We start from the raw sequence: 57,390 nt of genomic DNA on the forward strand, positions 1-57,390 counted from the left end.
TTAGTCTTGAGGTTAAATATGCTCACTTGCCCCTTTGGTCCAAATTCTAGTATTGAGGTTTAGTTCTTGAATAATCACTTTGTTAAAATAGAGTAACGAATATACTTTTTTAATAGCTCCGATATCATAAACTGTAGAATTCATTGGAGGCTCAAAAAGATCTTCAGTAAAAGAAACAGCACAATACACTCTTGATCCTACAAAAGAAACATCAATGGGTTTACGTAAGTAATCATGTAGATTAATGAATGCTTCCATGATAGCAGGCGTCAAAATATATCTTGCCTCAATCTGGTTTGTAGCGTTGACAGTAAACAGCCTTGAAAACTCCTCATTCTCCAATTCAACTTTTGGAAGGTCGTTGGAGTCTATTCCATACCTTGTGGATCTGACAAATGTTTTTCCTGAAAAGTGTTTGTTGAAATCAGCATGAAAAAATAAGCCTTTAAAAACCTTACTTGCTTTTGTTTTGCCTGTATCTGAATTCATTTTTTGTCTTGTTCTGAGGAGCAACCTTGCTCTTTCATCCAATTGCCTCTCCTCTGCTACACGGTTTATTTCTTCAATATCCCATGCGCTACCTTCTCCTTGGCCATTATACCCGGCAAATAGTTCTGAGCACTTAAAATCTGTATGTTCAATCACTCCCGTAATTAAATCATCTCCTACATAATAGTTTACTTCCCTTGAAAATAACTCACTGTTATTATATTCTTGTCTGGAAACCTTACCTGTTGCATTATAAAACCATGTCTCATCAATTGAGTCAATAACCTTACTTACAATTTTCTCTTTATACTGAGATGCATAAGGTGCTTTTTTCAAATAATAAAAGACAAAGCAGAGTCCACCACCTAAGCCAAGTACAAACCACCCCAACGAGGAAAATATTGCCATGAGAGGATTAACGGTTTCAGTATCATTGGACCCAAAGAAGACTGGAGAAAAGAATGTTAAGAATGCTAATACGAATAAAACTATTGCTGCTCTTCTCAAAGTTTGAATTTCGCTTCTTTGTCGTTCTAAATCTGCAAGCTCAGATTTTATTTCATAATTATATAAATAGATTAGTTCTTCATTTGAAATCATGATTCAGAAATTAAAGTTTAAAATGTTTATTGAAGTATTGCGTATAAGTATTCGATATTCGTTTGCTTTTTTATTTATAGTCCTACACCTTTCATCCAAATTCTAGCATTCAAGTTTAGTTCATCAATCACCACTTGATTGAAATAAAACAATGAACACACTCTTTGAATAACTTCCAAATCATATATTGTATCATAAATTGGGGGGGCAAAAAGATCTTCATCAAAGGAAACGGCACAATTCACTCTTGAGCCTACAAAAGATACATCAATAGGTTTGCGGTAGTAATTATAAAGATTGATAAAAGCTTCCATTACATTAGGCGTCAGGATATACCTTGCCTCTAATTGATCGGTAGATTTCACCTTAAATATTTTAGAAAAGTTGGGGTCTTCTAGCTTCACAGTGGAGTCAGAACCTAATAGATCCAAGTCCCAGCCTTTAGTTCTTACGAATGTTTCTCCTGAAAAATATTTGTTGAAATCTGCATTAAAAAATAGACCTTTGAATATGTTATGCCATGACGTTTTTCTGTTCTTCCCGCTTCCCCTTACTTTTTTGTATTGCGTTTGTAATTCAGAACATTCAAATTCGGTAAAACCAATACGTCCTTTGATGAGATCATCTCCTTTGTAAGCATCAACACTTTTTGTAAACAGCTTACTACGTTCATATTGGCTTTTAGAAATCATGCCCTCTGGAGAGTAAGTCCATTTTTCATCAATCAAATCCACAATAGATCTTACCACTTTTTCCTTGTACTGCTTTCTATAAGGAGCTTTTTTGTACATAAACAGTCCATAGAGAACAACAGAAATGGCAACAATTATATAAGTAAGAACTTCAGTGACAGCCCCTTTCTCTATCCCTAATAAAGAAAAAGGGTTGGGAAGAAAATAAAACAAAACCAATATCCCGATACCTACCTTTACTGTGAGATCTAGGTTACGAAGTACTTTTCTTTGCTTTTCTAATTCTCCTAATCCAGCCTCTAGTTTTTCTTTATAAAAACTGTTTAGTTCTTCTTGAGAAATCATGATCGTTTGCTTTAAATAGTTTTGTCATTAGTTGCTTTAAGTATTAGATGGGGAGGTTTGTTCCTTTGACCCAGATCCTGGCATTTAGATTAATTTCAGATGATAATATCCAATGAAAATATGGATTACGTAACGCTGAAAGGAACATTCTATATTTCCTTATCAATTCCAGCATTTTAAAAGCTTGATTCAGCTTTTGATCTATTTTTTTAAATTCTTTTTGAAAAATCATGATACACTTACTCAGTAAAAAATAGTCATTTAATATAATCCCACCACCATCAGTAGGAGCAGGAAAAGTACACTAGAAACAATTAAATAGTTTGCTTAATTAAAGTCCGATTCAAAACTATAGATATATTTTTTTAATCCATACATTTATTGTCATTCAATTTAGTTTCTAAATACAAATACTAAATAAGATCAAATAAATCCTTCAAAAAGTTCAAAAACCAGATTACAGTTATGAAAAAAGCATACCTAGGAATTAGTTTTTCTAATAGAAAAAGATTTGATAATGAAATCAATACACTGAAAGAAATCCTACAGGAAAACAATTATGAACTCTTTGTTTTTGTAGACCAGTACAGATTTCAGTCTCATCAAGAAAAAAAAATGATGGAAACTGCTTTTAAAGAAATTGAAAGTTCTGATCTTTTTATCGCTGAGTTAACACATAAAGCAATTGGTGTCGGGCTTGAAGTCGGCTATGCTCACGCGAAAAATATTCCTATCATCTATATCCGTCAAAAAGGAAGCGAATATTCTACTACTGTTGCAGGATGTGCGGAAGCCATTTTAGAATATGAAAACGAGACTGATTTGAAGCAAAAAATTGACCCATTATTATAAAAATAAGGATTAAACGGTTCGGTTCGCTTAATCCTTTTCTTTAGTTGATATAGTTAATCAATTTTTTTTCCTTTTTTAATTTTATCTTCAAGATCCTCAATCTGACTTTCGGCCTTATCTAACTTTTCCTTTTCTTCTTTGTACTCCTTATCTGAAACTTTCCCTGCTTTCTTCTCTTTTTCAAGTTTCTCCTTTTTGGCTTTTACCTTTTCTTTGGCTTCAGACACTTTCTTTTCATTTTCATCAATAGTGTCATCAAGCTCTTTTTTCTTGGCTTTTACTTTAGCCTCAGATGCTCGTTGCTGACCAAATTCTTTACCCTTCAGATCACCCTTATTTTTACCATAGGCATTTCCTTTTCCATTATACGATTTTTCATCACTATTACCTTTCCCATTATTGGATTTCTCAGCCCTCATTTCTGCACCCTTTCCTTTTCCTTGTTGTGATTTTTCAGCCTTTTTCGCTTGTCCTTTGCCTTTCCCTTCCTCTTCTTCCTCATCCTCATCCTCATCATTGTCTTTCTGATGCTTTGATTTCCCCTTGCCTTTACCATTTCCTTTCTGCTCCTTATTTGCCTTGGCTTCTTGTGATTTACCCTGAGCAGTAGCAGCCTCAATGTTTAATAAAAACAAAGAGATAATGAATAGTCCTATAACTTTTTTCATCTTCTAATCTAATTCATTTAATAACTGATCTAATTTCTTTGCTGATTCTTCAATCTCTTCGATTGAGTTATTGATCTCTAAAGTATCAACCTGAACAACTGCCTCAACCTGGCTTTGAGATTCATTTTCATGAGATGTTGTATCATCACTTGAAGAGGAGGCCCCTCCACATCCCATTAGAAAAAAGGATGCAATAAAAAATAGAAATAATTTATTCATAGTAGTTATAATAATATGATAGTCTAAGAGCGTGTTTGGAATATATATTTTAGAAGGGAAAATTTTCCATTTTAGGTTGTAAGGAAATTAATTTCATAGAAAATAGTGATTTTATAGTTGATGAAATAAATAAACTCACGTTCTGAAAGGGTCAATTTTTACTAGAAGAAATCTTTCAAACATGCTCTAAATAAATATAACTCCAAATCCGATAGGATAAAATAGATACACTACAAAAAAGTAATCAGTTCAATAGATTATTTTGCTGTTCTTAAAATTATTAAAGAAATAAATATTTTCTTGAAGTTTTTCTATTTAATTTGCAATACAAACAAACTATTAATAATATGAAACAAGCTATTTTTCTAGTTATCAGCCTACTGATTTTATTTTCATGTAATAACAGCGATGAAGCTTATGAACCAAAATCAGTAAAACATGTAAGCAGAATTGATTATCGCTTAAGTGATTTCGACTTCAACATGGCATCGGAGTTTATTGCTTACAACGAAGATTATACTTTGAATAATATCAGAGCAGTTAACTACGAGTTCCCTCATCAAAACAAGGTTTATGAAACTCAAAACCTTACAAATATTAAGTACAATGATGGCTTTGTCACTGAGTTTACAACAGATTATCATGATTCTAAAGGAGAAATTGAGAAAAAGACAGTAGGATACACATTACATGAAAATCGAATCACTAGATATAATAATTTAAGTACAAAAGAGATTGATTATGAATTACTGTTCGATGAAAATAAGGCTCAACCTTACGCTAAGGTGTACTTTCAGAACAATGGTTTATTGATGGCTGTTGAATTATTAGAATGGACTGATGGCAACCTTACCAAAATGATGTCCTATGCACCTGATGAAAGACATTTACTCAATGCTGATTCAACGAGTGATGTAATTGATATCAATGACTATAAAAACCAAACCCCTATTTTGACTACTGAAATAGCATATGATTCTCACCCTAAAGTGGCAACTCACTTGGAAGGTATAGGTGAGTATTTATTTGTTCCTTTATTTTCTAACACTGTTGATTATTTTGAAACAGAAAACAATCCAATTCACATAAAAACAACTTCTCATGTTAGTACATCATTTTCACTCTCCTTAGATATCACTTATGATATGACTTACGATAGAGACAATTATCCATCTAATGCTACAGTCACTTTAGCAGGCCTTGGAGATGAACCTATCTCATTTATATTAAAGTACTCTTATTAGGAAGGCACCTACAAGGCGCTAAATACAGCAGAAATGGTCTAGGTCTAATAATATTGTACTAAATCCACAAAATTAATCCCAATACCTCAATTTGAGATATTGGGATTAATTTTGATTTTGAAAATCATCTTAAAATACAGCAATAATAAACCAATCTCTTACTGATACGCTTGAGCAATTTAAAAAACTTTGTTCTGAGTGGTAACTTAGTGCTTTTTCGTTCAATTCATCAAATGTATATTTCAAGGTAGTACATGAAGGACACCTATATGGATCAAGAACAATGTTTATTGAATTACGGCCTTCATCTGTAAAGTACCAGTCCCCGATATCATTAAAATATGTTGCTCCTGCTTCTGCTTCAACCACTATACCATTAGGAAGGAAAGCCCTGTAAAGCTTGATATCTTGATAATCATTCCTAAAGCTATCATATCCAATATCACAATTATATTTTTGAATGGACTTATCATATTCCCACCATTTAATGTCTTCTTCTTCAAAATACTCCAAAAGATCACCTTCTGGAAAACCAGTTAAAATCTCAAACCTCTGATCAACAGGAACTAATGCTGGTTCTATTTCAGTACATGAAGTGATAAAAAGTAAAGAGATGGAAAATAAGATAAGAGATTTAGTTTGCATTTAATTTTGGTTTAGTAATTATTCTGAATTAAACATTGTAGTGTTAAAAGTAATAATTAATTACCTGTAATGAAAAACCTCAAACTTCGTAATGATAATAATTTTAAGTGTTAACCATTTATCTCATGATTACAATTAGTACCCTCAAAAAGTAAACAGATATTTCGTGCTCCATAATTAAAACTATGGGCAGGTGATAGTCCAACTTAATCAAGACTAAAGTCTTAAAGGTTAGTACCATAAGCTTCACTTTAGTATTGGTAAAGTCAATATAAGATACATCAAAGATATTTTTAAAAACAAAAAGGAATCAGAGTTAAACCTGATTCCTTTTGTAGTTAGTTATTATTGGTGCTTGATAATTTTCTTATCGATATACTGATCATTGACTTTCATTCGTAGAATGTAAAGGCCATTAGCCCATGTATTGTCTAACTCAATTAAATCCTTTTGATCTGAATTGAGAAGAATGTGTTTCTTAAGAACTCCGACTAAGTCATATACCCAAATTTCTTGTAAACCTTCTATCGGTTGGATATAAACCGTTGAGGTGAAAGGATTAGGAAATACTTTTGTATTTAGCTCTTCTTCTAAATTGAACGTATCACGCTGTCTTGCACTCGACGTATTTTCACAACTTGGAGCGGTAGTACTATTAGTGAAATATAGTGTTTGCTTACCGGTGATTTCTACCAATACAAAATCACTACCTTCCATTGTCGCATAGTAAGTTCCATCCATTTCTGGTATTCCTGAAGCCGTGAACGTTAAGGTCGGTTGTGCATCAGCCAAAGTATGTGTGATACTAGCAGTTAGATCAACCCACCAGCTAGGCACTCCATTGTTGGTGTTCAGAGAGAATTGCCATAAGCCATTATTTGCTAAACTCCAATTTAAGGTAGCATCCTTCACTTGGTCTAAGTTCCAAGTGTCATTGCCCAGAACATAAATATGCTCATATGTCACATTTGACAAATCAGGAATTGCCGTTACCGAAGGAGTTCCAAAAGCACAACTCGGAGCATTTGGATTTACTTCTACAGTGATCGTTTGAGAAATACTTGCTATTCCTCCTCTTCCATCTTCAACAGTTAATATGACTTCATGAGTCCCCACTCCAAATGTTGCTGAAGTTGTGACGCCTGTACCAGGGCTTCCTCCCCCAAAATTCCAAGTGTAGGTCAAAGGATCATTATCTGGATCTGATGAAGTACTTGCATCAAAATCGACAGTCAAAGGTGCAAAACCTGTAGTTGCTGATGAAATGAAAGAAGCTAAAGGCAATTGATTTGCCCCTTTTACCGAGATTATAATAGAGTCTGTAGAAGTTAAACCGCTGTCATCAGTGACGGTTAAATAGACTTTTTGATCACCGACTTGGTTAAATGTATAATTAGTGAGTGCTGTGGCCGCTGTAGTTCCATCAATTTCCCATAGATAAGAAACAATTGTTCCATCCATATCACTTGATGATGTTCCATCGAAGGCGACTACCAAAGGAGCTTCTCCACTGCTTTCATCTACAATAATCTTAGCCATTGGAGGTACTTGATCCGGCAATACATTGATGTCAATGACTTTCTTAGAAGACATTCCATCTGCATCAGTGACCTTTAAGGTTACACTATGTTGTCCAACGGCGGTGAAAGTATGCGTCGCTAAGCTTTCAACACTTGTACTTCCGCCACCAAACTCCCATAGGTAAGTCAGTACTGTACCTTCAGGGTCTGTTGAAGCACTTGCATCAAAGTCAACAATTAATGGGCTCTTGCCTTCAATTGCTGAAGTGGTCACTATTACTTTTGGAGGTTGATTGACATTCACTGGTTCTATCCCCCAAACCAATTCCCCTTTTCGATATAAAGTAATTTTTACATTAGGGCCAAAACTGCTTTGTGCGGCATTAAATGAGAAATCGTTGCTTTGATCATTCATTTGATAGCTTGATTGATGCATTCTTAATTGTATCTCACCTGTGTTTGACTTTCCATTTAACATTCCAGAAGAAGCAAATGCAAGTTCCACAAACTGTTCTCCTTGATAAGTTGCAAAAGTACCATCCACTCCTTTAACACTACTGTAATCTGTACCAAAACTCATTGGTGCCACTTCCTCATTTGTAAACCAATACCTGATGGTAAAGTCATCCAAAAGAACAGCATCTGCAGAGTCGTTATGAATACGAAGTACTGGTTTTAATTCCTGTGTAAGGACTCCTGCCGAATTATCACGGTATTGTATGCTGAATGGCGTTTGTGGCATATTGGCAAATAATGGATCTACTGTAATAGTAATACTCGCTTCTAAGCCATGCGTTGTACCATCGGTATTTACTAAGATCAGCTTTAATGTATGATCTCCTCCTTCAAGACCTGTAATAGGTATTGAAGCTAAAGTGTAATGTGATGAATGGTAAACATCATCTATATATAAATCAACATGAGGTCCACCGGGGGCTATATCAAATTTGTATAAAGAGAACCTAATATCGAAATCCGGTCCAACATAACCACCATTAGATGGAGAGTTGAATATTGCTGTAGGCCCTGCCGGCAAAGGATCGTTGGTGACATTGACCCAAATAGAATCTGTTATATCTGTAGCTGAATTATCACTTCGTTCCATTAAGAAAGTCAGCAGGTGCGGCCCCTCTGATAAAGCTGTGTTATCTTGGAATACACTATCTTCTGTGATCAGACCTCGGTCACTGCCGTCAATTTTAAATCGCAGTTTATATTCAGTAGAAGGTAAAGACCAATTTTCTGTTTCAAAGAAGATTTTCAATGGAGCATTTACTAATTCATTTGCTGTTGGCGATGTGAAATAAACATCAGGTAGTTGTTGCACTGGCGTATCAGCATTTCCTCCATGCAATGTCCAAATCACAGCCGCATCAAACATTTTCCAGCCATCATCTGAGAAAAGATGCATAAACTGATCTCTCAACGGAAAGGCTAACCTCCTAGAAGACGCTACACCACTTCCTTGGTCATATCCAAACAATATTGGTTTCCCTTCCGCTTCTAACATTACAGTGGCTTCTGTTGATACATTTGAATAAGGTAAGAATTGCACAACACTGTAAAGGTCTACCGAGTCTGAAGTTGAAATACCACTTACGATTGGATGCAAAGGATTGGTGACACTTGCTTTTGCATGTCCATTCGTCGTAAATCCATAACCTAAATCCAGGTCTCCGTCAGCTAAACTTAATTTACTATACATAAACGGGTCCCAAGTCATCACAGGAATAATTGTCCTTTCTATATTCTGTCCAATAATACTAGGTTCTACCGTTGAAGACACTAAAATAAGATCATAAGCATTGGTCATTGTAGGTCCTGAAACATCATCATCATCAAAAATGTAAACATTGAAGCCAAATTGTTGTTGAATTCTATTTTTGATGAGCAGATCATCTGGAGATAAGTTTTTATCACCCACTATAAACATCACATCCATCACTCCTTTGTAAGTCGTTGTGATTTCTGGAGTTAGTGAAGAAGTATTTCCATTATTATAAAAAATACGAGCATTGAGCTTATAATTTTTCCAAACTACAGGTGTCCAGGCCCCAATAAAAGGTGCCGTTTCTACTGTACTTACTAGCTCTCCATCCACATAATACTCCACTTTTGTAATGTCAGGTAAAGCACTGCTTATTTCTAATGCCATTTCTCTGTTTTTATCAATCACTTGACCATCAGCAGGAGAAATAATCTGAGAAACCTCAGGCAACTCAGTTGTGGTTTCTAACCCATCAATTTGTTTTAAATAGCTGATTAATTGATCAAACTCTTGGGTACTAAGACTAGAAGTGGCACCATGTCCATCCATCGGATTTTTCGACTTAAAAATAGCTTCCAGTGTAAGTGCTGAACCATCGTGTAGATAAGGAGCAGTGTTCCAAACACCTCTTAAAGTTGGTGTATCAATACCCAATAAGTCCTTGCCTAATCGATTTCCACTGTTCGCATTTTGAGTTCCGACATCGTGTCGGATCCCTAGATTACTGTCTGTAAAGTGCTCACCACCATGACAGCTTGCACATTTTAATTGTTGGAAAATCTGCTGTCCAGCAAGGCCATCTGCAGTAAGTGTTCCATCTTCTTCTTTATAAGGACTAGAAGCAAAACTATCTAAAGATTCAATGTAGGCCACAAGAGCATCAAGATCTTCTGAGAGGCCCGCTTTAGGAGTTCCAAGAGTAAGTGCATTGGTTTTCGCATGGAAATCGGCATCAGTCATAAACCCTTGTCCATTGAAATTATTTCTAATATCATTTTCAAAATCATGTATTTCATCAAAGTTGGCCGACCAGTGCACTGGGCCATGTGCTGTTCCTGCTCTACCTTTTAAAGTTATGGTATTTCTAAAACCTTCTCCTCGATCTGAAAAATCCCAAACTCTGCCATCTTCCGCTCCATCATTATGACAAGAAGCACAGCTGATATAACCATCACTGCCCATTTTCGAATTAGAAGCATCATAAAATATTTGCTTTCCTTTGAGCACTTGAGCTGTAAGCAATTCTGAAGTGACTGTTGAAACCGTAGCGAGTTCTTCTAATTGAAGATTACCATTTTTCACCAAAGCATCAGCATCAAAAACCGAGACCGTTCTATCCATAAAATTTTTAACAAATAGCTTATTAGTCACTTTATCAAATACCATCCCTTGAGGGGCAAGACCAACGTCTTTTTGTAGTAGTTCTAACCCTTTTTCAGGGTCAATTACCACTACATGATTATTTCCCTGCATGGTCACCAAAACATAATTTCCATTGGGTGTATAAGCCACAGAAGAAGGCTGTCCGTGATTATCAATGTCCAAACGGTCTGGTACTATTTCTGAAGACAAGCCTAAATCTAAATGAGAGATTGCTGTTCTTACTGAATTATCAAAAGTCAATGGTTTCCCATCTCTCATTCCCCCTCTTAACACATTATCTTTCTTGCCTACGGTCCATGCTTTTCCTCCATTTGGATGGATACTGATACCTGAAATATAGTTAGGGATTCCTCGTCCTTGGTTACCATTATCAATAGAAAAATCATCTATAGGCAATGAAATTTCCTTTAATGAGAAAGTAGTTAAATCAATCTCCCAAACATTTCCTTGCTCTTGTGGAGAGATAAACTGCGTAACATACAATGTATTGGTATTAGGGGCAATAGCCATTGCTCTTGGTGTTGGGCCAACTTCAATACTTTGTTTTATGGAATAATCGGCTGTAGACATTTCTATTACTTTGCCACTGCCGTACCCTGCTACAAACCCTCTTGATCCATCCGCATTAAAGACTATACCAAAAGGAAAAGTTCCCCTCGGTAAAGTCACCACCTCATCAATGACTTCAGTATCCGCATCAATCACATATACTTTATCATTGTCTCGACATGTCACCCAAATTTTTCGGTTGCCATCCATGGCAATACTAACGGGGTCAAATGAGACCGGAATTTCCTTTTCAAAAGTCATCAAATCAGCATCAAGAATACTTACTGAATTGTTATCAGGATTGACAACCCAAACATTCCTTTTGAGTTCATCAACAAGGATTGGTGAAGACTGCATTGGCAGTTCTGTTGGAATATCTCCAATGACATTTACATTCAATGACTTTACCGAAAAACCACCATTATTATCAGAAACCTGTACTTGAACAGTGTAATTTCCAGGAGAAGTATAAGTATGACTTACCAATTCACTGCCCCAAGCTGTTTGAGGAGAACCATCACCAAAATCCCATCGATATGACATGGTTTGATTTTCATAATCTGAAGCAGAAGCGGTAAAGTTTACTTTATTTCCAGCTAAAAAAGGTGAAGTAATATCAATATCAATTGCTGTAATTTCTGGAGATTTGTTGGATGCATCACCACCTGTAGTAAAATAGAAGATGTACTCTTCCATTCCATTGCCCACCGCATCTTTAATACCACCTTCCACAAATTTTACTTCATAAGTTGTATTCGGAAGCAAGGCCTCTCTTGGTGCGTAATTAACAACATTGTAGGAGGTTGATGTGACATCTCCAACAATTGGAGTTCCACCAAGAGGGCTTACTTGAATTGTTTGGTCAGTTAGTGTAATATCTTGTAAAGTTTCATTGATCACAAAACCCAAAGTACTCGTTACAGGCAAGTTGGTTGCTCCTGCTTCAGGAAATTGGAAACCAACGGTAGGCGGTTTTGTATCTAAACCATCTTGGTGACAAAAAATAGTTGTTTTTCCATCTCCACTTGCCACTAATATATGTCCCAGAGGCATCCATTGGTTATCAATAAATTGCAAGACTTCATCGTCAGAAGCAGGGGTGAATTCAAGCTCCACTTTCATGGTTTCAAAATTGAACTTCACCCCTCTGTCAAATCTCCCGGAAAAACCATATTCATCCTGGAACATCATATATCGTCCAAGGGTGATTTCGTCAGAGGATAAATCAAAAGCATGCTTGACATTCGTAGGGTCTGAAATATCAAAACCTACCATGCTATTTACTGCTTCGTTACCGCTCATATAAATAATATTATTTCTCCATACCTGAATACCCGTGCTGTATTGTTCATGTGGAATATCGCCACCAAACGATCCTAAAAACTTTACATTCTCTGGGTCTCCAAAATCAAACACGCTCATAGCTCCAGTTTGAGGAACGTAGAAAACGTAATTACCTATACGCATCACAATATCTGGCTTTGAAATAGCTTCTGGCATTGTACCCAAAAACTCACCTGACCTCATATCATAAATACGATTGCCGTCTATGGTATGCGGAAAAGTTTCGAGCTTGTCGTAATGAGGATTTCCAGATTCAACAGTATACAATACGTCTGAAGTGGTGACTGGCTTTAAGTCCAACATGTTGGACATGTCCAGATACTTGTACCCCGTTCCGTCCGTTTGGGGTACAGAATACTCCCGCCAGTACAAGTCGTTAATTTTCCACCAACGATGGCCGTTATTGGCTCTTTCATCGAATTGTATTCTTTTGGGAGTTGCAGGACTTGAAACATCCCAAATTCCGGTACCTGCCTGTCCGGCAATCATCAAATAGTTTCTGTGATAGGTATTAATTCTATCTCCTTCAGGGAAGTGAGCCAAGAAGGTACCTGCAGGCCAGGTTTGTGTGGTCATAGCTGGGCCCATTTCTCCATTATATTGGGCCATTACATGTAAGTGTGCAAAATAGCCTATCAACATAAAAAAGAGGAGCCTTTTTAGGTTGAGAAATTTAGTTAATAAACATTCCATCATAAGATATTTTAGTAGTAGCGATAAGATATACTCCAACTTTAAATACTGTTGTTCAATAAGGTAGAAAGGAAAAGTAAGTAGCAATAAAGTGTTGTTCTCTTATCAAATTAATCGGAAAAAAGATGCGTATACCAGAATGCTTGATTTAAGATTTTAGTTGTAATAAATAGTATTAATTCATTCCATTCATTTTGGTAATAGTTCATCGTTTTTTAATGATAATGGGTCATTCTTTAAATGGAAAGAAAATTGGATTGCATTAATACAACAATAATACTACAATAATACGTACAGCGTATTTCAAATGTGACTCAAAGGGGTACAACCCTCTTTCTTTGGTAGTTTTCTATGTGAATTGAGACCATCAGAAAGTCCATATTGAAAATGCAGAGTTATACATATTTTTTTATAGGATTTGATAGGTATTACTCCAAAGACTTTGGGGAATTATGATATGCTTAAGGAAGAAACAGAATAAATAATCAAAGCTGTAGCAAAAAAGTACAAACCATAGCATTATATTTTGTAATATAGTTTATTAATCGTAAATTGATTCAACACTAACTTAAAAGTAAATTATTATAAACTCTATTTTATTATGAATAAATTCAGACTAACTAAAAGAGATGTTTTTTTGTTCTTCTTAGGCATTTTCAGCGTCGTTTCTATTGATCTAATTACAGATTTTGATTCCTATGTTTCGGCCTTCAATGAAGGAAGAAATGCCGCTAGAAATGAAATTTCTAAATAACATTACCTTTCACCCTAATAGTGTAAAACTACTAGGGATTTTTTATACTCTCTTTAAAAGTTGTAAGTTCCAACTGACATGAAATTAAATAACATCTACCTTGTTACATCAATAGTTTTAATCACTATTGGTCTTCAATCCTATGCACAAGAATACAGTATCACTTCTGACTCTAATCAGGTCAATATCCTATTTGAAAATCTTTCAAAGGAAAGTCTTAAAACGCATTTAAAATACCTTGCTTCCGATGAGCTTAAATGACGAAACATGGATGACGGAAGTGATCTGATGGCTTCTGAATATATTCAATCTCAATTCAAAGCATTCCATTTAGAACAAATTGATAATTCGTGGACACAAGAATTTACGGTACACTACCCTGTTTTTAATTCTTATACTTTATCGAATCAAAATCATACAGTGACCATAGACAGTCTCCTCATTTCAATCGGGTTTGAAGATATTGATTGAAAAGAGTTTTAAAAATGATCTCTTTGAAAATTAATAAAGCCTGTCATTTGTTTACAACAAAGTATACCGCGAACAATTGAGATAAATATTGAAATCTGGAATACAATGTTTTAGTAGAAGAAGCTTCATGGAATTATTTTTGTTTTACTAAATTCAATTTTAAAGACAAACCATTTTTTATGAAAAAGCTACTTATTGTATTATGCTTATTTCTAGGAGCATCGGCACTGGTGAATGCTCAAGAAGCCACTACTGAAAAGAAAGAAAACGAGAGAGTTTTCGCAGTTGTAGAAGATCCTGCAGCCTTCCCTGGAGGGATGGGAAAATTTTATAAACTGATAGGTAAAAATATGAAATACCCTAAACAAGCTAAACAAATGGGTGTTGAAGGAAAAGTATACGTTCAGTTTGTTGTTGAGAAAGATGGCTCATTATCTGACGTCAAAGTTGTTCGTGGACTTGGCGCTGGCTGTGATGAAGAAGCTTTACGTCTGGTGAAGGAATCACCGAAATGGAAACCTGGTAAAAAAGATGGCTTACCTACAGAACAAAGAATGGTACTGCCAATTAGCTTTAAGCTATAATTGATACTAAAAGAAAAAATGAGATGTCGCAAAACTATTCGGCCAGTATTCAACCTGGATTTAGGAATAGAACATTCTGCGACATCTCTATTTTTATACTAAATTCTCTACTTACATTTCTTCCTCTTCTGCCACTAAACTGAGTATCAAATCTCCATAATGGCTAAAAAACTTTAATTGGTTACCTTCAAAAAAGTAGAGAAGTTCACCTGCTTTAGATTTTTCATTTTCTCTTAAGAAAATAACATTATTCTCGATATCAAATTCCCAATACCCTTTCTCTGCTTCCCTATTAGGCCTTGTTTCTACAAAAACATTTTGAGGTAAAAATTCAATATAAGCTCCCTCACGGTCTTCTACTTTCCATTTTTTTAGAAATGCTTTCTCTGCTACTTTCTGAGTAAAACCTTTATTGATGACAGGCGTTCTTTTTTCAAGTTTTATCGTCTCATCAAGCTCTTTTTGATACAGATATAACAACCCTCCTTTGGAACTACAATAAAGTACTATTTCCTCTTCTTTGCCTGTTTGATCCAAAATCAGCTTTTGTTTCTTTGTTTTCAAAGACCAAGACCCTGTGAGTTCTTCTAAATCTTTATTTTTCAATAGGAAAGTATAATCCTTCTTAAAATGAAAACTACTTTGCTTTGTTCCATACACAAACCATTCTCCTATAAGCTTATCTATACTCACCTCTTCTTTTTCCTTCTCATAAGTGATATTTCTAATGGTAACGTACTGTAATATTCTGTTTTTATCGAACTGATATTGCTTTATCCAATTTCCTTTTTGGTCATAATCATATTCATAAAATTTAGTTTTCGGGTCTACACCTTCAGCCTCTATATTCTTTTCTTTAATGATATCCCCCGATGGATTACGCTCATATTGTATTGAATACTTTATTTTGCCTGAAGGTAGTTTTTTAGTAATCGATGCAACAAATCCATCTTTATCTTTGTAATCTGTGACTGAAGAAATTTTTCCATCAGCATCAAATTCTGTCACTGTACGAGCCCCATCATCATCATATTCATTTACACGACTATATTTGATTTGACCATTTTCATCGTAATATACTTCCTCTACTACTATGTCATCAATAATCTTATTCTTGATAGTTGTTTCTAATTTATCTTCATAAAATATAGAGGTTACTGTCATATTCCCTCTAGCATCAAAATCGCTATCAAAATACCAATACACCTCACCCTCACCATTGACATACTCTCTTTTCTTAATCACATTTTGTTGATTGTAGATGTACACTTTATGAGATAAATCATCCTCATAATTAATCAAAAACTCCCCTTTCTTCATCTGAGTTTTGTATTTTTTCTCAACGATTTGAAGGACATCTCCCTTGATTAACTTTGGCTTTGTAAAACATTTAGCTGTGGGGCTCATGCCTAAAGAAAAAGTCACTGTTAGAAGTAAAAGTAAATACTTTGTCATTTATTTGTTTTGGTTAAAAGAATAAAATTAGATTTTGAGTAAATATACTCCTGTATTAAGTAATACAATAAATTATTAAGCATTTTTAAAAAATGTAGATATGATTTTATTAAGATAAAAATGAAGCTCAAAACACATTGTAAACTAAATTATCGTCAACTTTTAATCAATATTCCTACGAGCTTTTAAGGTCCCACTTCCAAGCTTCCTTCTTCTTCATTTTTTTAACACAAAAACGAAGTAAACATCTCATTTCAGAAAATGATATTTCAAAATAATCCTATTAAATTGAAATGCAAACTGATTTTTAAGAGCATGTTTAGAGTAAATATTTCAGAAGTAAAAATTTTCTCTTTTAGTTTGTGAAGAAATTAATAAACTCACATTCTGAAAGGACAATTTTTTACTGAAAGAGATGTTTCAAGTATGCTTTAAAGAAACATTATATCATCAATGATATACCACTACTTAAATTTCAACTATTCATACCATGATTAGGCTAACACTATCACTCCTTCTTATATATTCTTTTTTCTCTTGTTCCTCAACGAATGAAAGCAATATGGAGCAACTCAAAAGATCCTTGAAAGATGCACAAGTTCAAGTTGATCAATTGAAAAAACAAGTTGAAAAAGAAGCTAAAATCAAGAACGATTTAGCTCAAAACATCAGAAAACAATCCAAAGCATTAGACTCACTGAAAAGGGCATTGAAAACTGTTCATGATGAAAAAGTGATCAAAATTTATGATAGGAAATTTCAAAAAGATACTATTGATATCTATGAAAATAAAGAAGTTGTTCTTTTTGAAAGGGAAAATCAAATCAAGGAAATTGATAATAGTACTTTAGGTGAAATAATGGGCAGAGTTACTCAATTTTATGTTGTTCCAGGTTATCGCATCTTTGTTGTCTATGATGGTGAATCTCTCAATCTGGAATATTGTAACCAATCAGCCAATATCTATATCGTCAAAGAAAATGGCTTGGATATGGATGATACCGTTGTAAAGGTATCCACTTACAGTCAAATCGATATTGTTGAAGTTCAGAAAAATATTGTGGATTACAATAACACGGAATACATCTTAGTCTACGAAAATGGAAGGTACCCCAAAAAGATTCAAAAGCTGAACTTGAATACTTTTAAGTTCATATAGAAAGTGTCAGCTGAACGGTGATTTTACCTTCTTCATCTTCATTTTACTATTGCTGAAAATACAAATCCAAAAAAAAATGTAAATCATCCACACAGTATTGATAATCAAATTACAGGTCGTCAGTTGTTTGATAAACCAATTGGTTGGTGCTGTGATCTAATTTCCCTTCCTTTATCAAAGTTCCATCTTTTTTATAAGAAGCATGATAAATAAGTTTATCATTTTTGTACTTTCTGTGGATTTTCAATTGTCCAGAACGATACCATTTTTTACTGTCACCTTCTTTTATCCCTTGAACATAAGTGATCAATGTTTCTAACGTATCTGTATTCTCAAAATAAAAGAGTTCCTCTCCATCAAGCAATCCATTTATAAAGAACTTTTCAACATAAACTTTTCCTTCTAATCCTTCTGAAAATTCTAAATATTGTCCTTCAAGTCTTCCGTTTTTATAATGACATTCCAGCTCCTTAAAACCATTATCATAGAAAGATCGATATTCACCATCTCTTCTTCCTTCCACATAAAAGCATAAGGTTTTTAATTGTCCATTCTCATGAAAAGCTTGATACTTTCCTACTTTCTTCTGGTCCTCATATCGTATTTTTTCCTGTAGCTGACCATTATCATAATAGGTGAGCTCGTCTCCCATTCTCTTCCCTTCCTTATATTCTCTTTCTACAAATAATTGATTGTTTTTAGTGTAATAGAAGTACTTACCATCTTTGAGTCCATTGATATAATGAATCTTCTCTTTAATGTTTCCATCACTGTAATACTTCTTATATTCTCCCTCTAGTTTTCCATTTTTAAAATGGGATTCTTCCTCAGTCTTTCCATCTTCAAAGTAATAAAAACTTTTCCCCTCAGGAACTCCATTTTCATAATGCCTCAAGTAACTTAATGTACCATCATCATAATATCTTTTATGATCTCCAGATAGTTTACCCTTATCATAATTTTTCTCAGAAATGATAACTCCTTCAGGTGTAAACTTTTTAAACACACCATGTTTTATTCCATTATCATACGTTTCAATTCTATAAATCAAGTGGTTATCTTTGATTGATTTAAAATAATATTTCCACTCTCCATGCTTTTCACCATTCAGAAGGTGCCCTTTTGACTTCACTAACTTACTACTTGCATAATTCACTTGTTCTACCAAGCTATCATTGACAACTTGTCCGTAAATTATCACAGGCAAAGAGAAAATAAGAAAATTGAGCAGGATATATATTTTATTTTGGAAACGCATATTGCAATGTATTCTGGGAAATTGATTATTGAAATTATAGTTTTCGTGGCAATAAAAAAATAAGGAATCGTATAAAAAGTAATTTACCGATTTCTGAACGCTATAAATGGTCAAAATTTAATTTACAATGCAAGGAGATATACATTACATTTCACTGAAAATAAAAAGTGCACCACAGCGTAAACTATGATGCACACATCATTATTATTTCTTTAAAAAACGGCAATGAAAGAGGATTATACTACCTCTATGTTCATTTCTGTTCTCAAGATAAATTTCTCTACCACTTCAGCAACTCCATCATCATTATTAGAAGCCACAATGACATCCGCTTTATCTCTCAATTCAGGAGTAACATTGTCTACCCATACTCCTAAACCAGCATATTCTACCATTGACAAATCATTGCCTGCATTACCAACAGCAATAATTTGTTCTCTTTTAATGCCTGTTGTCTCTGCCAATCTTGCCAATGTAGCCGCCTTATCAATTCCTGTTTGCGTCACTTCTAAGAAGAAAGGTTTAGAGAAAGAAACACTCAGTTCTGGAAAAGCATCTTCTAGTAAAGGCTTGACCTCTTGAAGTTTAGAAGGCTCCTCTAGCATTATACATTTCACTCCATCAAAGTCAACTGCTTTTTTGAAGTCAGTCACTTTTTCAAAATCCATTTTAGTTAGATCTATCTCCACTTGAATGTATTCTGAATGAGATTCGCTATAAATTTTATCAGATGAATAAGTGATTATATCCACATTATTTTTTGAAGCAAAATCATATAAGTCATGAATATTATTCACCGTCAGGCTTTGAGAATAAATAATACTTTCATCAACCATATCGATAAGAGCACCGCCATTGTAAGAGATGATATATGATCCATATCGATCAAGTTCTAATTCTCTGGCATAAGAGAGCATTGCAGGAGTAGGTCTGCCAGAAGCTAATACCACTTTCACACCTTCGTCCTGTGCCTTGAGAAGCATTTCTTTATTTCTTTCAGATATGATATGATCATCCGTTAATAATGTATCGTCCATATCAAGGACTAGCATTTTATAGCCTAAGTTCATTTATATTTAGTTGATTTGAAACACACGAATATTTTATGCTACATAGTTACTATATTATTTTCAAAACTGATGTTAATGGATTAAAAGGTTCGTTATTAATGTTTACTTCTGTTTTGGATGTTAGGGATTTTGAGGACAGATCTTCTTTTTATTAAAGAAATACGATCCTGAAGCTCATTGTGAAACTATTTAAAGTGAAATCTAAAGCACTTCACCTTATCAGATAAGGGTTCTTCCAAGTCTCTTCATATTCGTTTTCTTTGAGTAGAACAGGCTTGATATTTTCCAGCCAATCCATCTCTTTTAGCAAGACGTACTCTGCTGATAACCTCTTAATTTTGTAATCTTCAATAATTGATAGAAAACCAATTTTATTATGAGGTGGAATATACACTAACCGGTATACTTTATTGGTTGCCTCTTCCCTAGAAATTCCCCATGGAAGTACATCAATTCCCAATTGATAGGAAATAAACTCTGCTAAGGATTTATGAGCAATAAGCAATTCTGAATTTTCTATTTCCTCAATTTTCGCTAATGAAGAGCTTAAAAATGAATACTTCTTATAAGGTGGATCGTGTAGTTTGGGTTGGTAAGTAGAAAATGAAAATAATCCTATTAAAACTGAAATACCTATTAGCAGTACTCCATACATTTTTCTCAACTCCACTAATAATAATGGTGAGATCACTCCAAATACCATCCAGAACCGAAAGGAATATTCTAAGGCATCCCATTTTAGAAACGGCAAGAAAAGTACACTGAGTACAATCAGAAAACTGTATTGAAAATGATCTAATTGTTTTGGAAAAAATATACCCTTCCCTAACCTAAAAATAAACAGGAAGGATGCTCCCACCACGTATATTTTCCAAATTAAATTTATTACATCATGATGAGAATCTATAAAGGAAATTACGGGTAGTTGAAATGACTCCGACAATTGTGAAGGCAGTAAAATTAAAATCAGAAAATATGCTACTATTGGCAAAGCCACCAAAGAAATCGATGCCCCCTTCTCAAAATACTTTTTGAAAATACTGTAAGAGAGAAAAGCCAATACATATATTACTGCTAACGCCAAGATTAATTTATGAGATAATACACAGCCCATAAATACAATGACACCCCAAGTTACTTTTCTTTTCTCCATCATGATTAATAACAGAAGGAAAAAATTAAGTCCTATGAGGTTCTTTGTAAACTGACTTGCAAAATAAATGAGCTGAGGGTTAAACAGCATGATTAACCCTACTCCAATACTCCATATTAGATTTTTACTTTTAAAATAAGAGAAGTAAAAAATTAGTACTATAAAGCTACTATAGCTTAAAATAGTGACGATCTTATACGATAACAAATAGTCACCTATTATAAATTGAAATACAATTAATATAGGATAAACAATATTTATTCTTGGTGAATGCAGAGCACCATGTTCAAACCAGCTTTTGGTCTGAGCCATGTAAAAATAGCTGTCCCATCCCGTCGCATAGTGGGTCTGAAATAATGAAAAGCCACATAAGAAGGCACCTATTATAAATAAGAATACAGAGGTAATCGATACCTTCTTAGACTCTAAAAGATTCATCATTAGAATATTCTTATAGGTGCTAATACTTTCTGTCCTTTTACTTCGTCATGAGTTATTGTTAAGTTATCTTGGAATATTCTTAATGAAGAATTTGTAACTTTTCCTTTATATAAATCACTTGAATTTAGAGGCGTGAACTTCTTCCCGAAAATTCTAATTACAACTTTATCATCTTCTATACTTTTTATTTCCCAATTGCCATCAGCAATGATTTCAGATATTACATTACTTTCTTCCTCCTCATAAGGTTCATCATCTTCTGAATCGTTATAATTGACCACTCTTGTTTCTTCCTCTCTATCATAGAGTACAAATGTATTATTTGACCTTAAGGATAGTGATGAAGTCCTGTAAATTGTAGCATTTTCACCTACTGATTCTTCTTTTGAATCATTTAATCGTTTGTCTAAAACTCTTTGAAGAATTTTATGATTCAAAGCGAAGTTATCTTTCACTCTTTTTTCTTCTTCACCTGTAAAGACGGTCACTGAAGAATTACCATTTTGCAGAAGTATCTCACTTATAACAAGGTCCTGATATTTTGTTCCAGCATCTGCTCCAGTAATTTCTAATTCAAATTCTTTACCGCTAAAAGTTGTCCCAAGATCTATGACTTGTCCTCCTTCTTTTCTCTTAATTGTATAGCTCTTCTTCTCTCCTCCTTTAGTTCCGAAAGTAAAAGACTGCATAGAGGCATTGGCCACAAAATGTTCTTTAGAGCGTTGATAGCCGTTCCATATTTTCAGTTGCTTCACTTGAACTTCTTCTTCTAAAGAAAAATTGATTTTCTGACCAACCCCTAACCCTTTCACTGCTTCTGACCACGCATTTTCTTTTTGACCATCTACTAAATTATTTGGTGAATATGCAATTTCAGGAGTTAACGCACTAGAAGCTTTGACCTGTCCTTTTATTAATTTTGGAGTGTTAATAGCATAAGGATTTTCATTTTCATCTAGAAGCTCTATTTCAGAAACTCCAAAAGAATAGCGTCCATTTTTATGCTGATTAGAACCTGTGAACTTGATAAATAAGCTTGATATTTTTTGATCGATAGTTCCCCAATAAGCAGAACGTCCGTCATAGTACTTTTCAAACCTTGATGTTGTTTTTCCATCCACATCATATAACACAATATCATAGATATATGTTGGCTCCGGAAAGTAAATCATTATACCTTCATTCTCATAAATACCATCCATTGTTTGCCATATAGTGGTCGTATCACCATCAAAACAATTTAAAACATGATTCTGATATTGAGGAACCTTCGTCGTAGTGGCATAGACATTCTCTATAGTTATCCTTTGAGGATCGAAATTTTCATTTTCACTAAAAATAGAATTGGCACTAAATAACAATGCCAATAATGGCAAGAAAAAGTAATAGTTTGTATGCATGACTTTAAGTTTAGATTATTTGAGCTTCCAATATATGAAAATTAGTATTGAGATTGGATCATTTTAAGTAATTATATAGGTCACTTCTGAAATCAGAAGGTCTTCTCATTACCCTATAGTTTCAATTGTAAAGCTGTGGAATTTACCTGCAATACCACTCAAAACATATTATAAAAAACGTATTCATTAAAGATTAAAATAACATCTTTATTAATACTCTATTTTATTGGAGTTCTACACCTTCTATTCAAAGTGCTCCTTGTTATACTTACAGATATATGGTAATATTGTCTAGCTTTATGAAGATAAAGAAATACAGTTCATAAGAACTTTCTGTACTCTGAAATAAACTAATTTTCAAATACCAATTTAATTATCATGAAATATTTTTTAAGCATCCTTTTAACATTCATCCTGACAAGTACTTTCGCCCAAGATAACTTGGAGTACCAAAAACCACCGGAAGAAATTCTTGAACTTGTAGACGTGCCAAGGGCTCCAAGTGTATTATTAAACGACAGCAAGGACACCATGATTCTTTTGTACAGAAACTCCTACAAATCCATAGAGGAGTTATCAAAAGAAGAACTACGTTTGGGAGGATTGAGAATTGATCCTAAAACAAATATTGGCAGTAGAGTTACCTACTTCAATAATGTGAAAATCAAAAAACTTAATGACAAAAAAGCTGAAGTTGTACAAGTAGAAGGGTTACCTGAAAACCCTAAACTCACGAACTTCAAATGGTCTCCTGATCAATCAAAAATTGCTTTGACCAATACAACATTGGAAGGTGTTGAACTTTGGGTATTGGATTTAAACAAAGCAAGTGTAACAAAAATTACAGACGCTAATTTAAATGCTAATGTTGGTGATGTCATCAATTGGTTTGAAGATGGAAACGCATTATTGGTAAAAATGATTGCTGAGAAAAGAAAGCCTTTAATCAATACTAAAAATGCTGTTCCAACAGGACCTACGGTTTCTGAAAACAATGGTAAAAAGGCACAAAACAGAACGTACCAAGACTTATTGAAAAACAAAAATGATGAGCACAACTTTGAACAGTTAGCCATGTCTGATATGTACAAAGTAGCACTAGACGGTCAAAAAGAAAAATGGTTAGAAGGAAGTCTTTATACCTCAATTGATTTTTCTCCTGATGGCAACTATGTATTGGTAACAACTGTAGAAAAGCCATTTTCATATTTAGTGACTTATAGAAGGTTTCCTTCTAAAACGACCGTTTATAACAAGAAAGGCCAAAAAGTAGAAACCGTATTGGAAGTTCCTTTGATTGAAGATTTACCTCAAGGATTTATGGCGGTAAGAACTGGAAAACGTAGATTTTCTTGGAGAGACGATAAACCTGCAACACTGACATATGCTGTAGCTTTAGATGGCGGTGATCCTGCAAACGAAGTAGAGTACCGTGATGAAGTTTTCGAGTTAGAAGCACCTTACAAAGGGGATGGAAAATCCATCTTAAAAACAATCAATCGGTTTGCAGGTGTTCAATGGGGTAATGATGAAGTGGCCGTAGCTTACGATTACTGGTGGAATACTAGAAATACGAAAAAGTATTTATTCAATCCTTCGGATGCTTCCCAAAAAGCCATTGTTATCACTGATAGAAATTACCAAGACAGGTACAGTGATCCAGGAAGTTTTGTTACTGAAAGAAATGCAATGGGAAGTTCAGTGCTGACAATTGTCAATGATCAATTATTTACTATTGGTGATGGATTTACAAAAGAAGGTCAATTCCCTTTTGTGGATCAAATGAGTATCAAAACACAAGAGAAAAAGAGAATTTATCAATCTACTTACACTGATAAAATTGAAGATATTCAAAAGTATGACCCTAAGAAAAAAGAGCTACTTGTACGTATCGAATCAGCAAAGGAATATCCGAATTATTTCTTTAGAAGTATCCGTAATAAAAAGCTAACGCAAATTACTTCTTTTGAGAACCCTTTCAAAAGTATTCAAGATGTACACAAAGAAGTGATTACTTACAAGCGTGAAGATGGGCTGGAGCTTTCTGCTACTTTATATTTACCAGTAGGCTATGACAAGGAGAAGAAGGAAAAAATGCCTATGATTATGTGGGCCTATCCGACTGAGTTTAAAGACAAATCAAGTGCTTCGCAAAGCACTCAAAACCCTAATGAATTCACCTATCCTTATTACGGCTCAATGGTGTATTGGGTAACAAGAGGCTATGTAGTTTTAGATGATGCGTCATTCCCTATTGTTGGTGAAGGTGATGAAGAACCTAATGATTCGTTCAGAACACAACTTGTTGCCAATGCGAAAGCGGCAATTGATGCTGTGGATAATTTAGGTTACATAGACAGAGAAAGAGTAGCTGTAGGTGGTCACAGCTATGGTGCATTTATGGTCGCAAATTTACTTTCTCATTCTGATTTATTCGCTGCAGGTATTGCAAGAAGTGGTGCCTACAACAGAACACTGACGCCATTTGGCTTCCAAAGCGAAGAGAGAAACTATTGGGAAGCTCCAGAGGTGTATTACACAATGTCTCCATTTATGCATGCTGATAAAATGAACCAACCGTTATTACTTGTACACGGTGAAGCTGATAATAATTCAGGTACTTACCCTATGCAAAGTGAACGTTACTTTAATGCTTTAAAAGGATTAGGTGCCACTGTTCGATTGGTAATGTTACCAAAAGAAAGTCATGGCTACCGCTCTAAAGAAAGCATCCTGCACTTATTGTGGGAACAAGACCAATGGTTAGAAAAACATGTGAAAAACAAAAAAACACTTCAAGAGAATAAGTAACTTTTATAGTAGAGGCACCTGATGAGGGTGCCTCTTTTTTCTCAGTACATCATCATTATCTACTAACTTTCCAATTAAAATCATGGTTTACGAAATGCACATTTAGAACTATTGCTTACAATACAGATATGAATGCTCCTACTTTTCAGTAAATCCAAAAACAAAATACACCACAACTGAAGAGCTTACTTTTCTGTTAATATCACTTCTTTAACATCACGCTAAATATTCTTAAAACAACATCTTTACAGCAGTGTAATACGTTAATACATTTGTGAATATTATTTAATTAATCAGCAACTATTAATTTATCATTATGACTATGTTATTTTATATTATCGTCTTCTTTTGTTTAGTGTACAGTGCATTATCAATATTCCCGAAACTACAAGAAAACTATCCTATCTTGAATCCGAAGTTTGGTATTATGTCTTTCTTCTTCGCTATTTTCACAATTGCCTTATCCAGTGCAATTATGTGGGCAGAACCAGGATATCAATATTTTGTCACTTACCCCAACGGTAAGAAAGCAGCGATCATGAGTGAAGGATATCATTTTACATGGTTCGGTAAAGTTCAACCTTGGAGTAAGTATATTGACATCACTACGGAAGATGTAGATGATGATGACAACTCTTCGATGAAACCTGTCAACATTCGTTTCATTGACCAAGTAACAGCATTAGGGTATCCCTCTGTTAGAGTACAGATGCCCAACACTGAAGAGTCATTTATTGACGTGGCTGTAAAATTTAGATCACAAGAAAACCTTGTGGCAATGACCTTAATTCCAACCATCAGAGAGCAATTGGTCAATACTGCTTATATGTATGCAGCACAAGACTATATTTCTGGTGATGCACAATCTTTCCGTCAAACTTTTGAAGAACAATTGAAAGATGGTTCTTATGAAGTAAGAAAGATAGAAATAGCAGATACTTTATTTGATCAAGCTATTCAAAAAGATGTCAGAGGAATCAAAGAAATTCGCAAAAAGTATCTTGTTGAAAAAGTAGCCGATGAACAAGGCAGGTTTAAAAGAATACCTAATGAAATTTCTGAAAACCACATTCTAATTTCTCAAGTGGTTTTACCTTCTATTGACATGGAATCTTCTTTTAAAAAGAGATTAGAATCTCAAAGAGATGAATCTGCTAAACGTCAATTGGAGATTCAAAGAATTGAAACCGCAAAGGCTGCTCAATCAAGAATTTTGGCAGAAGGTGAAAGAGATAAAGCACAAGAAAGAGTAAAAAGAGAAAAGGAACAGGTCTCTAGTTTGATTGCTATTGAAACACAATTAAAGCAAGAAGAGACCAATAAGAAATTGGCCAAAATAAAATTTGAAACCGCTCAATTAGAAGCAAAAACAGAAAAGATTATAGCTGAAACAAAAGCTTACGCCAACAAACAATTAGTTTCTTCAGGTTTGACGCCTGAGCAAAAATCACTTTGGGAGTACCGCAAGGATTCTGTAAAGTGGGCTAATATCAGTAAAATCAAATTGCCTGAGCAATATTTCTCTGGTCAAGGTGGTAGCAAAGGTGGTGATTTACTTTCTACCATTATTGCGGGTCAGATTGCCACTTCGAATATGAAGAAATAAAGTAGCTAAAATCATTTGTCATTCAACTCCAACTTTAGAGTATAACATACTTTAGAGTTGGAGTTTTTTATTCAGAATTCCTCAAAAGAGTGTAATATAGTTTGACCTTCTTTATTTTTGATAAAAATTTATCATGTCAAATACAAAAAATAATATTAGCAATGGGTTTCTTTGATTTTTTTTCGAGTACTATAGGTGTTGATCCTGGGAGTGAAAACTTAAGATTGATTCATGAAAATAATATCGTTTTTGATGAAAGTACTCTCATTTCCGTTTATAAAGAAAATGGTAAAGTGACTGGTATTGGAAATAAGATTATATCAGATAATAACCATAAAGTATTTATTCCCATAAATAGAATAATTAAAGATTTTCACGCATTTGAGCAACTACTAAGAAATGCCATAAAAAATTCTATTTACCCAAATAGAATGATCTTGCCTTCACACACTTTTTTTGTGGCAATACCACCATCTTATTCAGAAGTCGACAAAAGAGCTTATAGAGACTCAGGTGAACATTCGGGTGGAAAAAAAGTCAATATGATTCACCAATCAATTTGTCAGGCCATCAACATGAATATTCTTTACAAAAAGAAACACTTCGTACTCGTCGATTTTGGAGCAAGTAAAATTGAAGTATCGATTTTTGCCGATTCAAAAGAAATTAGTTCTACCTTAATTCCCCTAGGAACTAAAAAATTACAAGATGCATTAAGAAATCATTTTTTAAGAAAACATCAACTAAAGTTGAATGAAAGTCAAGTGATTAAAATACTAAAAGAGATTTCAAATAGTGGAGAAAGCATGATGATTGAAAATAAAACAATCGCTACTAAAGAGGTCAAAAGAGTTCTAGCACCTTACTTTGAAATCATAGAAGATTACTTACTCCAAACCATAGAACAGGAGGTTAATCATTCAAAAATCAATCAGATTATTTCAAATGGTTTTTATTTCACAGGAGGAGGTGCTACCATGCCTTGGATAATAAAAGAAATTACGAAAAACACTCCACAAATTAATACCAATTTAAGTGATGATCCATTTCATGATACGATAAAAGGATTAAATACAATCATTCATGATAGTGAGAAATATCAGAGTGTCATTTTACTTTAACCATTGAAAGGATATAATTACTCATAATCCACTTATTATTCTTCATAAAAAGCCCCCTAAAAAGCTTATTTAGACATTTTTAGGGGGGGGGTATTTTATGTTCTTTATACTTGAATAAATATTATGTCATTATTTGATTTCACTCTAAAAAGTGAGGGTCGGTTTCCTTTCAATTGTATTTCTGAATCAAACAAAATATCATAATATTCTTCTATTAAAAACTTTAGTGAAGTATAAAAAAGTGCATTATGAATGAAGTCATGGGCAAGTGATATTGAATCCATCAACACTTCAGTCTTGATAAAGTTACTTTATCACCTACCCATAGTTTTTAATTATGGTGCAAGAAACACCTATTCACTCTATTCATTGTACTTTAGATTACTTAATCTGAATTTTTATGAATTCATGAATACTATTGTTATGAATATTCACGATATAAATTCCAGCTGTCAATTCACTCACATTCAATTGATCTCCTGACTGGTAATTCATTACTTCAGATATCAAAACTTTACCATTCGTATCACTTACAGTAAACTCATAACGACCGTTTGGTAAGTTATTGAATTGAATAAAGTCCTCTGCTGGCACAGGGTAAGCGGAGATTTTACTTCTTAAGTCATCTGTTAATGATAAAATTGCCCCTTCTGCCGTTACTTCTACTGACGCTGTAAAACCACCATCGGCTGTTGATACGGTTATAGTTGCAGTACCAGGAGATACGGCTGTAATCATTCCTAATTCGTCTACCTTTACCACCTTATCATCTGATGTAGTCCAAGTATGGTTCAAATTAGTTGCATTTTCTGGAGTAATTGTCGCGGTTAATTGATGCGTTCCGTCAACGATTAGATTTACTGTTGATTCAGGTAATGTTACTCCTGTCACTGACACCTCTTCAACTAGTTGATTGACCGTAAATACAATTTTATCTGAGAAGTCACCTTCACTTGAGCTCGCTGTAACTTCAGCTGTACCTGATCCTATGGCAGTCACCAAACCATTATTATCAACCGTAACTACGCTTTCATCTGATGATGACCATGTGATCTCTCCTGTACAGTCTCCGGTATAATCAATTGTGGCATTGACTGTAAATGTACCGTCAACATCCAACGTTTGATCTGCGTCGGTGATTGTTACATTAGTTACAACACAAGGAGTTGGAGCAGGTGCATTGACTGTAATTACAATTTTAGCTGTCAATTCACTTTCACTTGAACTTGCTACAACCTCTGCAGAACCTGCTCCTATAGCAGTCACCAATCCATTATTATCTACCCTAACTACACTTTCGTCTGATGAGGACCAAATAATTTCTCCCGTACAATCTCCAGTATAATCCACCGTCGCATTCACAGTAAATGTAGCATCAATTTCTAATGTTTGATCTGCATCAGTGATCGTTAAATTGGATACTTCACATAGAACAACTGTAGATTGATTGACAGTAAAGACTATTTTATCTGTGAAGTTGCCTTCAGTTGAGGTCGCTACAACTTCTGCAGTACCAGCTCCTATCGCAGTCACTTTGCCATTATTATCTACGGTTACTACACTTTCATCTGATGAAGACCAAGTAATCTCTCCCGTACATTCTCCGGTATAATCTACTATTGCATTTACAGTAAATGTATCGTTGAAGTCTAATGTTTGATCAGTATCAGTGATCGTTACATTGGATGCAACACATGATGAAGAAGGAGTAGAAATATCTGTTTTTATCAAAATGATCTTATCCAAATTCCATTGCCATTGTTGGGTCCCTGAAGCAAGAATTTTCAATACGTAATTTCCAGCATTCGTTATTTCAATACTTCCATCTGCTTTTAACTCTTGATAGGCATCCCAAGAACCATTATTCGGTACTGTTGTTACAATAGATTGCTCATTTAAAGTAATGGTCACTTCAGCATTATCATTAGGAGATGAAATCAAATATTTCACTTCATAACTTCCTGCTTCAAGTTGGATATCAAATTCTGCATAATCACCCGAGTTCACCCAATTAATACCTACGCCTTCTGCTTTATTGACTCCGAAAGGTACTTTTCCATCATCAAAAGTTCCGCCTGTTCTATCAAAGTCTTCCGCTTCGATCACAATATCTTGAGCAATTGAAGTGATCGTAAATGTAGCTGTACCTAGAATAGTGTTATCCACTTCAGAAGTAGCTGTTATATCTACAGTCTGACCTGATGCGCCTGCTTGTGCCTCCAATAGTCCTGTCGCGTCAACCGTAGCCAATGCATCATTTGATGAACTCCAGATCACTTTTGCATTACAAATGCCTTCTGGTAAAACTTCCGCGCTTAGTTGGAGTGTTCCGCCCTCAGCAATCGTTCTATTTGAAGGAAGAATAGTAATTGATGTTGGAGCCGAAGCTTCTGTAATCGTTACTTGAGAAGTTACTTCACCTAATTCTGTTGTTAAACGTAGCGTTGTTGTACCAACAGATACTCCTACCAATTGTCCATTTTCATCAATCGTTGTCACTCCTTCATCATCGATCGACCATTGTACTTGAGTTGGATCACAAGCTGTTGAAGGTATTTTAGAGAAGGTCACTTGTACTGTTTGACAAGTGGTTAAAGTAATATTTTCTGACAAAGAAACTGAGGTTAAATCCTCACAAGAGACGTCACCATTAAATAATAACTCGAAGTGCTCTAAATTCCATTGATATGGCGTAGTACCTGAAGCAACAACTCCAACTTCATGAACACCTGCCGAAGCAATTGTAATGGTTTCTGTCAATTTATACGGCTCAAAGTTATCCCAGCCATTGTTATTAATAACCGTACTTCCTTGTAATTGGCTGTCTACATATAAATCGAGTTTCGAATCAGCTGACGCAGTGCCTGCAAAGAAAGTTGCAGAGTAATCCCCTTCCGCTGGGAAGTAAATATGATACACTACATAGTTTCCAGTTTTTACTGCATTAATACCTTTTACTCCGGCTGTTGGTTCATAAATACCCAGTTCGTCACCAAACTTCTCATCGAAATCTTCTGCCTCAATATAGAGCACATTTCCTACCGTCAATTCTAAAGAAGTCGAAACAGAAGGAGCCTCTTTTGAAGTCGCCGTAATCGTCACTTTACCTTCAGTATTCCCTGCCACAACAAGACCATTTTCGTCAATAGTTACAAGATCGTTACTTGCTGTCCAATTGACCTCTTTGGCATTGGTGAAATCAGGAACAAAACCAACAATTTCCATTGGTAAAGTACTATTAGGGAATACTGTTGTTCGCTTCGCTAAATGGATTTCTGTAGGAAGTACAACCACAGCTTCTGCCTGACATGTGATGGTAAGGTTTGAAGTCTCCACAGCATTATCCGCATTGGCAACTCCTTTGATTTCTGCTGTTCCTGCTTTTAATCCTGTAATCACACCGTTCTCAATGGAGATGATATCAGCACCAGAAATGATCTCCCAATTCACTGATTTATCAAATGCGTTTTCTGGAATTACATCCGTTTCAATCGTTAATGTCCCTCCCACTTGCACTGTTCTTAAACCATCTTTTACAGTGATTGATGTTGGTAGAATTGGAGCATCAATAGCCAACGTACTTTCACAAGTAGACAACGTTGAGCTACCATCTAATAAAGTCAACTTTAAAGAATAATCAGTGCTAATTTCAGCTAATTGATCTAATTGAATAGTGATAGGCAAGTACTGTTCTCCGTTTTTAGTCAATGTCTTTTCAGCATCACCTAAAACAGTTGATCCTTTTAGTAATTCAGCCTTTACAGTTCTATTCGCTAAAGCATTCACGCCGATATCAAAGGTATAAACATCATTACCGATAAAAGCTTCTTCGTACTCAAAACAATACACTTCTTCAGTACCGCTGATCATTACAGAGACATCAATATCATCTGTAAATACCGTACCTCCATTTTCTGTATCGACTACAGTTGCTGTTATTTTAGCTGTACCTCCAATGGTTAACCCTTGAATTTTACCCGTAAAAGCATCTACTTTTACAGCCTTCTCATTAGAGCTTGACCATACCACTTCATAATTTTCGGCTCCTTCAGGAAGAACATTTACAATTAATGGAGTCGTGATATTTACTTCAGTTTTGAATGTTGCACCTTGTGCAATGGAAACTTCTGTAATTGGCGTCGATGCATATGGAACTGCAGTAACTACAACTGTTTTTACAATTGAACCATCTTCTGAAGTGGCTGTGATTGTTACCTCTCCAGCATCTGCTTTGGACGTTAGCATTCCAAACTCATCAACTACGATTTTAGTATCATCCGATGACGTCCAAGTGATCTTTTTATTCGTTGCATTTTCAGGAGTAAAAGCTACTTCCAAAGCTTCATACTTTCCATTCATCAAATCAAAGGCTTCATTTGTGATGGAAATATCCGTTAGGGCAATCAAGTTGGATGAATTTGAAGAACGGGCAGGTGTTGCCGACATATCAAATACTTGAAGAGAAACCGTAGTATAGGTTACTTTATTTCCGCGGATTTCAATCGTCACTTCATTGCTTTCTTGTAAATACTCTAATGGAACATCTACTTCCATGGTACCAAACCAGAAGTTTCTCGAATCCTCGTACTCTCCTCTCCAATCTGTGGTATACTCCAAATCGTTACCATTCACAGTGATATAAGCAGGCACCATCGCATTTTCAGGGAATTTACCCGAGAATCTTAAAGTTGCTTCACCTTGGCTAGGAACTACTACATTATTGATTTGGGTGGTCATTGGTGTACGACCCGGAACTTCCTTTCTAAATAATAAACCACCAATTGCTGTCGTCTCATTATTTAGCGCCACACTCATGTATTTTTCTTCAATTGATGTTTGATCCAGCACTACATCTTTTTCAAAATTGTACACTAAAATCACGGTACCACCACCTGAAATAGTCATTGATCCCGGAGCCGTATTTAATCGCGTTTCATCTAAAGATACTCCACCTGTCGTTCCTTTATTTTCATCAAAATACATGTATCGCTTATCTACAAACTGTACTTTTGTGGCCTCCGTATCAAAAATATTCAAATCTACTGTTGCTTCATCAAACTGTAAGTTGTTGACGATAAGGTAGACTTTATTGTTATCTACATAAGCATCTACCTGAATATCTCTATCTGTTGCTTTTGTATCGATACGAGTTCCATCCACATCTCTCCATAGCTCATACCACTTTACAAAATCTGACCATTCCCATTCACAAGAAGCATCATAAGCCGTACAGTTTGGATCTACTCTGTCCATTAATACTGAACCGTATCTTGTCGTTACATTACCGTTGGCATCTCTTACGTCTCCCCATTCTGCTTTTACAGGAGCGAAAGGCATAGAATAAACCACTTGAGAAGGGCGCTCCAAGAATTGCATAAACATGCCATTGAAAGGACGTAAATTCTCCCACGCTTTTCGTTCCATTTCTTGGTTATTGATCCAGCTAGAAACCGCACCAAATTCAGATAAAACGATGTCTTTTTTCTTACCGAATTTATGGATATCGTACCATTCCAACATGTCTAACATGGCTTCTACATGACCGCCTGTACGGATCACACCTTTGCCTCTCTCCCCCACTGACCAATCGTAAATATGAATACCATAGAAATCCATATTATCACCACAGTTATCAATAAAGCCCTGCCACATCACATCCCATTGATACCAATCCGATGTTCTCGTATCATTAACAGTTGAAGCCGTCATTTCTTGTAAATAAGGCATGAGGTCATCAGAGAACCATTGCTCATATTGATTATCTGCCACTCTATTGATTCCATCTTTCCAATAGAAATCGTGCATACCCCAAGTCATACCACCAATTTTAGGTGCTTTATCCCCTAAACGGTTTTTCACTCCTTCAGCTACAAGGTTGTGGTATTCCCAAAGTTTTTCTTGACTACTTGCATAGATCCAGCTTTTTCCGCCGACCATCATCTCCATATCAGGCTCGTTGATCACTTCCCAATAATCGGGTAACGGTTCTCCTTTTTCACCTGAAGATTTAGCAAAATAGTGGTCAAGGTATTCTGTCACCCACTCCGCTGAAGTTTCCACCTCTAAAGGTTGCCAACCATGCCACGTTTTACCTCTTTCTCCCCAGTCCAATGTTGGATAAGTAGGGTGAGGATTTGTCCCCTGAATCATGAAACCTTTTCCTTCGTATTGTTTCGCATTCAGTTTACTTTCATACCAGTTTTTCAGCTCTTCAGCCTTAAACTTCATTGCCGAAACATCGGGCTTGTTGGGGCGGTTAGGATCTTCCGGCGTATCGGAAAATTTCCAGCTTGCCGCTCCATTATCCCTTCCCCAATACACATCGAGGTCATTGATAAAATAGTCGAGTTTGTCTTCTTGCCCGTCCCAATCTCTTTCGGTGGCTGCAGAGTGGACAGTAATGTGCCTGTCTCTCCCAAAATCCGATATTCCTTCTACAGAGTGCACCATGTTGAGGTTCACATCTACCTGTACGTTTTGAGCCGAGACTCCAATAGAAATAAAGAAAAAGAGGAATAGAAAAACACTTCTTGTAAAAGTCGTTTTAATCTTCATAATAACAATTCATTTCAAATAAAAAATTCAGTGTTTAGTTCTAGAAAAGAGGTTTTTGAAAGAGGGGAAATTGATATTTCAATCACTAAAAAAATACCCCCCAAAAAAGCTATTTTCATCATGCTCAAACTTAGAATTTTAGGCAGATTTACACCCTAGGTATTTGATACGAATAGCATAGGCATTTACACTTTAAGTGTATAAAAGACTTATTTTCATGTATTTATGAGAGGATTATTTGTTTTTTGGTGAGGTGTTTCGTGAAGGATGGTTGTATATGGTTTTTATGGTGGTACGTGAGCCACAAGGCATTGTGGCTCTACAAGACGACACTTTTTCAATTTAATAATTCAGTGAATTGAAAAGATACCTGTAGAGACGCAATGCTTTGCGTCTCACGAACCACAGCACGCCCCATTTTTCTTAATCTTTCTACTGAACTTTACTTTCACCTTCCTGCACAAATTCAGATGGGCTGACACCAAATTTTTCTTTGAATCGTTTTCTAAAAGTTCCTAGATCAGAATAGCCTACTTTCCAGGTTACTTCAGAAATATTGGTGTTGCCATTTCGGAATAATTCGGCGGCGTGCTTCAATCGAATATTGCGGATAAATGCAATGGTAGTTTCCCCTGTTAAGGCTTTGATTTTTTTGTTTAGGTGATTTCTCGAAAGGCCATATTCAACCGCTAGTTTATCGACATTAAAAGAGGTATCATCAAGGTTATTTTCGATGATGGAAAGAATCTTGTTTATGAACGCTACGTCAGGGGCAGTCTTGGAGATTAAGGAAGGATTAATTTTAATTTCTCTATCAAATTTTTCTATCAAACGCTCTCTATTTTTGAGAATAGAAAAGGCTATAGAATACAAAACATTTTGATCGAATGGCTTTGAAACATATGCATCGGCTCCTTCCATTAAACCTTCAATTTTATTTTCATTAGTACTTTTTGCAGTCAATAAAACCACAGGAATGTGGGAGACTTTTAAATCATTCTTGATGGTATGAAGCAGTTCCAAACCATTCATTTTAGGCATCATGACATCACTGATCACAATATCTGGCAAGTGCTCTACACATTGCTGGTGTCCTTGAAATCCATCTTCCGCTTCTATCACATGATGGTTTTTATTAAAAATAGAAGCAATCGTGCCTCTCAATTCCTCATTATCTTCTACTATTAGAAAAGTATATTTTTTAGAATAAGTCAATAATTCATCTTTTAAAGTTTCGATGGAAAACCTTTGTGGTGTCTCTTCAATATACATTTCCTTTGAAAGCTCTTCTGTTATCGTTCCCTCATTGATTTTAGGGAGATAGACTTTAAAAGTTGCTCCTTTTCCCTCTTCACTATCCACTTCAATAGTTCCATTATGAAGTTCCACTAAGTTTTTAATTAAGTTCAACCCAATACCGCTTCCATTTCTGTAAAACTTATTCTTCTCAGACTTTTGAAAATACCTCTTGAACAAGTGTTGCTGATCATTTTCATTAATACCAATACCAGTATCCGATACTTTAATCAAGACCTTATTTTGGAAAGACTGAATTGCTAAAGTCACCATACCCTTTTTAGGTGTAAATTTGATGGCGTTGGACAATAGATTATTGACGATTTTTTCTAGAAAGTCAGGATCAAATGACATGTTTATTTCATCCTGCTCTGTTATAAACTGAAGTGTCACTTCCTTATTTTCTGCTAAGGGTTGAAAGCCGTCAAAAATTGTATTAATAAACTTTACAATATTGATGGATTGCATGGAAAGCTGAATTTTATTCTGTTCTAGTTTTCGAAAATCTAGAATCTGATTGACCAAGCGGAGCATCAAATCAGCATTGTACTTGATTATTTTTAATTGTTGATTTCTCTCGTTAGCTGTTAAATCAATAGCGTTGATTAAACGATCTAAGGGGATCGTAATTAATGTCAGAGGTGTTCTAAATTCATGGGAGATATTGGTGAAAAATCGAAGTTTAGATTGGGCTGCTTCCTCTGCATTTTTCTTTTCCAATTCAGCAATAAACACCTCTCTTTTTTGCTTTCTAATACGATTGTATATTGTCAAAATAAAACCGCTAAGAAATACAAAACAGCAACCATACATAACCAAAGCCCAAACACTCAAAAGGGGGTGCCGAGCAATATTAATTTCCAATGCTATCGGTTGGTCTAACCACACTTCATCACTATTTGCCGCATTCACTTTTAAGGTATACTTCCCTGTGGGAATATTGGTATATTTCGCCTGTCGGCTATCATTTCTTGTGACTGTCCATTTTTCATCAAAACCTTCCAACTTATATCGAAATTTCACTTTGTGCTGACTATTGAATTGAAAGGCTTCAAAAGAGAGCGTAAAGCTGTTTTGGGAATGACTAAGATTAATTTTATCTGTATGTTCAATGCTGTGTTTAAGAATGACCCTCTGATTATATTTTTTATTGGGTGCTATCGTTTCATTTAGGATTTGAAGTTCTGAAAAGTACAAATTGGGTCGAGTGCTATCATTTACAATTTGGGAGGGATAAAACGTATTGAGTCCATTGACACCGCCAAACAGCATTTGCCCATCTTTACGTCTGCAACTCACCAAATCTTCAAATTCATTGGCCTGAAGCCCATCCGATTCATAGTAATTGACAAATTTATGAGATACTGGATTGTATTTGATCAACCCCTGATTACTGCTGAGCCATAAACAGCCTTTCTCATCTTCCTCCATTGATTTGATAGAGTTGCTCACCAATCCTTCTTCGATAGTGAGGGCATTAAATACTATTCTTTTATCCTTCCTAATGGCATCAAAATGTATTAATCCTCCCCCAATCGTTCCGATCCAAATTGTACCATTCTTCGCTTCAAAAATCTTAAGGAGGTATTCACTAGGAAGGTCGTATTTCGTTTTTCCTTCCCTATACGTATAGATTTTAGGATGCTGTTTTGGCAATTCTTCCTTCGGAATGAAGTTCAATCCTTTGTCTGTACCTATGAATAGATTTCCATTGGAATCCAATAAAATACTGCGGATAATATCTGACGTCAACCCTCCATTTTCCTTATTGGAATCAAATTGTTGAGCACTTCTAATTTCTCCATTTTGATTGGTTTCCAGTCGCCACAACCCTTCGTTATAAGTGCCTAACCATAAAACAGAATCGTTTTGGATTTTGATATCAAACACAAACCCTAATTGTTTTGCTAAAGGAGATTGAGGCAACAGCTTCATCGTATTGGGATCTAATGCCACTAAAAAAGTAGGAAAAGTAGTTCCCAACCAAATCAGTCTATTCCTGATTGTTGAATGGGGTAAATGCTGTTCTGCAATGGCATATACTCTATTATTTCCAACGGGATAATTTTTTACCGAAAGCTGTCCAAACCCGTTGTCATAATTGTATTTATTCTTCCCAATAAGATAATTAAGACCTCCTATTTCAGTGCCTATCCAAAGGTTTTGCTTGCTGTCCTCAAAAATTGCTTTGATATGATCGTCAAATAAAGAATTCTTATTGGTCTGCTGATAATGTTCAAACAGGCGGTTAGGATCAGAAATACAATATACGCCACCTCCCGTTGTAGCTACCCAAACTTGATTTTTATCTATACTAATTGATGTGACAGGATGATGCGACCTACCATTATTACTAGACGTTTGAAAGTGCTTTAAAAGCTGTAATTGTTGTTGGTGATAGACATAAGCAAAGACGCCTTTTCGATTACCTACCCATAATACACCATCTTGATAAGCAATTGTCTGACCTGAATTATATATTAAGTCCCTTAGATAAAACTCCAATTGATTTTTACGTTTCAATAAGGAAATAAACTCACCTGAAGTAATGATTTGCTCATCGCAATAAGTCATATCAGAAACATTCCCTGATGTTTTATCATAGTCTATCAAATGTAAATCTTGAAGACTGTTATTGATTCTAACTAACCCCGTATTTAACCCCAGCCAAATCTCATTGCCCTTCCCTTTAAAAATAGTTTGTACCACCACTTGATGCAATGAGTGATCAATTTCTGACAAAGGAATAGAAGTACTCCCTTTGATTTTATCATTTGCATCATCCAATTGAATCTTAATAAGCCGATCCCAATTCCCAATCCAAATACAATGATCATCAATTAAAAAAGAAGAAATGTCGTTCGTTTCTATTCGATAATCCTCTTCACTTTCCATCGTATAATTGGTAAACTTCTCTTTCTTTATATCCAACTTAGAAAGCCCTTTCCCAAAAGTCGAAACCCATATATTTCCCCATTTATCTTCAGTGATTTTTCGGGTCATATTACTGCCAATCGTGTTTTCAGATTTCCCCACTCTATATATTTTACTATCCAGACCATTGTACCGAACCAATCCATCGGAAGTAGCCAACCACAAAAAACCTTTGGAATCTTTGAACACATCCCTAATATCCAACTGGGCAATATCCTTTACTTTTTTGATCTCATAATTTATGTCTTGAATAGGGAAAGCATACAAACTATTACTGATAATAAAGCATAGAAATACAATAGTTTTAAGGAGATTAGACTTACTTGAGGTGAAATAGAACGAAAAATTGGTAGTCATAAGTTATGATAATTTATATCAGAATTCAGAGCGTTGCCTTATTTCAAGATATGCTATTGAAGAGTGTCTGAAGTATACATTAAAGCTAGTACAATCTGAGGAAATGACTTTTGATTTATACTCCAAAAACACCTTTGTTCATTTATTGTCTAGTTAAAAATGGAGGGGGTAAAGGCTTAGAGTGTATTTCTGAGGGTATCCGCAAACAACGTAGCCCACGACTGAAGTCATGGGCTTTTGGGAAGCTACACTAAGCCTCAACTTTCTTGATAAATTTGGGGTATTAAAATGCTAAAGACCAATTAAAAGAGTGCTTACTCTAGATTAAGTGCATTCAACATATAATCACTAAATTCTATTATAGCTTCATTCTCTTTAACCGTTACGTCTAAAGCTATTTGTAACTTTTCACCTGCATAATGGTGAATCTCTTCAAAAGCATTCAACATCTTTTCCAGCTTAAAAGGTATTTTAATTTCATACACACCATCAACTTGTTCCAAAGTCTCCAAATTCATAAAAAATCTAATTAAGAAAAGAATTGAAAAAAGTTTTGTTAAAGCATATGTCAACTCATTCTTTCCTTTCTTGGTCTCTTTCAGAATAATCATATATAAAATTAAACTTTCACTCATATCAAGTTTGTAAATATCAGAATCTCGAAATGATAATCCTTTATACTCTCGTAGTAAATTTAAAACTTTACTATAGTCTAACAATAATGAAAACTTATCTTCAAACTCCTCATTTTCGATCGCAATTCTATCCAAATACTTTTCTTGATCTAAGGCTTCTATGTATTCCATAAGCCTATCTTTTTTCATTCGGTATTTGAAATTATCAATAAAAATTATTTCAGAACTCACAATAAATTGTTCCCAAATTTTAAATTCTCCACTTTGAATTTGTTTTACACTTAGACTAAATCTCTTACGTATTGCATTCGACAATCCCTCAGGTGTGAAATCATATTTATATGCAACTTCTTTTAAAATGGTTCCACCCATTATTTCTTTGATACATAAAAATATTCTGTACTCTTCTGACATACCAAAAGGTGTCTTTTTTGAGTATTGCTTAAAAATTCTATCAAAATGTCTTCTGCTCACCCCCATTTCTTTAGCAATATCATCTCCCTTTAACTTCCCTCTCTCAAGTATGTCGTATTGTTTCATGAAGGCTATAAAATTCAATACCTTCTCAAATTCTTCGTTCATAATCAGCCATTATTTAGTTACTCTAGCAATATTAAAGGGCAAAAAATAAAAGCAGACAATCGAAATGGACTTTCTAAAATTATTACCTATTTCCAATGAAGCTGTATATATTGCTAGTTCAAAGATAAGTCAATTTAAAAGGTAATTTTCCAATCCCAAAAACTATAAATATCATGAAACGACTTTTTGCTATTGGTGATATCCATGGGTGTCTTGATCCATTAAAAGAACTAATAGAAAAACATATTCAACTTACAAAAGTGGATCGTTTAATATTACTCGGAGATTATATTGATCGTGGTAGTCAAAGTAAACAGGTGGTTGATTACATCATTGAACTACAAAAAAATAATTACGACATAATTCCATTAATGGGTAATCATGAAGCCTTACTACTTGATAGTATAAATAATGAGTATCTTCAGAATAAATGGCTTAATAATGGAGGAAATAAAACACTAATGAGTTTTAAAGTTGAATCCGCTAAAGATATTCCCCTTCAATACATTAACTTTTTCAATAGTCTTCCATATTTCTATCATTTCAAAAATTTCATTTTTGTTCATGCTGGTTTTAATGATAGTCATAAGACCCCGTTTCATGATAAATATTCCATGTTATGGAAAAGTCAAAAAGCATACTCCAATCATTTGCTTTCAAACAAGATAATTATACATGGGCACCGACCTATTTCAATTGAAAGGTGTAAAAAACAAATTGAGAATAATAATCAAGTGATTAATATTGATACAGGATGTGTTTATAGCCATAACATCAATCATGGTAAACTTACTTCAATAGAATTAATTCCAAATACACGTTTATACTTTGTTTGATAGAATCTTAATATTAAATTTGTGATTCGCGATTTGCGAATCGAAAATAATCATGATATGAAAAAGCATAATGGAATGCGTCCTCAGGATATTGTAATTCTATTAAAAATAGTTGCATATAGAAGTAAGGAATGGCGTAATATTGACTTGGCAAATGATATTAAAATTAGTGCATCTGAAGTTTCTGAAGCATTAAATAGATGCAAAATATCAGGTTTAATTAACTCGAAAAAGAGAAAGGTGAATGTAAATTCTCTAATGGAGTTCTTAATTTATGGACTAAAATATGTGTTCCCTGCTCAACCTGGACCAGTGCTAAAAGGTATACCAACAGCACATTCTGCTTCACCAATCAATGAATTTATCGTAAACGGTCTAGATACTTATGTTTGGCCTAGTGTAAGAGGTACACACCGAGGACAATCGATAGAACCTCTTTTTAAATCAATACCTCAAATTGTACAAGAAGATCAGTTATTTTATGAACTACTCACTATTGTCGATACTATTAGAATCGGGCGAGTAAGAGAAGTCAACATTGCAAAAGAAGAACTTGAAAAAAGATTAAAGCATGCATAGTTCAAATATTGAGATGTTACAAACTGTAGCAAAAGGATTGGAAGGCTTGACAGAAGAAATGGTATTTGTAGGAGGTGCTGTAGCTGAACTGTATGCAAGTCACCCTGAATTATCAGATATTAGACCTACCCTAGATGTAGATTGTGTCATTGAATTACAATCAAGAATTCATTTAGCAAAATTAGAAGATGATTTAAGAAGAATAGGATTTGCAAATGACATCTCTGAAGATGCTCCAATTTGTAGATGGGTATATAAAGGTATTAAAGTCGATATAATGCCATCTGATCCTACACTTTTAGGTTTTAGCAATGCTTGGTATAATGAAGGTATTGAAAATAAAATTGTAAAAATACTTCCTGATAAAACTGAAATTAATGTTTTTGCTCCAGAATATTATTTAGCCGCTAAATTTGAAGCACATAACGGTAGAGGTGGGAATGACTTAAGACAAAGTCACGATTTCGAAGACATCATTTATATTTTAGGTAATTGTGATGAACTCCTTAATAGGTTTAAAAAGTCTAATGAAACAGTAAAAGAGTACTTAAAAGAGCAATGCATTAATTTATTAAGTAATGACGGCTTAGAAGAAGGTATTGAAAGTGCATTACCCTATGGTTCTGAAGAGGAAGAAATTGAAATAATAATGGAACTTATCCAAAATATAGCAGAGCCTAAATGGTAAATATCAGAATATAAAATCTCACAAAAGTATATAATTTCAATCTATACAATTTACACAACACACAGGTTGAAAAGTTACCTGTAACGACTTACTAAGCATAACAATAAAAAAATAGAATCAACAGATATTTTTCACATCAAACTCAGCTGATTTAATCATAAAAAATATTAGTTTTGGTCTCAAATCTCATTAAAGCAAACAAATATGAAACTATTTTATTTTCTCTCTTTTAGTTTAATTTTCCTCATTTCATGTGACTCTGACGAGTTGAGTTATATGGAAAAACATGTAAAAACTGTTCGATATTACCTACCAACAGAAATCGATAATCAAAAATCCTTCACTGTAGAATACAATAATGATTTTAGCGTTAAAAGCTTTGACAACATTGACAATATCACATACGACAATGGACGTCTAATTTCATACACTAAAGAAAGTAGCAACAATCAAACTGAGAATATATCACTTGAGTTAGATGGAGATAAATTGATGAAGAAAGTAGAGGTTGCAGGTGAAGAAACAGAGGATTTTATTTTATACTTTGATGGAAATAAAGGCCAACCTTACGGTAAATTAAAAATATTTGACTCGTTCTCTTTAGTTGAAATATACGAATGGACTAACCACAATATAACTAAAATTTCAAACTATGAAGTTCCATCATTAAATGGACAAACAGAAAAAATACCTGATAATCTTTATACTTTTATTGGAAACTCAAACCCTTACTTTACTACTACTATCCAATATGATAATCATCCTAAAACTTTTAAGTTTTTCGAAGGGGTTTATGAATATCAAAGTTACTTTACTGAACTTTCTCCCATAGAGTCATTCCAAACTATGAACAATCCTACGCTAATCACAAGAAAAATCTATTCATTTGATTTGCCTAATTTTGATATTTCTAATATGGAAATTAACACACACTTTAAATATACCTACGATAAAGATGGATACATCTCTAGACAAGAAACTTTTCTTCGTCAAACGTGGGAATCCGAAGGAAGAGACAATTTGTATGAGCACGATGGGGTAATTTTAGAATTTGATTATGTGGAAGATTAAATGCTCAACACTGTTATTGGTCTCAAGCCGTTAAGCGATACTACGAACTGGCGTTTTGTATAAATCATAGAATTATACAAAACACCATAAGAAGGCTAGTGAAATTCCATACCAAAATAATCCCACCACAACTTGTTACAAAATTGAGGAAGAGATGCTGTTTTATATGGGGAGTGTTACAAAATCTGCGTAAACTTCACTTACACTAAAGTGTCGCTTTAATAGGTTCCAACGTCAACACCTCCTCCAAATAATGATTATAAAATTTCAATTGTCCTTTCTCGAAGAAATAAGGATATTCATTTAATTCCTCAGATCCTTTTTTCATATGAAAGAGCGCCTTTTCAAAATCAAAATCCCAATATGCTTTTTGAGGTTCATCGTTAGCAGAAGTGATGATAAGTTCATGATCCGGTAAAAATTCAATCGTTTTTTCTTCTCCTTTCACTACTTTCCATTTTCCTAGAAATGCCTTTTCAGCGACTTTGATAGTATACTTATCTTCTATGAAAGCTGATCTTCTTTCTAATTTCAATACCTTTTCTTCGTCATCCTTAGAAAAGCGTAATAATCCACCTTTTAATTCACAATTGAATTCCATCTCCCTTTCATTTCCGTCCATTTCAATTAAAGTGAGTACGCTCTTTTTAGCATCAAATGACCAAGAACCCAGTTTTTCAGACTTATCAGCCAAATAAAAAGTATGGTTTTCATTAAAGGTAAATCCATCATTTTCCTTTCCTAATATGAACCACTCACCCAAAATATCAGACTCCGTCATCTTCTTATTTTCATCAGAATAAGTAATATGTCTAACGTTTACACCTACCAATATTCGATCTTTATTGTATCTATATTGACGTATCCAATTTTCATTTTGGTCATACTCATATTCATAATATACGACCCTAGTGTCTTCTTTCTCAGGATTGAATTCTACCTCTTTTATTGCATCACCAAAAGAATTATGCTCAATTTTTATGGTCTCTTTTACTTTATCAGAGGGAAGTTTCTTAGTCATTAATATCAGCTTACCATCCTTATAATCACATTCGGTAACTTGTACTACTTTACCCTCAGCATCTAAATCAGTCCTTTTAGAGATGACCTTATCGCTATTGTATTCCTTTAAATTTGAGTATTTAATTTGATCCTCATCGTCATAATAAATCTCTTCTACAACTAAACCATCTACAATTTTGCTCCTCATTAATGTATTGAGTTTTCCTCTCACAAAAATCGAAACAGTGGTTACATTTCCAGAGGAGTTAAAAGTACTTTCATAGTTCCAATACACCTCACCTTTATCATCTATAAAATCAGCATCTGCGATCACATTTTGCTCGTTATATTTATAGATATTGTAGGAGTAATCATCAAAATATTCTATTGAAAACTTTCCTTTTTCACTTGAGATATCATGATGACTTTGGATGACTTGAACCTTTTTCGGTTGGTCCAAATCTGTCTTTTTCAAACTTCGAGGAAAAGAAGAAACACATGCTGTCAGTCCTGCAATAAGGAGTAAAAGTAAATACTTGGTCATAATTTGTTTTAGGCTAAAAATATAAAATTAGATTTCAGGCAAATATACAGATCTATTAGGTATTACGATAATTTAAAGTGTTTTACTTAAAAGTAACTTATTTATAGTTAAACAAATACAAAAGATTAATATTAAACAACTATTTTTATTGAAATTTATACCTTAAAATAAATGAGGAGCTTAATATAAATTACAAATGATCAATAATGATATTATATTCAGAGATATAGAAAAATCTTTAGAGGATATTGATCGAATTTTCAAAGAGTCTAGAGAAATAGAAGCAAAACTTAAAGCGAGTATCGAAAGAACAAACGAAGCAGTAAAAGAACCTCAACCTACCAAAATTGATGAGTTGAAGGATTGGCACCGTGATCAAAAAGCTCAATTAAATAAAATACATCAAGATAACTTAGAGAAAAAAGAGGCCTTTGTTAGGCTTCATAAAAAGAGGTTAAATGAAAAACTAAGCAAATTAGAAGACTCTCTATCTCAATCAAAAATATCTCAAATCAAAGATAAAGTGAATCAACAGAGAGTCAAAGACTTGGAAAAACTTGAATTGATTAAAGTGAAACTAATTGAGAAAATTAGGATACAATAAACACTCTAAATCAGATATATCTAGTACTTCAATACTCTTTTGAGGCAGTACCTTAAAATAGTGTTATACCTCCTCTTCAATCTACATATATAATGAAACAAGAATCTACCAATCCAAATGTAATTCTGAGGTTAGAAGATAAAATGAATTTACAGATCAATCATCTCCTCTATTATTTATGCTGAGTAGACCCATAATTGAAATTATGGGCTTTTGAGAAGACATCCCATTGATCGGGTTTTGATTATCCATATTTGACCTATTCGTATTGAAATGGTCCGCAAGCCACAAAGCATTGTGGCTCTACTAAGCGGTAAACTTCCAATAATAGGATTTTTTATGAGTAAATTTTAAACTTCAAATGAATAAACTACTTTTACCTTCATAAAGTAAACAAACAATCTATTAGTGACATGAAACAAACAATTTATCTACTAGTACTACTTATTATCACAATATCTTGTACTGAAAATGAAGTCGAACCAACAGTAGACAGCTGGAAAAAACCTTATATAGACTATTTGGTGGGATCTGATAATAAAATGTGGTTACTTGATAAAGGTAACTGGGGACATCTTGCTATTGGTTCTGGAGAATCATACGAACCTGATTGGTGGATATCTGAAATTAATGATTTTGAAGGAAGAGGAATTTATGATGATCAAATGAGTTTTTCTTTAGAAGATAGCTTATTTACCCTGAGCAATAATCAAACTACAATGGTTTTTGATGATAAAGACCAAAAGAATAAAAACTATTTTGATAGTTTAGGAGGGAAGTTATTAAATGATGATACCTTCTTAACTTATGAAATTGATTTTCCTAATAAAGAGCAGTGGAAATGGGGCCTATATAAAGAAGATGATAAAGTATTTCTTGATTTTAAGAATGGTGCTTTTCCAATATATCATAGAGACTCCAATTTATCTTACGAGATCACTTTATTGAATGAAAATGAATTAGAATTAAGAGCTTTAAGTAAAGATAAAATTGTAGCTAATTATTTTATTTTCATAAGAGAAGGTTATACAAGACCTGATGTTAGTGCAGAAGTTAAGTAAAGGTTTAAAAGGTAATATTCCATCTTCTATGAGCAATTTGAAAGACCTTAAATCCTTGTACTTAAATGATCCTTATAAAAATTAAGTAGGAATATATAATATATCACAAGAATATAAAAAAGACCCCGAACAATGTCTAATTGGGCATTGTTCGGGGTTTTAACTCCCTCACTGTTCTTGGTGTTAAGCCGAAAGGTGTCACTGAGAACTTGTATTTTGTTATAGTCTGTGACTTATCACCAATCACCACAAAACATTATCCCCATAAAAGACGGTGAACTTCCAATAATAGACCTAACCTAATAAACCGCACATGTAGAAGCGTTGCCTGCAACGCTGGTTATCAGTTATTAGTATCTCATTTTCAACATCTATTTCTTCTTTTAAGAAAGTTTTATGGAGTTTTTTAATCGATTTAATTAATTCAATCATAATAAGGTTTTAATAATTTCCCTCTGTTCTTGGTGTCAAGCCGAAAGGCGTCACTGAGAACTTGTATTTTGTGATAGTCTGTGACTTATAACAAAGAACCACAAACTTTTTTTAAAGAAAAATTCATTTTAGATATTTATATTTAGAGTAATATTGAACTAAACTTTACTTTTTTTTCTTTATGCAAGCTATAACAAAGTTATTTTACATCGTATTTATTCAATTAGTTTTTTTATTAATATTTCCTTCATGCCAAAACGAAAATAAAAAAGATAAAGATGATATTACTATGGTAAAAACAAGTATAACTGAAACTAAAAAAAATATTAAATTAGAACTACAAAATAATACCCTAGATTCACAAAAGATTAATCTTTATAAAAAACAAATAATTGGGAAATGGGTAAATAAAGAAGCTGAAAAAGGAGTTACGAAGTTCTATCAAGACTACTATATTTCATTGAATCATCCTGATAAAAAAGTAAAATATTCCATTACAAAAGATAATCAATTAGTTTTTCATTTTAGTGATGACTTGAATGTTGAATACGATATTATTTCCTTTACAGAAGATTCTATTCATGGTGTCAATGCATTTGATTATAACCTAATTTTATATAAGATTAAAAAGTAAACTACACTTCTCATCATTGTTGTTATAAGTCACAGACTATAACAATAACCAAGTTCTCAGTGACGCCTCTCGGCTTGACACTAAAAACAGTGATGTCTACTTTCAAGCCACACTGTTTGAAATGTGAAGCGGTAGCGTCATTTCGAACTTGGGTTTTGTGATAGTCTGTGACTTATCACCAATAATCCAAAAATCAAATCTCCAACCCAAAACTAATTGCTAATGGTACGTGAACCACAAATACCCCTTCCTTCTCACCCCAAAATTCCCACAAATCCCTTGACTATTCGAGAATTAACCCTTAACATTACATCCGATTTGAATACTAACACTCATTGCATGATGCGATAACGATCATACCTAAAGCAAATTACTTTTCAGAAAGTAAACTAAACCATCCCACAGGGGTATACTGCTAAATCTCACACACAATGATTCATTCAACATCACTAAATTATTTTTAACCAAAAAGCTGACTTAAACGATGGCTATTGAAAACAATCAAGTAGACATACAATTGTATGATCTGACTGTTACTCCCGATCCTAACGACTTTTTCGGTAGAGTAAGAAGCAAAGGAACTTTAACGAATGAGGCAATTGCAAGCCGTATCAAGAAAGAGGGTTCTGAATACCAAGCGGAAACGATTATTGAATTGCTCAACCGTGCTGACCGTATTAAAAGTGAAGGTCTGGCACAAGGGTACAGCATCAACACACAGTTTATCAATGCTCGATTGGGCGTAAGCGGTGTATTTTATGAGCAGGTGTTCAATCCACTCAAACAACAACTGAAAGCCGTTATCAATCTCACGTCGAACAGTCGTGAAATGATTGAGAAAACCAAAGTAACGGTATTAGGGCAAGCACAGACGGGACCTGTATTGTTAAGAGTGGTCGATAGTTTGACGGGAGAAACCAACAATCAAATCACCCCTAATAATGCGGTAACACTTTTCGGAGATCGTATTAAAATTGAAGGGGATGATGCACATCAAGAGGAAGTAGGATTATACTTTGTCAACCTTGATGATCAGTCTAAAACAAAAGTGGCACAGTTGATCAGCAATGAAAACAAAGCGGTGATCTTTATGGTGCCCTCTCTTCCAAAAGGGAACTACGAGCTGGAGTTGGTGACGCAAAGGAGTTTGAATAAACTGCTCAAATCACCAAGAACAGAACGTCTGGAAAATGTTTTAATTGTGAATTAAAAAATTAAAGAAGGTCATTTAAAGTGAAAAAATCTCTGAATGACCTCTTTTTATAGCTATTTCAAGCCTTTTGACAAGGGTGACGTCTTCACCCTTATAAGGGAAGACACTGCGACCTATGAAGGGTGAACACTGCGACCTACTAAGGGTGAAGACCACTCCCTTATAAGGATAGAGAGCTCACCCACTGTTCTTGATGTCAAGCCGAAAGGCGTCACTGAGGACCTAATAATTGGATAAGCCTGTGACTTATAACTTGGTCAAACATATAAAATATGCACTACTGAAGATCAACAATGAAAGCATTGTTATAAATCACAGACTATAACAATAACCAAGTTCGAAATGCGCTACCGCTTAACATTTCAAACAGTGAGGCATTGTGGTACAATTGAAAGCTTCTGCCACCACCACTGTTTTGAGTGTCAAGCCGAAAGGCGTCACTGAGAACTACCACTTTGTTATAGTCTGTGACTTATAACAAAAAAACATTTCATTCCCACCTCCCTTATCACTAACTTCGATAAATAAAAAACTAATTAATAACGATTCATCATGGGTAGAACACACTCCTTCTACGATCAAGAAGCAACCTATTTCATAACAATGACAGTAGTCTATTGGATAGATGTATTCACAAGAGAAGAATACCGTAATATCATCCTAGATAGTTTCAAATATTGCCAAGAACACAAAGGCTTAAAAATTCATGCCTATGTGATAATGAGTAATCATATTCATATGATCATCACAAAAGGACGCCACAAAAACCTGTCTGATATTTTGAGAGATCTCAAAAAACACACCGCTAAGACTATTGTAAAAAGCATTGAAGAAAACACCAAAGAAAGTCGAAGAGAATGGATGCTTTGGATGTTTCAGAGGGCTGGTCAAAAAAATCCCAAAAACAAAGAATTCCAATTTTGGCAACAGCACAACCAACCCATTATTCTAGATACTTCTGAAAAACTTTTACAACGATTAGGCTACATTCATGACAACCCTGTTAAAGCAGGAATAGTACTAGACGCAAAAGATTACCTCTACTCAAGTGCATCCAATTATCATGGAATGAAATACAATTTATTGAAAGTAGACCTGTTATAATTATTATTTAAATCATTGTTATAAGTCATAGACTATAACAATAACCAAGTTCGAAATGACGCTACCGCTTAACATTTCAAACAGTAAGTGATTGTGAGAAAATTGAAAGCTACTACTACCACTACTGTTTTTAGTATCAAGCCGAAAGGCGTCACTGAGAACTAACCTTTTGTTATAGTCTGTGACTTATAACAAATACCCACAAACTAGAGCCTTTATATCTCCTCCTTCATGAAAGTGTATTCCTTATGGTACGTAAGCCACAAGGCATTGTGGCTCTACAAAGCGGTGAACTTCCAATAATAGAACTAACCTAAATCACACACTTAGAAGCGTTACCTGTAACAGCTTACAAACCACAAGTACTTATAATACCCATAAAGGAAGATTCTACTTTTATAAAGGAAAATTATGAAATAAAAATTGACTCACTATTGGATAAACAATAATTGTCCGTAATTTTGTCCGTGTACGTAAAAATGTCCGTAAAACATGGCAACAATAAATTATTATTTAGATAAAGAAGATAAAAAAGGATATGCTCCAATTCATATGCGTATCAATTGTAGCGGTTCTCAAGTAAAAATTTCTACTAGAAGAAAAATTGAACCTAAATATTTCGATAAATCTACCCAAACAGTAATTAATGAATTTGAAAATTCAATTGAGTATAATCATTATCTTAATTTCCTCAAGAATAGGGCTGATGAGCTATTAAATCCTTCTTATGGAAAAACATATTCTGAAAAAGAACTAAAAAAAATACTGAACGATCATATTGTGAATTATAAAGAGAATAACGAGGTAAATATTATTAGAGAACAACTTTCTCTTTATGGTAAATCATTTAAATTTGTTGACTTATTTGCAGGTGCAGGAGGATTTAGTGAAGGCTTTTTACAGGCAAAAGCAAATAACAAATTCTTTGATTTTATTGTGGCTAATGATATTAATGAAAATTGTGAGCTGACGCACGTAGTTCGTTATAATCATCAACTAGGACTTGATGCTCAATTTTTATGTCAAGATATAACTGAACCTGATTTTTTAGACAACTTATTAGAAAAAGTCGGGAAACATAAAATTGACGTTGTTTGTGGAGGGCCTCCTTGTCAAAGTTTTAGTTTGGCTGGAAAACGTAAAAAGTTCGATAAAAAAGATGATTTATTTTCTCACTACTTAGAAGTAATCAAGGTTTTACAACCTAAATACTTCGTGATGGAAAATGTAAAAGGTATTCTAACTAAAGAAAAAGGCAAAATAAAAGATTTAATATTGAGGGAGATAAATTCAATTATTGATATCAAAGAAGTTCCTCAATTAACTGCCTTTTTAAAATCTCTAAGACATAAATCATCTTTAGATGAATTTGTAATTGATAGCTTAATTAAACGTATTGAAATAGAAAGATTACCTGAATCCAAAAAATCATCAGGAAAAGAAGCCTTTATTAAACATATTGAAGCTAAGTTCAGAAATATCACTCCAAAAATAGTTGATTACCGTACGAGTAAAACAGATGAACGTATAAGTACAATCCGTCATGGTTTTAACATTTTACTTCGTAATAAAGAATGGGAAAAACTGAAAAGAGATATCATAAAAGAAAAAGATCAATGCAATATTGATAATGACTTTTTTGTTGAGTCATTTACAAACTTCATTTCAGACTTAGGTGTTGATAATATTATTGAAAAAATTAAAACTGCATTTTCTCAATTAGATGTTCCTGATGCCTACAGTAGTGATATTAATAATATTCTTACTTCTCTTAGAATCTACACACTTTCTTTTGATGAAATCATTGAATTTTTGAAAGAAAAATGTGATCCTAAACAAACTAAAGAATTAGATGTAATTGTAGATAACATTCGTTTATACCGAATAGAGAAGCCTTTTGTTGCAAATGCTTCCAATTATGGTGTGCCACAAAATCGGGAAAGGGTTTTATTTATTGGATGTAGAAAAGATCAAAAGTTTATTTCAGAAATTCCTCCAACAGTTTCAGAAGAAGAGAAAGTTACTATTTTTGAAGCTTTGCATGATCTTGACTTCATTGGAAATAATCAAGAAAAACACCATTATGAGGAAGTTGATATTACAGCTCAATATAATGGTTCTGCAAAGAAAATGAAGCAACTCATTAAACCAAGAACAATTGATGGAAAACCCAATTCTAAAAAAGGTAAGACTTTTGCTGAATGGAGTCGTGAAGGTCGTTTATTAGAACAATATCAAAATGCTAATAAACCATTTTACGTAAGAAATACAGAAGCTTTAGAAAATGGAGAAAAAAACTATGATATTCTTAACAATCATAAAACCAGTAATCAAAATGAAACTGTTGTAAAACGTCTAGAAATAATATTAAAATCAGGTAGTTATAAAGAGGCACAAATTGAATTAGCAAAGAATAATCTTTCTTCTAACAAACGAAATTATAATGTTCTAAAACCAGAGGAACAAAGCTCTACAATTATGACAATACCTGATGATTATATTCACTATAATTCTCCAAGGGCATTAACTGTTAGGGAGATGGCAAGACTACAGTCTTTTGATGACTCTTTTGTTTTTCAAGGTAAAAGAACAACTGGCGGTAGCGATAGAAAAATAACTGTTCCACAATATACTCTTGTAGGAAATGCAGTCCCTCCATTAATGGCTAAGGCTATTGGAATAGAAATATTAAAGAACATCAAATAAATGGATATTGCAGCTTTTAAAAAAGATAGTCTTAATTTATCACACGAAGATGTTGTCCAAAAATATCTTCTTGATGGATCATGCTTTTTCTTTGATAAAATAGAAAAAACAAATGAATTCCAATTTAAAAAAGATCTAGCTAATTCTCTTGATGTACATATAAGAGACATTGCTATAGTTGGTTCAGCAAAACTAGGTTTTAGTATAAAACCTGATAAAGGAACTGAAGGTCTATATTCTTTTAAAGAGTTTGACTTCGATTATTCCAAAGACACAAATAAAAAAAAATCAGATTTAGATATTGCAATAGTTTCAAATACATTATTTGACAACCAGCTAAAAATGATTTATGAATATACTGGAAGTTATTCAAACTTAGATCTATTCAGTAAAAAAGGAGGCCGAAATGAATTTGCTAAATACATTTTAAAAGGTTGGATAAGACCTGATTTAGTCCCTGATAATTATAAAATATCAGAAGCAATAAAAGATATCCAAGATAAATATAAAACCCTTTTCAAAAGAGATGTTAATATTGGTATTTATAAAAATTGGTATTATTTCGAAAATTACCATATTGAAAACATTAGAAAGATATATTTAAATTTAATAGCAACATGAATAATAAAAAATTACCTGACAGCATACCAACAACAAGTGTCAAGATAATCGAAATTTACAACAAAATTGATAATGAATTATTAGAAACACAACCAGGTTATCAAAGAAAACTTGTTTGGAAAAAACAACACAAGTATGCTTTTATTGAAACAATTTTAAAGAATTTCCCTTTTCCTGAAGTATATATTGCTAGTTCAGATATTGATATTGATCAAATGATAGCTAAAGAAGAAATAGTAGATGGTCAACAAAGACTTTCTACTATTGTAGAATATATCAAAGGCTCTGGAGATTTTAAATCACAAAATAAAATTCCTTCATTTAATCAATTAACTCCATCTGAAAAAAAAGAGTTTTTGAATTACAAAGTTTCGGTTAAAGATTTAAAAGACATTGATAGAGGTATTGTTACAGAAATCTTTCAAAGAATTAATAGTACCGATTATTCTCTAAATGGAAATGAAAAAAATAATGCTATGTATGGAGATGGTGAAATTTCTATTTTTTGTAAATTATTAGTTGATCCCTCTTTTGATATTGATAAATCAATGACAGACATTAGGATTGAAAAATCCGAAAGAGAATTTATTAATTCATTTTTTACAGAAAATGAAGTATTCTCCGAAAATGATATTAAAAGAATGTTTGATTTTCAATATACAATGTTAATAATTTCCACACTGATTGAAGGTAATTACTTTGGGAGAAGTACAAAAATAAACCAATACCTTGAAGAGTATAATGCAGCATTTGAAAAGTCGAACACAATATTAAAGTTGCTTTTAAAATCAATTCAAACTATAAAATCTATTGGACTTCCAAAGGAGAGTTATTGGTTTAATAAAGCTAACTTATTTACATTAATTATCGAACTATCTAAAGTTGATGAAAGTCAACTTAACCTAGAACTATTAATGTCAGCTTTATTAGAATTAGAATCTAAGGTAGATATTTACTTTGATGCAGACACTGTTAAAGATCTTGAAGATATTTCAGAAAATGAAAGAAGATATTTTGAAGTCGCTAGACAAGGTAGCCACGAAAAATCTTCAAGAGATCATAGAGGTCGTGTCATTTCTGAATTAATAGAAAAATGTAAAACTAAAGAGGTATTTGAGAATAACCCTATAAAATCAATTTCAGATTATTTTATAGAAAATAATATAGCATTTAGCAGGTTAATTCCCACAAAAACAGGTCTTTCTAAATCCATAATGGATGCTACACTTCCAGTTCGTGATTTTTTTAAAAATACAAACTTTCATGATTATGACTCACAATCAAAAGGACCTGAACATAAAATTTCAAAAAAAGCAATCATTATTGATAATACTCAAGATGAAGTTGACGTAACATTATATAAAGCTAATAAAAGAGGAGATACTAGAATATGGTTCAGCGGATTAAAAGAATACTGTAACGCTAATGATACCTTATTTCTATTCTGGAAGAATAATAGCCTTTATGTTATAAATTCAAATAAATTTGGTATTGACAAGCTTCCAAAATAAAAATCATTATATTTTTCTACATTATACAAAAAAAGACCCCGTCGCCAAAAGCCACGGGGTCAATCAGAATAAATAAGATATGAATGAACAGCGAAGCGTGAAGCCTAATATTTCACACTTGCTGCTTTGAATTTGCCGTCGATTTGTACGCCATGCATTTCTAAGTATTGCAATCTGTACAAGTAGGCAGCGCCGTTGAACAATGCGTGAGCAACGTCTACTGCTTTACGGTTTTCCCAGTTTTCAAGAGGAGTACCTTTTACCCACTCGTTGAATGCACCCATGGCAGGACCACACCAGATTTGGTAATCCAACTCTCTGCCTTTCACACCACGGTTAGCCCATGATGAAGAAAGTCCTAAGTACCAACGGAAGATCAATGCCATCTTACGCTTTGGATTGTTTTCTGATCTTGTGATTTGCTCTGGATCACGCTCTTGGAAAAACTCAATACACATCTTCCAGATGTTCTCTAAAGTATCTTGAAAGACCGTCTTTTCTAACGTAGCACGCTCTTTGACTGGAATCGCATCGATGCCGTCATAAGCGATGTACGTATCATATAATTTTTGTGCTCTTAAAGCGAACAATGTTCCCTTCTTCAACACTTGTAATTTCACTCCCAACTCAAACATATCTGATGCTGGCGCCATCATGATGTCTGTCATTCCTGCTTGTGCTAAAACCTTACGAGAGTGGTCTGATGCACCTGATTCTAAACATGCTTGGTTGATTGAACCTGTTACTACAAACGCCGCACCCATAGCGAAAGCCGCTAATACCGATTGAGGCGTTGAGATACCACCTGCAGCACCTACACGTACTTGCTCAGGGTAGTTCAATTCTTCTTGGATTCTGTTTCTTAACAATAACACTGATGGTAATAATGATACCAACGGTCTATTGTCTGTATGTCCACCCGAATCCGCTTCTACAGTGATGTCGTCTGCCATTGGTACAGATAATGCCAATGTTGCTTGCTCAGCTGTAATCTGACCTTCTGCTACCAACTTGTCTAAGATCGACTTTGGCGCTGGACGCATGAATTTCTCCGCTACTTCTAAACGAGATACTTTTGCGATGATCTTGTTTTCCATATGGATCGATCCATCCGCATTTTTGCGTAACCCTGCTGCTCTGAACTTCACTACAAATGGTGTTAAGTCCATAAATGCAGAGGCTTCAATCACTTTCACACCACGCTTTAAGAACAACTCACAAGCTTCACGCTCTAAAGCTACCTCATTTGGTGAGTGAATTAAGTTGAACGCATACGGTCCGTTTGGTAATGCCGCTTGGATTTTGTCGATCGCCTGCTCAATTCTTGAAGGAATCAATCCACCTGCACCAAATGAACATAACATACCTGCTTTACCCAATGCAATCACTAGGTCTTCCGAAGAAATACCGTTGGCCATTGCACCACCCATATAGTTATATTTCAAACCATACGCCGCTCTGAATGAAGGATCACCCAATGCTTCAGGAGCATAAGCTGGAATGTTCGCTAAAAGTTCTGCAGACTGTAAATCCGATGAAGAGGCTGTTCCCATTCCATCTGCTACACCTACTGTACCTTCTTGGTTTCTGATCACAAAAAGCTGTTTGTCTAATTTCTCAAACTGCTGCTTGATCTCCTCCGTTGTATATTTTGCAAAGCTTGAAGCACCAAACCACTTTGATGTGGACTTGGCAGCTGTCTTTAAGCCGTTGTTTTTTGTCAATGTCGTATTCATCTTTTTGAATGAATAATTAAGTGTTATCAATATGTTTCAAGTGTTAAGCGCTAGCGTCACTTGGAACTGTTTATTGGCGAAGTCTCCCGACTTCGAATCCTACTTTGTGTTTATTTCGAAGTCGGGAGACTTCGCCAATGTGTCATCACAAGTGACGCCTATCGGCTTAACACTTGCGATATAGGCATTATCAACCCATGATTTAAATCATGGGTTGATGATGTGGATTGAATTAACCAATTACTAAAGAAAGGTCCGTTAATTCATAGATTCTCAAATCGCCTTTCCAAAGGTTCGCATCTACAAGGATTACGACTTTACCGTTTTCCTTCGTTACTTCTTTGATATGGCAATCCAAGTTCATTGTTGGGTCACCTTGAAGGATTTGACCTCTG

Annotated in this window: 38 protein-coding genes; 22 read left to right on the forward strand and 16 right to left on the reverse strand. The window is 34.2% G+C overall.

The annotated features are described in order from the left end of the window. Positions 1–12: 12 nt before the first annotated feature. A complete protein-coding gene (locus AVL50_RS15865; RefSeq protein WP_062617485.1) occupies positions 13–1,089 on the reverse strand; it encodes a DUF3137 domain-containing protein in 1,077 nt (358 codons plus the stop codon). Positions 1,090–1,163: 74 nt separating this feature from the next. Then, the gene (locus tag AVL50_RS15870; RefSeq protein ID WP_062617486.1) at positions 1,164–2,126 is read right to left on the reverse strand and encodes a DUF3137 domain-containing protein; all 963 of its coding nucleotides are present in this window, start codon (positions 2,124–2,126) and stop codon (positions 1,164–1,166) included. 465 nt (positions 2,127–2,591) lie between these two features. Here AVL50_RS15870 and AVL50_RS15880 point away from each other — a divergent pair, with 465 nt between their 5' ends. Further along, a complete protein-coding gene (locus tag AVL50_RS15880) occupies positions 2,592–2,978 on the forward strand; it encodes a nucleoside 2-deoxyribosyltransferase (protein WP_062617488.1) in 387 nt (128 codons plus the stop codon). Positions 2,979–3,031: 53 nt separating this feature from the next. Here the strand turns inward: AVL50_RS15880 and AVL50_RS15885 are convergent, their stop codons facing one another. Both AVL50_RS15885 and AVL50_RS33025 read right to left on the reverse strand, forming a co-directional pair. Further along, entirely contained in the window at positions 3,032–3,646 is a 615-nt protein-coding gene (locus AVL50_RS15885; RefSeq protein WP_062617489.1) for a hypothetical protein, read from the reverse strand. Positions 3,647–3,649: 3 nt separating this feature from the next. Then, positions 3,650–3,865, reverse strand: coding sequence for a hypothetical protein (locus tag AVL50_RS33025; protein ID WP_157491360.1), 216 nt, complete (start codon positions 3,863–3,865; stop codon positions 3,650–3,652). Between the two features lie 347 nt (positions 3,866–4,212). On the opposite strand from AVL50_RS33025, the gene AVL50_RS15890 reads away from it, so the two are divergent. Next, positions 4,213–5,109, forward strand: a complete 897-nt coding sequence (locus tag AVL50_RS15890) for a hypothetical protein (RefSeq protein WP_062617490.1) — start codon at positions 4,213–4,215, stop codon at positions 5,107–5,109. 129 nt (positions 5,110–5,238) lie between these two features. Here the strand turns inward: AVL50_RS15890 and AVL50_RS15895 are convergent, their stop codons facing one another. After that, the gene (locus AVL50_RS15895; protein ID WP_062617491.1) at positions 5,239–5,754 is read right to left on the reverse strand and encodes a hypothetical protein; all 516 of its coding nucleotides are present in this window, start codon (positions 5,752–5,754) and stop codon (positions 5,239–5,241) included. 345 nt (positions 5,755–6,099) lie between these two features. Continuing rightward, positions 6,100–12,960 (reverse strand): PKD domain-containing protein, encoded by a 6,861-nt coding sequence (locus AVL50_RS15900; protein ID WP_062617492.1) that lies wholly within the window; start codon positions 12,958–12,960, stop codon positions 6,100–6,102. 652 nt (positions 12,961–13,612) lie between these two features. On the opposite strand from AVL50_RS15900, the gene AVL50_RS33030 reads away from it, so the two are divergent. The 4 genes from AVL50_RS33030 to AVL50_RS15915 all read left to right on the forward strand — a co-directional run bounded on the left by AVL50_RS33030 (position 13,613) and on the right by AVL50_RS15915 (position 14,820). Next, complete coding sequence (locus AVL50_RS33030) at positions 13,613–13,765, forward strand: hypothetical protein (protein ID WP_157491361.1); 153 nt, start codon at positions 13,613–13,615, stop codon at positions 13,763–13,765. 78 nt (positions 13,766–13,843) lie between these two features. Further along, positions 13,844–14,026 carry a hypothetical protein gene (locus AVL50_RS15905; RefSeq protein ID WP_062617493.1) on the forward strand — a complete coding sequence of 61 codons (183 nt, stop codon included), beginning with the start codon at positions 13,844–13,846 and terminating at the stop codon, positions 14,024–14,026. Between the two features lie 6 nt (positions 14,027–14,032). After that, complete coding sequence (locus tag AVL50_RS15910) at positions 14,033–14,236, forward strand: hypothetical protein (protein ID WP_062617494.1); 204 nt, start codon at positions 14,033–14,035, stop codon at positions 14,234–14,236. Positions 14,237–14,415: 179 nt separating this feature from the next. Then, positions 14,416–14,820 (forward strand): energy transducer TonB, encoded by a 405-nt coding sequence (locus tag AVL50_RS15915; RefSeq protein ID WP_062617495.1) that lies wholly within the window; start codon positions 14,416–14,418, stop codon positions 14,818–14,820. Between the two features lie 111 nt (positions 14,821–14,931). On the opposite strand, the gene AVL50_RS15920 is transcribed toward AVL50_RS15915, so the two are convergent. Continuing rightward, positions 14,932–16,275, reverse strand: coding sequence for a hypothetical protein (locus AVL50_RS15920; protein WP_062617496.1), 1,344 nt, complete (start codon positions 16,273–16,275; stop codon positions 14,932–14,934). A 562-nt stretch (positions 16,276–16,837) separates the two neighbouring features. On the opposite strand from AVL50_RS15920, the gene AVL50_RS15925 reads away from it, so the two are divergent. Further along, complete coding sequence (locus tag AVL50_RS15925; protein ID WP_062617497.1) at positions 16,838–17,434, forward strand: hypothetical protein; 597 nt, start codon at positions 16,838–16,840, stop codon at positions 17,432–17,434. 109 nt (positions 17,435–17,543) lie between these two features. Here the strand turns inward: AVL50_RS15925 and AVL50_RS15930 are convergent, their stop codons facing one another. The 4 genes from AVL50_RS15930 to AVL50_RS15945 all read right to left on the reverse strand — a co-directional run bounded on the left by AVL50_RS15930 (position 17,544) and on the right by AVL50_RS15945 (position 22,756). Continuing rightward, the gene (locus AVL50_RS15930) at positions 17,544–18,692 is read right to left on the reverse strand and encodes a toxin-antitoxin system YwqK family antitoxin (protein ID WP_062617498.1); all 1,149 of its coding nucleotides are present in this window, start codon (positions 18,690–18,692) and stop codon (positions 17,544–17,546) included. A 236-nt stretch (positions 18,693–18,928) separates the two neighbouring features. After that, positions 18,929–19,762: a Cof-type HAD-IIB family hydrolase gene (locus tag AVL50_RS15935; RefSeq protein ID WP_062617499.1), complete on the reverse strand. Its 834-nt coding sequence runs from the start codon at positions 19,760–19,762 to the stop codon at positions 18,929–18,931. 211 nt (positions 19,763–19,973) lie between these two features. Beyond that, positions 19,974–21,356: a hypothetical protein gene (locus AVL50_RS15940; RefSeq protein WP_157491362.1), complete on the reverse strand. Its 1,383-nt coding sequence runs from the start codon at positions 21,354–21,356 to the stop codon at positions 19,974–19,976. Beyond that, positions 21,356–22,756 carry a hypothetical protein gene (locus AVL50_RS15945; RefSeq protein ID WP_062617501.1) on the reverse strand — a complete coding sequence of 467 codons (1,401 nt, stop codon included), beginning with the start codon at positions 22,754–22,756 and terminating at the stop codon, positions 21,356–21,358. The genes AVL50_RS15940 and AVL50_RS15945 overlap by 1 nt, the downstream gene beginning before the upstream one ends. A gap of 378 nt (positions 22,757–23,134) precedes the next feature. On the opposite strand from AVL50_RS15945, the gene AVL50_RS15950 reads away from it, so the two are divergent. The 3 genes from AVL50_RS15950 (at position 23,135) to AVL50_RS15960 (ending at position 28,294) form a co-directional block, all read left to right on the forward strand. Beyond that, a complete protein-coding gene (locus AVL50_RS15950; protein ID WP_062617502.1) occupies positions 23,135–25,567 on the forward strand; it encodes a S9 family peptidase in 2,433 nt (810 codons plus the stop codon). Between the two features lie 322 nt (positions 25,568–25,889). Continuing rightward, positions 25,890–27,173: a hypothetical protein gene (locus AVL50_RS15955; protein ID WP_062617503.1), complete on the forward strand. Its 1,284-nt coding sequence runs from the start codon at positions 25,890–25,892 to the stop codon at positions 27,171–27,173. A gap of 161 nt (positions 27,174–27,334) precedes the next feature. After that, positions 27,335–28,294 (forward strand): rod shape-determining protein, encoded by a 960-nt coding sequence (locus AVL50_RS15960; RefSeq protein ID WP_062617504.1) that lies wholly within the window; start codon positions 27,335–27,337, stop codon positions 28,292–28,294. 381 nt (positions 28,295–28,675) lie between these two features. Here the strand turns inward: AVL50_RS15960 and AVL50_RS15965 are convergent, their stop codons facing one another. The 3 genes from AVL50_RS15965 to AVL50_RS15975 form a co-directional block, all read right to left on the reverse strand. Then, positions 28,676–34,849, reverse strand: coding sequence for an Ig-like domain-containing protein (locus AVL50_RS15965; protein WP_062617505.1), 6,174 nt, complete (start codon positions 34,847–34,849; stop codon positions 28,676–28,678). 432 nt (positions 34,850–35,281) lie between these two features. After that, positions 35,282–39,436: a hybrid sensor histidine kinase/response regulator transcription factor gene (locus AVL50_RS15970; protein WP_082795858.1), complete on the reverse strand. Its 4,155-nt coding sequence runs from the start codon at positions 39,434–39,436 to the stop codon at positions 35,282–35,284. Positions 39,437–39,750: 314 nt separating this feature from the next. Continuing rightward, positions 39,751–40,653 (reverse strand): helix-turn-helix domain-containing protein, encoded by a 903-nt coding sequence (locus tag AVL50_RS15975; protein ID WP_062617507.1) that lies wholly within the window; start codon positions 40,651–40,653, stop codon positions 39,751–39,753. A 173-nt stretch (positions 40,654–40,826) separates the two neighbouring features. On the opposite strand from AVL50_RS15975, the gene AVL50_RS15980 reads away from it, so the two are divergent. The 4 genes from AVL50_RS15980 (at position 40,827) to AVL50_RS15995 (ending at position 43,827) form a co-directional block, all read left to right on the forward strand. Then, a complete protein-coding gene (locus AVL50_RS15980) occupies positions 40,827–41,489 on the forward strand; it encodes a metallophosphoesterase family protein (protein ID WP_062617508.1) in 663 nt (220 codons plus the stop codon). 57 nt (positions 41,490–41,546) lie between these two features. Further along, complete coding sequence (locus AVL50_RS15985) at positions 41,547–42,068, forward strand: hypothetical protein (protein ID WP_062617509.1); 522 nt, start codon at positions 41,547–41,549, stop codon at positions 42,066–42,068. Beyond that, a complete protein-coding gene (locus AVL50_RS15990; RefSeq protein WP_062617510.1) occupies positions 42,061–42,756 on the forward strand; it encodes a hypothetical protein in 696 nt (231 codons plus the stop codon). The genes AVL50_RS15985 and AVL50_RS15990 overlap by 8 nt, the downstream gene beginning before the upstream one ends. A 204-nt stretch (positions 42,757–42,960) precedes the next feature. Beyond that, entirely contained in the window at positions 42,961–43,827 is an 867-nt protein-coding gene (locus AVL50_RS15995; RefSeq protein WP_157491363.1) for a hypothetical protein, read from the forward strand. 205 nt (positions 43,828–44,032) lie between these two features. Here the strand turns inward: AVL50_RS15995 and AVL50_RS16000 are convergent, their stop codons facing one another. After that, positions 44,033–45,373 (reverse strand): hypothetical protein, encoded by a 1,341-nt coding sequence (locus AVL50_RS16000; protein WP_062617512.1) that lies wholly within the window; start codon positions 45,371–45,373, stop codon positions 44,033–44,035. Between the two features lie 196 nt (positions 45,374–45,569). Here AVL50_RS16000 and AVL50_RS16005 point away from each other — a divergent pair, with 196 nt between their 5' ends. The 8 genes from AVL50_RS16005 (at position 45,570) to AVL50_RS16040 (ending at position 55,259) form a co-directional block, all read left to right on the forward strand. Further along, positions 45,570–45,977, forward strand: a complete 408-nt coding sequence (locus AVL50_RS16005) for a hypothetical protein (protein WP_062617513.1) — start codon at positions 45,570–45,572, stop codon at positions 45,975–45,977. A 413-nt stretch (positions 45,978–46,390) separates the two neighbouring features. Further along, on the forward strand, positions 46,391–47,038 hold the full coding sequence (locus tag AVL50_RS16010; protein ID WP_062617514.1) for a hypothetical protein: 648 nt from the start codon (positions 46,391–46,393) through the stop codon (positions 47,036–47,038). 613 nt (positions 47,039–47,651) lie between these two features. Further along, entirely contained in the window at positions 47,652–48,104 is a 453-nt protein-coding gene (locus AVL50_RS16015; RefSeq protein ID WP_062617515.1) for a hypothetical protein, read from the forward strand. A 484-nt stretch (positions 48,105–48,588) separates the two neighbouring features. Further along, on the forward strand, positions 48,589–49,314 hold the full coding sequence (locus tag AVL50_RS16020) for a DNA-binding domain-containing protein (protein ID WP_062617516.1): 726 nt from the start codon (positions 48,589–48,591) through the stop codon (positions 49,312–49,314). Between the two features lie 555 nt (positions 49,315–49,869). Further along, entirely contained in the window at positions 49,870–50,421 is a 552-nt protein-coding gene (locus tag AVL50_RS16025) for a transposase (protein WP_062617517.1), read from the forward strand. A 492-nt stretch (positions 50,422–50,913) separates the two neighbouring features. Next, a complete protein-coding gene (locus tag AVL50_RS16030; RefSeq protein ID WP_062617518.1) occupies positions 50,914–53,127 on the forward strand; it encodes a DNA cytosine methyltransferase in 2,214 nt (737 codons plus the stop codon). Further along, the gene (locus tag AVL50_RS16035) at positions 53,128–53,748 is read left to right on the forward strand and encodes a hypothetical protein (RefSeq protein ID WP_062617519.1); all 621 of its coding nucleotides are present in this window, start codon (positions 53,128–53,130) and stop codon (positions 53,746–53,748) included. It begins immediately after the preceding gene. Then, complete coding sequence (locus tag AVL50_RS16040) at positions 53,745–55,259, forward strand: DUF262 domain-containing protein (RefSeq protein ID WP_062617520.1); 1,515 nt, start codon at positions 53,745–53,747, stop codon at positions 55,257–55,259. The genes AVL50_RS16035 and AVL50_RS16040 overlap by 4 nt, the downstream gene beginning before the upstream one ends. Positions 55,260–55,363: 104 nt before the next feature. Here the strand turns inward: AVL50_RS16040 and AVL50_RS16045 are convergent, their stop codons facing one another. Next, complete coding sequence (locus AVL50_RS16045) at positions 55,364–56,995, reverse strand: PfaD family polyunsaturated fatty acid/polyketide biosynthesis protein (protein ID WP_062617521.1); 1,632 nt, start codon at positions 56,993–56,995, stop codon at positions 55,364–55,366. Positions 56,996–57,390 lie beyond the last annotated feature (395 nt).

Origin of the sequence: Flammeovirga sp. SJP92 (assembly GCF_001583495.1) — a bacterium.
In the GTDB taxonomy this organism is placed as follows: Bacteria; Bacteroidota; Bacteroidia; order Cytophagales; family Flammeovirgaceae; genus Flammeovirga.

What these genes read in the sequence shown, in the direction of transcription:
- AVL50_RS15880 (WP_062617488.1), top strand. Translation starts at nt 2,592, where the DNA reads ATGAAAAAAGCATACCTAGGAATTAGTTTTTCTAATAGAAAAAGATTT.
- AVL50_RS15980 (WP_062617508.1), top strand. Translation starts at nt 40,827, where the DNA reads ATGAAACGACTTTTTGCTATTGGTGATATCCATGGGTGTCTTGATCCA.
- AVL50_RS15890 (WP_062617490.1), top strand. Translation starts at nt 4,213, where the DNA reads ATGAAACAAGCTATTTTTCTAGTTATCAGCCTACTGATTTTATTTTCA.
- AVL50_RS16005 (WP_062617513.1), top strand. Translation starts at nt 45,570, where the DNA reads ATGATCAATAATGATATTATATTCAGAGATATAGAAAAATCTTTAGAG.
- AVL50_RS15965 (WP_062617505.1), bottom strand. Translation starts at nt 34,849, where the DNA reads ATGAAGATTAAAACGACTTTTACAAGAAGTGTTTTTCTATTCCTCTTT.
- AVL50_RS15970 (WP_082795858.1), bottom strand. Translation starts at nt 39,436, where the DNA reads ATGACTACCAATTTTTCGTTCTATTTCACCTCAAGTAAGTCTAATCTC.
- AVL50_RS15960 (WP_062617504.1), top strand. Translation starts at nt 27,335, where the DNA reads ATGGGTTTCTTTGATTTTTTTTCGAGTACTATAGGTGTTGATCCTGGG.
- AVL50_RS16020 (WP_062617516.1), top strand. Translation starts at nt 48,589, where the DNA reads ATGGCTATTGAAAACAATCAAGTAGACATACAATTGTATGATCTGACT.
- AVL50_RS33030 (WP_157491361.1), top strand. Translation starts at nt 13,613, where the DNA reads ATGAATAAATTCAGACTAACTAAAAGAGATGTTTTTTTGTTCTTCTTA.
- AVL50_RS16045 (WP_062617521.1), bottom strand. Translation starts at nt 56,995, where the DNA reads ATGAATACGACATTGACAAAAAACAACGGCTTAAAGACAGCTGCCAAG.
- AVL50_RS15915 (WP_062617495.1), top strand. Translation starts at nt 14,416, where the DNA reads ATGAAAAAGCTACTTATTGTATTATGCTTATTTCTAGGAGCATCGGCA.
- AVL50_RS15920 (WP_062617496.1), bottom strand. Translation starts at nt 16,275, where the DNA reads ATGACAAAGTATTTACTTTTACTTCTAACAGTGACTTTTTCTTTAGGC.
- AVL50_RS15985 (WP_062617509.1), top strand. Translation starts at nt 41,547, where the DNA reads ATGAAAAAGCATAATGGAATGCGTCCTCAGGATATTGTAATTCTATTA.
- AVL50_RS16035 (WP_062617519.1), top strand. Translation starts at nt 53,128, where the DNA reads ATGGATATTGCAGCTTTTAAAAAAGATAGTCTTAATTTATCACACGAA.
- AVL50_RS15900 (WP_062617492.1), bottom strand. Translation starts at nt 12,960, where the DNA reads ATGTTGATAGGCTATTTTGCACACTTACATGTAATGGCCCAATATAAT.
- AVL50_RS16040 (WP_062617520.1), top strand. Translation starts at nt 53,745, where the DNA reads ATGAATAATAAAAAATTACCTGACAGCATACCAACAACAAGTGTCAAG.
- AVL50_RS15945 (WP_062617501.1), bottom strand. Translation starts at nt 22,756, where the DNA reads ATGCATACAAACTATTACTTTTTCTTGCCATTATTGGCATTGTTATTT.
- AVL50_RS15940 (WP_157491362.1), bottom strand. Translation starts at nt 21,356, where the DNA reads ATGATGAATCTTTTAGAGTCTAAGAAGGTATCGATTACCTCTGTATTC.
- AVL50_RS15990 (WP_062617510.1), top strand. Translation starts at nt 42,061, where the DNA reads ATGCATAGTTCAAATATTGAGATGTTACAAACTGTAGCAAAAGGATTG.
- AVL50_RS15935 (WP_062617499.1), bottom strand. Translation starts at nt 19,762, where the DNA reads ATGAACTTAGGCTATAAAATGCTAGTCCTTGATATGGACGATACATTA.
- AVL50_RS33025 (WP_157491360.1), bottom strand. Translation starts at nt 3,865, where the DNA reads ATGAATAAATTATTTCTATTTTTTATTGCATCCTTTTTTCTAATGGGA.
- AVL50_RS15905 (WP_062617493.1), top strand. Translation starts at nt 13,844, where the DNA reads ATGAAATTAAATAACATCTACCTTGTTACATCAATAGTTTTAATCACT.
- AVL50_RS15930 (WP_062617498.1), bottom strand. Translation starts at nt 18,692, where the DNA reads ATGCGTTTCCAAAATAAAATATATATCCTGCTCAATTTTCTTATTTTC.
- AVL50_RS15885 (WP_062617489.1), bottom strand. Translation starts at nt 3,646, where the DNA reads ATGAAAAAAGTTATAGGACTATTCATTATCTCTTTGTTTTTATTAAAC.
- AVL50_RS16025 (WP_062617517.1), top strand. Translation starts at nt 49,870, where the DNA reads ATGGGTAGAACACACTCCTTCTACGATCAAGAAGCAACCTATTTCATA.
- AVL50_RS16010 (WP_062617514.1), top strand. Translation starts at nt 46,391, where the DNA reads ATGAAACAAACAATTTATCTACTAGTACTACTTATTATCACAATATCT.
- AVL50_RS16015 (WP_062617515.1), top strand. Translation starts at nt 47,652, where the DNA reads ATGCAAGCTATAACAAAGTTATTTTACATCGTATTTATTCAATTAGTT.
- AVL50_RS16000 (WP_062617512.1), bottom strand. Translation starts at nt 45,373, where the DNA reads ATGACCAAGTATTTACTTTTACTCCTTATTGCAGGACTGACAGCATGT.
- AVL50_RS16030 (WP_062617518.1), top strand. Translation starts at nt 50,914, where the DNA reads ATGGCAACAATAAATTATTATTTAGATAAAGAAGATAAAAAAGGATAT.
- AVL50_RS15950 (WP_062617502.1), top strand. Translation starts at nt 23,135, where the DNA reads ATGAAATATTTTTTAAGCATCCTTTTAACATTCATCCTGACAAGTACT.
- AVL50_RS15865 (WP_062617485.1), bottom strand. Translation starts at nt 1,089, where the DNA reads ATGATTTCAAATGAAGAACTAATCTATTTATATAATTATGAAATAAAA.
- AVL50_RS15995 (WP_157491363.1), top strand. Translation starts at nt 42,961, where the DNA reads ATGAAACTATTTTATTTTCTCTCTTTTAGTTTAATTTTCCTCATTTCA.
- AVL50_RS15975 (WP_062617507.1), bottom strand. Translation starts at nt 40,653, where the DNA reads ATGAACGAAGAATTTGAGAAGGTATTGAATTTTATAGCCTTCATGAAA.
- AVL50_RS15870 (WP_062617486.1), bottom strand. Translation starts at nt 2,126, where the DNA reads ATGATTTCTCAAGAAGAACTAAACAGTTTTTATAAAGAAAAACTAGAG.
- AVL50_RS15925 (WP_062617497.1), top strand. Translation starts at nt 16,838, where the DNA reads ATGGAGCAACTCAAAAGATCCTTGAAAGATGCACAAGTTCAAGTTGAT.
- AVL50_RS15955 (WP_062617503.1), top strand. Translation starts at nt 25,890, where the DNA reads ATGTTATTTTATATTATCGTCTTCTTTTGTTTAGTGTACAGTGCATTA.
- AVL50_RS15910 (WP_062617494.1), top strand. Translation starts at nt 14,033, where the DNA reads ATGGATGACGGAAGTGATCTGATGGCTTCTGAATATATTCAATCTCAA.
- AVL50_RS15895 (WP_062617491.1), bottom strand. Translation starts at nt 5,754, where the DNA reads ATGCAAACTAAATCTCTTATCTTATTTTCCATCTCTTTACTTTTTATC.